Origin of the sequence: Meridianimarinicoccus roseus (assembly GCF_003172915.1) — a bacterium.
In the GTDB taxonomy this organism is placed as follows: Bacteria; Pseudomonadota; Alphaproteobacteria; order Rhodobacterales; family Rhodobacteraceae; genus Meridianimarinicoccus; species Meridianimarinicoccus roseus.
Genome location: NZ_QGKU01000044.1, coordinates 1 through 42,473, shown reverse-complemented (window position 1 = coordinate 42,473; position 42,473 = coordinate 1). Strand labels below are relative to the sequence as shown.

General features: G+C 64.7%; 54 protein-coding genes, 1 tRNA gene and 1 pseudogene. 11 read left to right on the top strand and 45 right to left on the bottom strand.

Going from position 1 to position 42,473, the window contains the following annotated elements:
• From DKT77_RS14135 to DKT77_RS14115, 5 genes and pseudogenes are all read right to left on the bottom strand, one after another.
• Positions 1-802 (bottom strand): annotated as a pseudogene (locus tag DKT77_RS14135) (IS110 family RNA-guided transposase); the annotation flags it as partial.
• Positions 803-1,144: 342 nt separating this feature from the next.
• A tRNA-Arg gene (locus DKT77_RS14130) sits at positions 1,145-1,221 on the bottom strand.
• Between the two features lie 103 nt (positions 1,222-1,324).
• A complete protein-coding gene (locus DKT77_RS14125; RefSeq protein ID WP_109812334.1) occupies positions 1,325-2,725 on the bottom strand; it encodes a sensor histidine kinase in 1,401 nt (466 codons plus the stop codon).
• Between the two features lie 42 nt (positions 2,726-2,767).
• The gene (locus DKT77_RS14120; protein ID WP_109812333.1) at positions 2,768-4,183 is read right to left on the bottom strand and encodes a dihydrolipoyl dehydrogenase family protein; all 1,416 of its coding nucleotides are present in this window, start codon (positions 4,181-4,183) and stop codon (positions 2,768-2,770) included.
• A gap of 3 nt (positions 4,184-4,186) precedes the next feature.
• Positions 4,187-4,918, bottom strand: a complete 732-nt coding sequence (locus DKT77_RS14115) for a TVP38/TMEM64 family protein (protein ID WP_109812332.1) — start codon at positions 4,916-4,918, stop codon at positions 4,187-4,189.
• Positions 4,919-5,210: 292 nt separating this feature from the next.
• On the opposite strand from DKT77_RS14115, the gene rpmH reads away from it, so the two are divergent.
• The 3 genes from rpmH to yidD are packed head-to-tail and all read left to right on the top strand — an operon-like array spanning position 5,211 to position 6,050.
• Positions 5,211-5,345 carry a 50S ribosomal protein L34 gene (gene rpmH / locus DKT77_RS14110; protein WP_027241708.1) on the top strand — a complete coding sequence of 45 codons (135 nt, stop codon included), beginning with the start codon at positions 5,211-5,213 and terminating at the stop codon, positions 5,343-5,345.
• Between the two features lie 16 nt (positions 5,346-5,361).
• Positions 5,362-5,799, top strand: a complete 438-nt coding sequence (gene rnpA, locus DKT77_RS14105) for a ribonuclease P protein component (RefSeq protein ID WP_109812331.1) — start codon at positions 5,362-5,364, stop codon at positions 5,797-5,799.
• Positions 5,796-6,050 (top strand): membrane protein insertion efficiency factor YidD, encoded by a 255-nt coding sequence (gene yidD, locus DKT77_RS14100; RefSeq protein ID WP_109812330.1) that lies wholly within the window; start codon positions 5,796-5,798, stop codon positions 6,048-6,050. The genes rnpA and yidD overlap by 4 nt, the downstream gene beginning before the upstream one ends.
• A 21-nt stretch (positions 6,051-6,071) precedes the next feature.
• Here the strand turns inward: yidD and DKT77_RS14095 are convergent, their stop codons facing one another.
• A complete protein-coding gene (locus DKT77_RS14095; protein ID WP_109812329.1) occupies positions 6,072-7,049 on the bottom strand; it encodes an alpha/beta hydrolase in 978 nt (325 codons plus the stop codon).
• 133 nt (positions 7,050-7,182) lie between these two features.
• On the opposite strand from DKT77_RS14095, the gene ttcA reads away from it, so the two are divergent.
• The 6 genes from ttcA (at position 7,183) to yihA (ending at position 13,829) form a co-directional block, all read left to right on the top strand.
• Positions 7,183-8,088 (top strand): tRNA 2-thiocytidine(32) synthetase TtcA, encoded by a 906-nt coding sequence (ttcA, locus tag DKT77_RS14090; RefSeq protein ID WP_109812328.1) that lies wholly within the window; start codon positions 7,183-7,185, stop codon positions 8,086-8,088.
• A gap of 90 nt (positions 8,089-8,178) precedes the next feature.
• Complete coding sequence (locus DKT77_RS14085; protein WP_238547904.1) at positions 8,179-9,711, top strand: putative bifunctional diguanylate cyclase/phosphodiesterase; 1,533 nt, start codon at positions 8,179-8,181, stop codon at positions 9,709-9,711.
• Positions 9,712-9,977: 266 nt separating this feature from the next.
• Positions 9,978-11,792: a membrane protein insertase YidC gene (gene yidC / locus DKT77_RS14080; protein WP_109812326.1), complete on the top strand. Its 1,815-nt coding sequence runs from the start codon at positions 9,978-9,980 to the stop codon at positions 11,790-11,792.
• A complete protein-coding gene (locus DKT77_RS14075) occupies positions 11,789-12,535 on the top strand; it encodes an MOSC domain-containing protein (RefSeq protein ID WP_109812325.1) in 747 nt (248 codons plus the stop codon). Before yidC ends, DKT77_RS14075 begins: the two co-directional genes overlap by 4 nt.
• Positions 12,532-13,173, top strand: coding sequence for a CatB-related O-acetyltransferase (locus DKT77_RS21375; RefSeq protein ID WP_109812324.1), 642 nt, complete (start codon positions 12,532-12,534; stop codon positions 13,171-13,173). Before DKT77_RS14075 ends, DKT77_RS21375 begins: the two co-directional genes overlap by 4 nt.
• Positions 13,170-13,829 carry a ribosome biogenesis GTP-binding protein YihA/YsxC gene (gene yihA / locus DKT77_RS14065; protein WP_109812323.1) on the top strand — a complete coding sequence of 220 codons (660 nt, stop codon included), beginning with the start codon at positions 13,170-13,172 and terminating at the stop codon, positions 13,827-13,829. Before DKT77_RS21375 ends, yihA begins: the two co-directional genes overlap by 4 nt.
• 70 nt (positions 13,830-13,899) lie before the next feature.
• Here the strand turns inward: yihA and DKT77_RS14060 are convergent, their stop codons facing one another.
• On the bottom strand, positions 13,900-14,637 hold the full coding sequence (locus DKT77_RS14060; protein WP_109812322.1) for an SDR family NAD(P)-dependent oxidoreductase: 738 nt from the start codon (positions 14,635-14,637) through the stop codon (positions 13,900-13,902).
• Positions 14,638-14,758: 121 nt separating this feature from the next.
• Between DKT77_RS14060 and argB the strand changes: the two genes are divergently transcribed.
• Together argB and DKT77_RS14050 are read left to right on the top strand one after the other, a co-directional pair.
• Positions 14,759-15,625 carry an acetylglutamate kinase gene (gene argB / locus DKT77_RS14055; RefSeq protein ID WP_109812321.1) on the top strand — a complete coding sequence of 289 codons (867 nt, stop codon included), beginning with the start codon at positions 14,759-14,761 and terminating at the stop codon, positions 15,623-15,625.
• Positions 15,626-15,652: 27 nt separating this feature from the next.
• Positions 15,653-16,159 (top strand): SixA phosphatase family protein, encoded by a 507-nt coding sequence (locus DKT77_RS14050; protein ID WP_109812320.1) that lies wholly within the window; start codon positions 15,653-15,655, stop codon positions 16,157-16,159.
• A gap of 21 nt (positions 16,160-16,180) precedes the next feature.
• Here DKT77_RS14050 and DKT77_RS14045 read toward each other — a convergent pair whose 3' ends face one another.
• The 38 genes from DKT77_RS14045 to tuf all read right to left on the bottom strand — a co-directional run.
• Entirely contained in the window at positions 16,181-16,966 is a 786-nt protein-coding gene (locus DKT77_RS14045; protein ID WP_420798320.1) for an amino acid ABC transporter ATP-binding protein, read from the bottom strand.
• Positions 16,967-16,981: 15 nt separating this feature from the next.
• Complete coding sequence (locus DKT77_RS14040; RefSeq protein ID WP_109812319.1) at positions 16,982-18,280, bottom strand: amino acid ABC transporter permease; 1,299 nt, start codon at positions 18,278-18,280, stop codon at positions 16,982-16,984.
• 1 nt (position 18,281) lies between these two features.
• Positions 18,282-19,496, bottom strand: a complete 1,215-nt coding sequence (locus DKT77_RS14035) for an amino acid ABC transporter permease (protein WP_109812318.1) — start codon at positions 19,494-19,496, stop codon at positions 18,282-18,284.
• Between the two features lie 111 nt (positions 19,497-19,607).
• Positions 19,608-20,624 carry an amino acid ABC transporter substrate-binding protein gene (locus tag DKT77_RS14030; protein ID WP_109812317.1) on the bottom strand — a complete coding sequence of 339 codons (1,017 nt, stop codon included), beginning with the start codon at positions 20,622-20,624 and terminating at the stop codon, positions 19,608-19,610.
• Between the two features lie 266 nt (positions 20,625-20,890).
• Positions 20,891-21,604 (bottom strand): ATP12 family chaperone protein, encoded by a 714-nt coding sequence (locus DKT77_RS14025; protein ID WP_109812316.1) that lies wholly within the window; start codon positions 21,602-21,604, stop codon positions 20,891-20,893.
• A gap of 20 nt (positions 21,605-21,624) precedes the next feature.
• Positions 21,625-22,668, bottom strand: a complete 1,044-nt coding sequence (locus DKT77_RS14020; protein ID WP_109812315.1) for an RluA family pseudouridine synthase — start codon at positions 22,666-22,668, stop codon at positions 21,625-21,627.
• Complete coding sequence (gene crcB / locus DKT77_RS14015; RefSeq protein WP_109812314.1) at positions 22,665-23,045, bottom strand: fluoride efflux transporter CrcB; 381 nt, start codon at positions 23,043-23,045, stop codon at positions 22,665-22,667. Before crcB ends, DKT77_RS14020 begins: the two co-directional genes overlap by 4 nt.
• Before the next feature lie 31 nt (positions 23,046-23,076).
• Complete coding sequence (locus DKT77_RS14010) at positions 23,077-24,390, bottom strand: replication-associated recombination protein A (RefSeq protein ID WP_109812313.1); 1,314 nt, start codon at positions 24,388-24,390, stop codon at positions 23,077-23,079.
• A gap of 83 nt (positions 24,391-24,473) precedes the next feature.
• Positions 24,474-24,896, bottom strand: a complete 423-nt coding sequence (rplQ, locus tag DKT77_RS14005; RefSeq protein ID WP_109812312.1) for a 50S ribosomal protein L17 — start codon at positions 24,894-24,896, stop codon at positions 24,474-24,476.
• Positions 24,897-25,028: 132 nt separating this feature from the next.
• Complete coding sequence (locus tag DKT77_RS14000) at positions 25,029-26,045, bottom strand: DNA-directed RNA polymerase subunit alpha (protein ID WP_109812336.1); 1,017 nt, start codon at positions 26,043-26,045, stop codon at positions 25,029-25,031.
• Between the two features lie 112 nt (positions 26,046-26,157).
• Entirely contained in the window at positions 26,158-26,553 is a 396-nt protein-coding gene (gene rpsK / locus DKT77_RS13995) for a 30S ribosomal protein S11 (RefSeq protein WP_109812311.1), read from the bottom strand.
• A 15-nt stretch (positions 26,554-26,568) separates the two neighbouring features.
• Positions 26,569-26,937 (bottom strand): 30S ribosomal protein S13, encoded by a 369-nt coding sequence (rpsM, locus tag DKT77_RS13990; protein ID WP_109812310.1) that lies wholly within the window; start codon positions 26,935-26,937, stop codon positions 26,569-26,571.
• A gap of 342 nt (positions 26,938-27,279) precedes the next feature.
• Positions 27,280-28,641, bottom strand: a complete 1,362-nt coding sequence (gene secY / locus DKT77_RS13985; RefSeq protein WP_109812309.1) for a preprotein translocase subunit SecY — start codon at positions 28,639-28,641, stop codon at positions 27,280-27,282.
• 101 nt (positions 28,642-28,742) lie between these two features.
• Positions 28,743-29,216 carry a 50S ribosomal protein L15 gene (rplO, locus tag DKT77_RS13980; RefSeq protein WP_109812308.1) on the bottom strand — a complete coding sequence of 158 codons (474 nt, stop codon included), beginning with the start codon at positions 29,214-29,216 and terminating at the stop codon, positions 28,743-28,745.
• Positions 29,217-29,437: 221 nt separating this feature from the next.
• A complete protein-coding gene (locus DKT77_RS13975) occupies positions 29,438-30,043 on the bottom strand; it encodes a VPLPA-CTERM sorting domain-containing protein (RefSeq protein ID WP_109812307.1) in 606 nt (201 codons plus the stop codon).
• A gap of 411 nt (positions 30,044-30,454) precedes the next feature.
• Complete coding sequence (rpmD, locus tag DKT77_RS13970) at positions 30,455-30,643, bottom strand: 50S ribosomal protein L30 (protein WP_050931352.1); 189 nt, start codon at positions 30,641-30,643, stop codon at positions 30,455-30,457.
• 13 nt (positions 30,644-30,656) lie between these two features.
• Entirely contained in the window at positions 30,657-31,241 is a 585-nt protein-coding gene (gene rpsE, locus DKT77_RS13965) for a 30S ribosomal protein S5 (protein WP_109812306.1), read from the bottom strand.
• A gap of 129 nt (positions 31,242-31,370) precedes the next feature.
• Positions 31,371-31,730, bottom strand: a complete 360-nt coding sequence (rplR, locus tag DKT77_RS13960) for a 50S ribosomal protein L18 (RefSeq protein ID WP_109812305.1) — start codon at positions 31,728-31,730, stop codon at positions 31,371-31,373.
• Positions 31,731-31,740: 10 nt separating this feature from the next.
• Positions 31,741-32,274: a 50S ribosomal protein L6 gene (rplF, locus tag DKT77_RS13955; protein ID WP_109812304.1), complete on the bottom strand. Its 534-nt coding sequence runs from the start codon at positions 32,272-32,274 to the stop codon at positions 31,741-31,743.
• Between the two features lie 12 nt (positions 32,275-32,286).
• Complete coding sequence (rpsH, locus tag DKT77_RS13950; RefSeq protein WP_109812303.1) at positions 32,287-32,679, bottom strand: 30S ribosomal protein S8; 393 nt, start codon at positions 32,677-32,679, stop codon at positions 32,287-32,289.
• 13 nt (positions 32,680-32,692) lie between these two features.
• Positions 32,693-32,998, bottom strand: a complete 306-nt coding sequence (rpsN, locus tag DKT77_RS13945; RefSeq protein ID WP_109812302.1) for a 30S ribosomal protein S14 — start codon at positions 32,996-32,998, stop codon at positions 32,693-32,695.
• 19 nt (positions 32,999-33,017) lie between these two features.
• Positions 33,018-33,578 (bottom strand): 50S ribosomal protein L5, encoded by a 561-nt coding sequence (rplE, locus tag DKT77_RS13940; RefSeq protein ID WP_109812301.1) that lies wholly within the window; start codon positions 33,576-33,578, stop codon positions 33,018-33,020.
• A complete protein-coding gene (rplX, locus tag DKT77_RS13935; RefSeq protein WP_109812300.1) occupies positions 33,578-33,883 on the bottom strand; it encodes a 50S ribosomal protein L24 in 306 nt (101 codons plus the stop codon). The genes rplE and rplX overlap by 1 nt, the downstream gene beginning before the upstream one ends.
• Positions 33,883-34,251 carry a 50S ribosomal protein L14 gene (gene rplN, locus DKT77_RS13930; protein WP_109812299.1) on the bottom strand — a complete coding sequence of 123 codons (369 nt, stop codon included), beginning with the start codon at positions 34,249-34,251 and terminating at the stop codon, positions 33,883-33,885. The genes rplX and rplN overlap by 1 nt, the downstream gene beginning before the upstream one ends.
• 75 nt (positions 34,252-34,326) lie before the next feature.
• On the bottom strand, positions 34,327-34,557 hold the full coding sequence (gene rpsQ / locus DKT77_RS13925; RefSeq protein ID WP_109812298.1) for a 30S ribosomal protein S17: 231 nt from the start codon (positions 34,555-34,557) through the stop codon (positions 34,327-34,329).
• Between the two features lie 3 nt (positions 34,558-34,560).
• Positions 34,561-34,770 (bottom strand): 50S ribosomal protein L29, encoded by a 210-nt coding sequence (rpmC, locus tag DKT77_RS13920; protein ID WP_109812297.1) that lies wholly within the window; start codon positions 34,768-34,770, stop codon positions 34,561-34,563.
• 200 nt (positions 34,771-34,970) lie between these two features.
• Complete coding sequence (locus tag DKT77_RS13915) at positions 34,971-35,591, bottom strand: TIGR02466 family protein (protein ID WP_109812335.1); 621 nt, start codon at positions 35,589-35,591, stop codon at positions 34,971-34,973.
• Positions 35,592-35,683: 92 nt separating this feature from the next.
• Positions 35,684-36,040, bottom strand: a complete 357-nt coding sequence (locus DKT77_RS13910) for an antibiotic biosynthesis monooxygenase (protein WP_109812296.1) — start codon at positions 36,038-36,040, stop codon at positions 35,684-35,686.
• A 350-nt stretch (positions 36,041-36,390) separates the two neighbouring features.
• Positions 36,391-36,804: a 50S ribosomal protein L16 gene (gene rplP / locus DKT77_RS13905; protein ID WP_109812295.1), complete on the bottom strand. Its 414-nt coding sequence runs from the start codon at positions 36,802-36,804 to the stop codon at positions 36,391-36,393.
• A 12-nt stretch (positions 36,805-36,816) separates the two neighbouring features.
• Positions 36,817-37,536 (bottom strand): 30S ribosomal protein S3, encoded by a 720-nt coding sequence (rpsC, locus tag DKT77_RS13900; RefSeq protein WP_109812294.1) that lies wholly within the window; start codon positions 37,534-37,536, stop codon positions 36,817-36,819.
• Positions 37,536-37,916, bottom strand: a complete 381-nt coding sequence (rplV, locus tag DKT77_RS13895; RefSeq protein ID WP_109812293.1) for a 50S ribosomal protein L22 — start codon at positions 37,914-37,916, stop codon at positions 37,536-37,538. Before rplV ends, rpsC begins: the two co-directional genes overlap by 1 nt.
• 3 nt (positions 37,917-37,919) lie before the next feature.
• Complete coding sequence (gene rpsS, locus DKT77_RS13890) at positions 37,920-38,198, bottom strand: 30S ribosomal protein S19 (RefSeq protein ID WP_109812292.1); 279 nt, start codon at positions 38,196-38,198, stop codon at positions 37,920-37,922.
• A 3-nt stretch (positions 38,199-38,201) separates the two neighbouring features.
• A complete protein-coding gene (gene rplB / locus DKT77_RS13885; RefSeq protein ID WP_109812291.1) occupies positions 38,202-39,044 on the bottom strand; it encodes a 50S ribosomal protein L2 in 843 nt (280 codons plus the stop codon).
• Positions 39,045-39,139: 95 nt separating this feature from the next.
• Positions 39,140-39,436 carry a 50S ribosomal protein L23 gene (locus DKT77_RS13880; protein ID WP_109812290.1) on the bottom strand — a complete coding sequence of 99 codons (297 nt, stop codon included), beginning with the start codon at positions 39,434-39,436 and terminating at the stop codon, positions 39,140-39,142.
• Entirely contained in the window at positions 39,433-40,053 is a 621-nt protein-coding gene (gene rplD, locus DKT77_RS13875) for a 50S ribosomal protein L4 (protein ID WP_109812289.1), read from the bottom strand. The genes DKT77_RS13880 and rplD overlap by 4 nt, the downstream gene beginning before the upstream one ends.
• Positions 40,050-40,892, bottom strand: coding sequence for a 50S ribosomal protein L3 (gene rplC, locus DKT77_RS13870; protein WP_109812288.1), 843 nt, complete (start codon positions 40,890-40,892; stop codon positions 40,050-40,052). The genes rplD and rplC overlap by 4 nt, the downstream gene beginning before the upstream one ends.
• Before the next feature lie 14 nt (positions 40,893-40,906).
• Complete coding sequence (rpsJ, locus tag DKT77_RS13865; RefSeq protein ID WP_007792792.1) at positions 40,907-41,215, bottom strand: 30S ribosomal protein S10; 309 nt, start codon at positions 41,213-41,215, stop codon at positions 40,907-40,909.
• A gap of 82 nt (positions 41,216-41,297) precedes the next feature.
• The coding region (gene tuf, locus DKT77_RS13860; protein ID WP_109812287.1) for an elongation factor Tu at positions 41,298-42,473 on the bottom strand (1,176 nt) is incomplete at its 5' end.

Below are 42,473 nucleotides of genomic sequence, written 5' to 3'. Positions count from 1 at the left end.
TTCGTCGTGGCCCCGAGCCGCTGCTTGCCGCCGGTCGAATGCTGCCGCGGCACCAGACCCAGCCAGGCGGCAAAATCCCGGGCCTTGCGGAAATGCTCGGGCGGCGGGGCGAGGATCGCGATGGCCGTGGCGATCAGTGGCCCGATGCCCGGAACCGTCATCAGCCGTCGCGCGACCTCGTTCTCCTTGGCGCGACGGGCGATCTCGGCATCGAGCGTGCCGATCTCGGCCTCCAACTGCGCCAGCGCCGCGATCAGGACCTTGAGTGTCGGGATGGCATCGGCGGGCAAGCCACTTCCCGAGTCTTCGACGATCGCAATCAGTTTCGACGGATTGGCTGCGCCTTGCGGCACGACCTGCCCGAACTCACCCAGATGTCCGCGCAAGGCATTGATCGCTTGCATACGTTGCCGGATGAGGAGTTCGCGGATGCGGAACACCATGGCCGCCCCTGGGTCTCTTCGCTCTTCACGGGCACGAAGCGCATTGTCGGACGGGTCGCCGCTTCACAGATCGCCTCAGCATCAGCGGCGTCATTCTTTTGCCGCTTTACGAAAGGCTTCACATAGGCGGGCGGGATCAGTCGCACATCGTGGCCGAGCTTGCCGATCTCCCGGCCCCAGAAGTGGGCGCCGCCGCACGCTTCCATCGCGACAACGCACGACGGCAGCCGGCTGAAGAATTCCAGAACCTGGCCGCGCCGAAGCTTCTTGCGCCAAACTGCGCGCCCCGCGCCGTCAGCTCCATGCACCTGAAACACATTCTTCGCAAGGTCGAGCCCGACCGTGATAATCTCCGACATGACCGTCCTCCTTTGTGGATAATCGCAGACCCACCTTGGAACATTGATGCCGTCGGGGGGCGGTCACATCATCAACGCCGCCCGGAACCCTCCGTGCTGGAAACGGGCAAAGTCCTGACCGAATAACCGCCTTGAACTTACACCGAAGGTCGCAGTCACTGCGGCCCTTTTCGCATCTGCCGTGTGCTCAAACGGCAACACAAGAGAAGTATTTACCAGAAAATTCGGACTCGTCGCAGCAAGGCGAGCACCAAGAGCAAAACCGAAAATTGTCTAAGTCCCAATCATCTTTAGACACACATGGTACAAAATTGAGTAGCTACAGGTTCTTGGGGGATGTCGTGGCGCGCTGGGGAGGATTCGAACCCCCGACCCCTTGATTCGTAGTCAAGTACTCTATCCAACTGAGCTACCAGCGCGTGAGGCCGCTGTTTAGTCTGGCGCTCCAATGACTGCAAGCGGAAAAGTGCGGCGAATATCGGGCATCGCAACAGGCACCCCCGCGGGCTGGACAGCCCGTCCCTAATCGCCTGTGGCGCGTGGCCGGGCCGGGCCCTTGGGCAGGTCGATCGCGAACGCCGTGCCGCCCGCGTCGCTGGACACTAGTGTCAGAGTACCCCCGTGACCGCGCACGAGTTCCGCCGCGATCACCAACCCCAGACCGATCCCCCCCTTGCGGAAACTGCCCTGGAACGGAGTGAACAGATGATCGCGTGCCTTGGGCGGCAAGCCGGGGCCGGTATCCCGGACAACGATGCGCCAATCGGTTTCCGTTTCGGCGGCCTCGACATGAACCGCACCCGCCTTGCCGGTCGCGTCGATCGCCTGCCGGGCGTTGCGCACCAGGTTCCCGACAACACGCAGCAGCTGGTCCGCATCGCAGCGCAGCACGAGTCCGGGCGGCACATCGTTCACAAGTTCGGCCCGTGACTCGCCCATCGCGATCCGTTCGTTGTCAAGCGTGTCCTCCACCAGCGCATGCAGAACGTGGCGGCCCAGCTTCGGTGGCGGCTCCTCGGCCTTGCCGAAAGCCAGCGTGCCCTCGCACAGGCTGACGGCTCGGCTGATCGATCCCACGAGCTTCGGGGCGGACCGCTTCACCCGCGGATCGTCGCTGGCTTCCATCGTATCCGCAAAAAGCTGCGCGGTCGTCAGGATGTTGCGCAGATCGTGGCTGACCTTCGCCACTGCCCCGCCAAGTTGCGCCAGCCGTTCCTTCTGCCGCAGCGCGCTCGTCAGGTCGGTCTGCATCGCCTGCAACGCAACTTCGGCATCGCGCAACTCCCGCACGGTGGCAGATGGCGTGATGATCCGGCGCGCGTCTTCCGGCGCCTCAGCATAGGTCTGCATGTGTGCAACGACATTGCGGATCGGTGTCACCATCATCCGCCGCACCGCGAAGAACAGCAGGCTCGCCGTCAACGCCGAGATCAGCGCCGACAGCAGCAGGATGCGCAGCCCATAGTCCAGCATCGCCGCCCGGAGCGGCATCGCATCCATCGTCACCTCGATCAGCAACCCGGCGTCGCGGGTCGGATTGCCGATCACCCGTATGATCTGGTCGTCCGATGTCATGAGCCGCCACAGCGCGTCACGGATCAACTCCGACGCCAGCGGATCGCGCAGATCGTATGTATCCGAGATCGGCTGCGGAATGGGCGACGACAACACAAGCTGCCGCATTTCGTTGCGGCGCAGCACGACGTTGTAGACTCCGGCATTTTCAAGCAGTTCCTGTTCCAGTTGCGGGTCCAGCATGTCATCGGCCAGCAATGCCAGCGACGCGATCTGCGCCCGTTCCAGCCGGTCCAGCAGGTAGTCCTGACGGAACCGCGACACGGACGGCACGAAGATCATGACCTCGGCCAGCATCACGAACAGGACCGTGAGAATCAGGAAGCGGCCCGACAAGGAGTTCAACATTTCGGCCCCGGTGATCCCCTGACTGCGTGCCTCGTCGCGGCCTCAGGGCAGGACGCGCTGAACCAGCCGCACGACCCGCTTGACCGTCTCGTTCTCGAACAGACGAGGGCTGAAATACGCCCCGGCTGCCCGTTTTCCAATCTCGCCCAAGGTGGGATAGGGGGCAACCATATTCGCAACCGCCGACATCTTAAGCCGATTGGCGATCACCAGCGCCCAGAGCGCGATCAACTCGCCCGCCTGCGCCCCGACAATGGATGCGCCGACGGGGCGACCCTTGACCACCATGACCTTGATCAGCCCGGTGGTCTTGCCCTCCGCGACGGCGCGATCGTTCTGGTCATAGGCAAAGCGCACGACCTCAAGCCGCGCCCCGTGGGCCTTGCGGGCCTGCGCCTCGGTCAGGCCGACCTGCGCCAGTTCCGGGTCGCAGTAGGTCACCCAAGGGATGTGATCGGTGCGCGCCTTGGCGGGCAGGCCGAACAGGATCGACCGGATCACGACGCCCGCGTGATAACCCGCGACATGAGTGAACTGCATCCCACCGGCAGCATCGCCGATGGCATAGATCCGACGATTCGAACTGCGCAGCCCGGCATCCACCGTCACGCCCTTTGGGGTATGGGCCACGCCCGCCGCGTCAAGCTCCAGCCGGTCGAGGTTCACCCGCCGCCCGACCGCCACCAGCAGGTGCGTGCCGCTGACTGCCCCGCCGGAGGTGTGTACGGTGATCCGGTCGCCCTCGGCGTCCACCCGTTCGGCGGCGGTCTCTTCCAGCACCTCGATCCCCTCGCCACGCAGCCGGTCCAAAAGGATCGCCGCCAGCTCCGGATCGTCCTTGCCCATCGCCTTCTGCGCCTCGATCACGGTCACCTTGCAACCCAGCCGCTTGTGCGCCTGCGCCATTTCCATCCCGATCGGGCCGCCCCCGATGACGATCAGGTGCTCGGGCCGTTCGCGCAGGGCAAAGATCGTCTCGTTGGTGTGATAGGGAACATCGGTCAGGCCCGGGATCGACGGCACGAAGGGTCCAGATCCGGTGGCGATCACGAAGCGGCGCGCGCGCACCGTCGCATCGCCCGCCACCACTTCGCGCGGCGAGGTGAAGCGCGCCCAGTCCCGGATCACGCGGATGCCGAAGCCCTCGAACCGCTCCTGGCTGTCATGCGGCGCGATGGTGGCGATGGCCCGCGCCACGTGATCCTTGGCCGCGGCGTAATCGATCTGCGGGTTGACCGGGGTGATGCCAAAGGCGGCGCCATCCTGCATGGCTTGGGCGTGCTTGCCCGCCGCGATCAGTGCCTTGGAGGGTACACAGCCGTAGTTCAGGCAGTCGCCGCCCATTTCATGGCCTTCGATCAGCACGACGCTGGCCCCCATCTGCGCCGCGCCAGCCGCGACCGACAGGCCGCCGGAACCAGCGCCGATGATGCAAAGGTCACATTCGATACGTTCCATGGCTTACAGACCTTTCTTGCCGCGCACGGCCTTGAGGAACATCGGAAGCGCGGCCAGAAGGCACAGGCCGAGGATTGGCAGCAGGATGTTCGGGCTGAAGATGATCCCCAGGTCGGGCGTCTCGCCGCGAGCGAAGACCTCGCCCAGTCCAGCCCCGACCGAGGTATAGACCAGGGCGCCGGGAATGATCCCCACGAACGTGGTCAGCGCATAGCGCCCCAGCGGGACGCCGACCAGCGCGGGCACGAGGTTCGCCACGAAGAATGGCACCGCAGGCACAAGGCGGATCAGCAGCAGCATCTCCCACTGGTTCGCGTCGATTCCCTCCTTGATCCGGCGCACGGTGCCTGTGGACGCGTCCATCCGCGCCGCAAGCCGTTCGCCCAGGCCCCAGCGTGCGGCAAGGAAGATGCCCACCGCACCCAGTGTCGCACCGGCGACGTTGAACAGAACCCCGGGAAAGGTGGCGAACAGGAAGCCACCGGTCAGCGTGGCGATGGTCGCGCCCGGCAGGCTGAAGGCGACGATGACGGCATAGAACGCCACGAAGCTCAGCGCGGTGGCGACATAGTTGGCGTCCCGGAACGCCAGCAGCGCCTCGCGGTTACGGGCCAGCGCGTCGAAGCTGATAACGTCGCGCAGCGTGATGGCCCCGATGACGGCGACTGCGGCCACCAGGATCAGGGGCAGTCGGCGCGCGAAGCCGGTCTTGCGGTCTTGCGTGGTTTCGGTCATCGGGAGGGTCCTTTGGTCCAACGGTGTCCTACACGTGCCCTACGGCGTCCATCCGGCCTAGCCCCCCTCACGCCGGGGTGATGCGCCCCGCTTGCTTCGTGACCGGGCGTGCGCATTGTTACAGCCCGGACCAACAAGGTGCGCGCTCGGGCCTGACGGGCATCGCGGATTGTTGCAGTTTTCGCCGCCCGGTGAATTGACGCCGCCGGATTTTGCCCCTAAACGCGGGGCTTCGAATTCCACCGGCCCGCGAATCCACCTGCGCAGGGCCGCAACAGACGGAGACGGCGCGATGAAACGCACCTTTCAGCCCAGCAACCTGGTCCGCAAGCGGCGCCACGGGTTCCGTGCGCGCATGGCGACGAAAGCCGGCCGCAAGATCCTGAATGCCCGCCGCGCGCGCGGTCGCAAGGAACTGAGCGCGTAACAGCGCCCGTTCCGCCGTGACCGGGCCCGACAGCCCAGCCACCGACCTGCACTCAGCCGCCGTGCCGCGCACAGGCGGCTTTGTTGCGTCGGACACCAAGGTGATCACCACGCTGGCGCAGCGGGCCGATTTCCTGGCCGCTGCCCGCGCCCGCCACCGTGCGACGCCCGGCTTCGTTGTACAGGCCCGACAGCGGCCGGCCGCCGCGCCGGGTGCTGCGGGTATCCGGGTCGGGTTCACCTGCTCCAAAAAGGTCGGCAACGCCGTGGCGCGCAACCGCGCCAAGCGCCGCCTGCGCGCCATCGCCCGACTGGTGCTGCCGGTCCACGGACGCCCGGGCTGGGACTACGTCCTGATCGGCCGCCGGGACGTGACGGCTTCGCGCGACTTCTGGCAGCTTCAGGCCGACCTTGCCGCCGCGCTGGCCAAGCTGCACGCGGCGCACGCACCATGACACCCGCCGCGCGGCTTCTGGCACTGCCCGTGCGCGCCTACCGCCTGCTGCTGTCACCCTGGGTCGGCCACGGCTGCCGCTTCCAGCCCACCTGCTCGGCCTATGCGCTCGAGGCGCTGGAACGACACGGCGCGCTGCGCGGCGGCTGGCTGACACTCAGGCGGCTTGTGCGCTGCCATCCCTGGGGCGGCTCCGGCATCGACAACGTGCCGGATTGCGCCCCGCCGCGCGCCCGCGACCCGCACGGGTGACAGGGCCACTTCGGCGGCGGGTCAGCCCGGCCCGGCGGGCACCGCCCGCAGCGCAAGCACTCCGCCCGCCTGCTCCAGATCCCGCGTGCTCAGGCTGTGACGGTCCGTATCGCCCATGATCGTCTCGTAGGCGTCGCGCAGGAATGTCTGATCGGTGAAATACCAACGGTGCCCGGCGAACTCGTCGCCGCGGTACTGCTCAGCCACCGCCGCGAACCGGGCCGAGCAGTCCACGTCCACGGCCTTGCGCGGCGACTGCGGGGGCAGGCCGACCCGCCCGGCCCGCGGCGCGACGCCGACCCTCTTGATGTTCGACAACGACAGCACGTTGTCGAAATGGTTGTAGTAGTTGGTCAGCCTGTTGCAGTGCCGATAGAGCGAACTGGCCTTCGGATTGCCATCCTCCATAGAGCCGGCCGAGATATCCGCGCCAAACAGCAGCACCTGACTGACCGACCAACTGACCGACGCCAGCGAACGGCGGTCGTCTGCATAATCGAACGCCTCGCGCACGACATAGCTGCCCATCGAATGTGCCAGGATGTGCAGGTTGATCTCGCAATCCGGGCGCTGCAACCGCACGAAGCTTTCGATGCCCTCGCGCACCAGCAGGTTCGCGGTCTGTTTGGCGTCCCAGCGATCCTCGATATAGTTCAGCGCGCTGTCGGCAGACGGCCAGTCATAGCCGATCACCGCGCCGCTGAAGCCCTGCGCGGCAAGCCCGGTGCGCAGGTGGCGCAGCCGCGTGAGCATCGTTTCGGGCGAATGGTTGTAGCCGTGCACGTAGATCACCAGATCGCCCATCGGCTGGTGCGTCTCGATATTCATGCGCCCGGTGGCACCGTCCAGCACGTCGCGCAGCCAGTCCGATTTGCGGACCTGGTGACCAGGCAACGGCGCGGCGGCGCCCTGCGGAACGGTCAGGAACCGCGCGGGCCCCGGTTCGCTGGTGAACTCGCCCCGGCTGACCTTTCGCACCGTGATCACGTAGTCCTGCATTCTCGCGCCCCTCTGCTGTTGCCCTGCGGCCCGCCGCAAGGTTAACCGCGCCAAAGCCCGCGATGCGAGGAAAATCAGCCCTTGCAGCGGCTTGCGCTTGCCCGAATCCGGGCGCGGCGCTAGGGCAAGCGTCATGCTTGACGATGCAGATGACATTCACCCGCTGTTCCACGGCGCCCCGGCAACGACCGAGTTCCGCAAGCTGCGCAAGCGCATCGTGCGGCAGGTCCGCGAAGCGGTGGACGCCTATGGAATGGTGGACCGTACCGAAACCGCCACCCGGCCGCGCTGGCTCGTGTGCCTGTCCGGCGGGAAGGACAGCTATACCCTGCTGGCGGTGCTGCACGAACTGCAGTGGCGCGGCCTGCTGCCGGTGGACATTCTCGCGTGCAATCTCGACCAGGGCCAGCCCGGCTTCCCCGCCACCGTGCTGCCCGAGTTCCTCGAGCGCATGGGTGTGCCCCACCGGATCGAATATCAGGACACCTACTCGATCGTTGTGGACAAGGTGCCTGCCGGCCGGACCTATTGTGCGCTCTGCTCGCGGCTGCGGCGTGGAAACCTCTATCGCATTGCCCGTGAGGAAGGCTGTACGGCGGTCGTGCTGGGCCATCACCGAGACGACATCCTCGAAACCTTCTTCATGAACCTGTTCCATGGGGGGCGGCTGGCCACCATGCCGCCCAAACTGGTCAACGAGGAAGGTGACCTGTTCGTCCTGCGGCCACTCGCCCATGTGGCCGAGGCAGACTGCGACCGCTTCGCACGAGCGATGAGTTACCCGATCATCCCGTGCGATCTGTGCGGCAGCCAGGACGGGCTTCAGCGCCAGCAGGTCAAGAAGATCCTCGACGACTGGGAGGCACGAAGCCCCGGCCGCCGCCAGGTGATGTTCCGCGCGCTGACGAACGCGCGCCCGTCGCATCTTCTCGATTCCGGGCTGTTCGACTTTGCCGGGCTCGCCGTGTCGGGCGCGGTCGGCCAGGGAGCGACTCCCGCGACGGAGCCCGGCCCGGGCGATCCGCCAAGATTTGAATAAAATGCACCTCAACTCGCACCGGGCGGATTAACACCCCGGATACCCGGAAGCGGCCATGACAGGGACATGACGGCTTGCGAAGGGGACGGCATGAGACGGGTGGCGGAACGGAAGGCAGCATTGCGCTCGGCGCTGTCGCGCGCCCTCACGACGGCGCTGGCACTTCTGCCATTGCTCTGTGTCGGACTTGGGGTCGTAGGGGGCTGGTCCCTTGCGCTGGTAGGGGCCCTGATCGGCCCGGCGATGCTCGTGGGCCTGTCACGCCTGCCCGAACGCAGCACAGCGACAGCGCCCGCCGCTCGGGCGGCCGACCCGCGCGATGCGCTCTGCGCCGCGTTGCGCGACACGCTGGCACGGACCGGAGCGGACAGGGCGCGCACGGCCTGCCTTCTGCTCCATGCCGACCGTTTGGGCGACAGCGCCGGGCAGACCGAGACACAGATCGTCAATGGCGCGCTCGAACAGATAGGGGCGCGCCTTTCCGCCGGTCTGCGCGGCGGCGACATGGTGATAAGGCTCGACGGGCCACGCTTCGGGGTCGTTCTTGACCCAGGTGGGGGTCCGACGGACCTTGAAGGGCTGATGCAGATCGCCGCCCGGCTGCACCGGGCCGCGACCGATCCGATCACGGTCGGCCCAGCGCGTTTGCGTCCCACCGCATCGCTGGGCCTGTGCAGCGCGGACAGCCTCGCAAGCCCCGCTGCCGCCGACATTCTGGACGGGGCCGAGACCGCGCTGATGGAGGCCCGCGCCGCGGGCGGCGGGGCGATGCGCGTCTTCGCCCCCGCAATGCAAGCGAGGCGCGCGGCGCGCGAAAGCCTTGTGACGGATGCTGCCCGCGCATTGGAAGACGGCGAGATCACAGCCTGGTTCCAGCCCCAGATCAGCACGCATACCGGCCGCGTCACCGGGTTCGAGGCGCTGGCCCGCTGGGATCATCCCGCACGCGGCACAGTCGCGCCGGGCGACTTCCTTCCCGCGCTCGATGCCGCCGGGCTATGCGAACGCCTGGGCGAGGTGATGGTCGAACGCGCCTTGCGAGCACTGGCATCCTGGGATGCCACCGGGGCGGAGGTTCCGGGCGTTGGCGTGAATCTCGGGCAGGCCGACCTCGATAATCCCCGACTCGCCGAACGGATCGCATGGCAAATCGACCGGTTCGACCTCGATCCGGGACGGCTGACGATCGAGGTTCTCGAAAGCGTGGTCGCGGCGGCGCCGGGGGACGCCACGTCGCGCAACATCGCCGCGCTAGCGGGGATGGGCTGCCATATCGATCTGGACGATTTCGGCACCGGCCATGCCTCCATCACCACACTGCGGCGCCTTCGGATCGACAGGATCAAGATCGACCGCTCCTTCGTGGCGAGCGTAGACAGCGACCGCGACCAGCAGAAGATGGTCACCACGATCCTTGCGATGTGCGAACATCTCGGGCTGGACACCCTTGCCGAAGGTGTCGAAACACCCGACGAACACGCAATGCTGGCCCAGCTTGGCTGCGGTCACGTGCAGGGCTACGCAATCGGCCGCCCGATGCCATTCGCCGAAACGGCGGGCTGGCTGCAGGCCCATGCGGCACGGCTTGGACCGGGGCCCGAATTGCGGCGCAGATCTCGCTGAAGTCGGCAGGGACGGCGCCGCCGCGACCGGCCACCGCCGCCCCCCCTATCGAGGCCCAAGCGCCGCGCCCTTTGCGGCCTCTTCTCCGCCCCGGGGACCTGCGGGACCGCGTCGCCTCGGGCCTTTGCCGCCGCGGCGCCACATTCCGGCCCGCTTCGGCACCCCGCACCCGCGCCACAACCTCGCGCGCGGGGGAAAAGCACTTGACCTTCCATCGCTGCGCCTGTTGAACCTGCCCAAATTCCATTGCCGGGGTAAAGTTCCACATGGACGACCAAAACAAGAACATGATACTGGCGACGGCTCTCAGTTTCCTGGTGATCCTCGTCTGGTTCCTGCTCTTTCCGCCAGAAGAACCGCCCGTGCAGACCGAACAGCCCGTGGCCGAAAGTCAGACCGGCGGCGCAGGCGACAGTGTCGCTCCGGTTCCGCCCGGCACCGATGCGCGTCCGGCTCTGCCGATCGATACCCGCGAGGCCGCGCTGGCAGACTCCGAACGCCTGACGGTACTCACGCCCGAGCTCTCTGGTTCGATCTCGCTGACCGGCGGGCGGATCGACGACCTGTCCCTGCGCAGTTACCGCGAAACGCTGGCCGAGGACAGCCCGATCGTCACGCTGCTGTCGCCGGTGGGGGGCGCCAACGCATACTACGCCCTCTACGGCTGGGCCCCCGGCGGGACGCTCGCCTTTGAAGACGTGCCGGGCGCCAACACCCAGTGGACCGTCGAAAGCGGCACCGAGCTGACCCCCGACAGCCCGGTCACGCTGCGCTGGGAAAACGGCAGCGGGCTCGTGTTCCGGCGCACGATCAGCATCGACGACAAGTTCATGATGTCGGTGACCCAGAGCGTCGAGAACACCACCGCCGACGAAGTGCGCCTCGCCCCCTACGGCATCGTTGCGCGGCATGGTGAACCGGACACCGTAAACTTCTTCATCCTGCACGAGGGCGTGGTCCGCATGTCTGACGGCGAACTTCAGGAAATCGACTATGGCGGGATGGCGGATCTTGAGGCGAATCCGGCCGAAGCGGCGCAAGTCGAGATCATCGACGTGGCCGAGAACGGCTGGGTCGGCTTCACCGACAAGTACTGGATGACCACGCTCGCCCCCGCTCCGGGACAGAGCTTCCGGTCGGTGGCGAAATACGTTCCCGGCGCTGACATCTACCAGACCGAAACCCGCCTGCCGACCCAGACCGTCGCTCCCGGCGCAACGGCAGAAGTGCAGACGTTCCTCTTCGCCGGGGCGAAGGAATGGGAAACCATCCGCAACTACGAGCGCGATCTGGGCCTCCTCGGGTTCCTCGACAGTATCGATTGGGGCTGGTTCTTCTTTTTGACCAAACCGATCTTCTGGCTGCTGCATGAACTTCACGCTCTTCTCGGCAACATGGGCTGGTCGATCATCCTGCTGACGCTCATCATCAAGGCTGTCCTGCTGCCGCTGGCTTGGAAGTCCTACGCTTCCATGGCCAAGATGAAAGAGCTTCAGCCCGAGATGGAGAAGCTCAAGGAACGCTGCGGCGACGACCGCCAGAAGATGCAGCAGGAGATGATGGAACTCTACAAGAAGGAAAAGGTGAACCCCGCCGCGGGCTGCCTGCCGATCCTTCTGCAGATCCCGATCTTCTTCTCGCTCTACAAGGTGATCTTCGTCACGATCGAACTGCGGCACGCGCCGTGGATCGGCTGGATCCGCGACCTTTCGGCGCCCGACCCGTCCTCGATCATCAACCTATTCGGCCTACTGCCCTTCGCCCCGCCGGAGCCCGGTTCAATCCTCGCGATCGTGTCGCTGGGCGTGCTGCCGATCATCCTCGGCATCTCCATGTGGCTACAGCAGAAACTGAACCCGGCGCCCACCGACCCGACGCAGGCGATGATCTTTGCCTGGATGCCCTGGGTGTTCATGTTCATGCTGGGCACCTTCGCCAGCGGGCTTGTGCTCTACTGGATCGCCAACAACGTGATCACCTTTGCACAGCAATACTTCATCATGCGAAGCCACGGCTACAAGCCGGACATCTTCGGCAACATCAAGTCGGGCATAAAGAAGCCGCGGACGAAGGATACATGACAACGACGCTTGCCGCCCTCTGGCGCCACCCGATCAAGGGGCATGGGCGCGAACGGCTGGCAAGCGTCACGCTGGTCCCGGGGCAGACATTGCCCTGGGACCGGACCTGGGCGGTGCTGCGCGAAGGCGCAGACGATCCGCAGGGGGACTGGAGCCCGTGCAACGCCTTCACCCGCGGCGCGGGCAGCCCGCAGCTGATGGCGATCACCGCCGACTTGAACGAAGCGGCAGGCGTCATCACCCTGCGCCACCCGGACCGGCCCGACATCACCTTTGACCCCGACGGCGAAACCGATGCGTTTCTCGACTGGGCGGCGCCGCTGGTGGCGGAGGGTCGCCCCGGCCCCGTCCGGGTCGTGCGGGCAGCGCAGCGGGGCATGACCGATACGCCCTTCCCATCCATAAGCATTTGCAGCACCGCATCGCTTGCGGCTCTGTCCGATGCCGTCGGTCACCCCCTGTCGCCGGATCGTTTCCGGGCGAACCTGTGGCTCGACGGGCTGGAACCCTGGACCGAGGCTGACCTCGTGGGCCAGGACCTGCGCATCGGCGGCGCCACACTGCGGGTCGAGATGCGCAACACACGCTGCCGCGCGACCGAGGCGAACCCGGACACCGGCGTGCGCGACGCGGACACGCTGGGGGCGCTGCGCAAGCTTTGGGGCCACATCGATTTCGGCATCTACGCCACCGTGACGGATGGCGGGACGATCCACGAAGGCGACACGGTGGTCCTCGCATGACCGGCCCCTCGCCCGACCGGCTGCATCCGCTGGACGCCACCGACCAGCTTGTGTTCCTCAAACCTCTGGCCGAGGGGCGGACGAATGTCACAGTCGGAGACTACAGTTATTATGACGATCCGGACGATCCGACCGGCTTCTTCGAACGCAACGTGCGTTACCATTTCGACTTCGTTGGTGACCGGCTGGTCATCGGCCCCTTCTGCGCCATCGGGCGCGGGGCGGTATTTGTGATGAACGGAGCAACCCACGCGATGGGCGGCTTTTCCACCTTTCCATTCAACATCTTCGGCGGCGGCTGGGAAGACGGGTTCGACCCCGCCACCTGGGCCGCGGGCAACCGGGGCGACACGGTGATCGGCGCGGACGTTTGGATCGGAATGGAAGCGGCGGTAATGCCCGGCGTCCGCATCGGCCCCGGCGCGATCGTCGCCGCGCGGGCCGTCGTCACGCAGGACGTGCCGCCCTACGCGGTTGTCGCGGGGAACCCGGCGCGCGTGGTGCGGCAGCGGTTCGACGACGACACTGTGGCACGACTCTGCGCGGTGGCGTGGTGGGACTGGCCGCGCGACAAGCTCATGCGTAACCTCGACGCGGTGCGCGGCGCCGATATCGCTGGCCTGGAGGCCGCCACATGACCACTCTGCCCTTCCCTCTGACCGAAGACCCGGACGAGGCCAGCCGCGAGCGGGGCCGCAAGTTCTTCGCCGCCGAAACGACCTTCGTGAAGGGGGTCGTCGCGATGTCCGGCTTGCCTCCGGCCGACCGGGTGGAGATCTGCTTCGCGGGCCGGTCCAACGTCGGCAAGTCCACCCTGATCAACGCGTTGACCGGCCGCAAGGCGCTGGCCCGCGCGTCCAACACGCCAGGACGGACACAGGAAATCAACTTCTTTCAAAGGGATAACCTGTATCTCGTGGACCTTCCCGGCTACGGCTTCGCCAACGCGCCTGTCGCGGTGGTGGAAAAGTGGCAGCGCCTGCTGAAAAGCTACCTTTCCGGCCGCGCCACGCTGCGCCGCGCCTTCGTGCTGATCGACAGCCGCCACGGGATCAAGGCCGTGGACGAGGAAATCCTGACCCTTCTGGATGGTGCGGCCGTTCCCTTTCAATGCGTTCTGACCAAGGCCGACAAGATCAAGGCCGCGGAGCGCGACAAGATGCTGGCGCAGGTACGCGGCGCGCTGGCGGGACATGTCGCCGCCTATCCGGAGCTGATCCTGACCTCGTCCGAGACCGGGGACGGCATACCGACGCTGCGCAGCACGATCACCGGCCTGCTGGACCAGGGCTGATTTTCCGCGACCGACCCGGTCGGAACCCAGTCGGGATCGCGCAAGAGTCCGGCACGCGGCGCGCCGCGCGTCAGACGTGCTGACCGGCATTCACCTCGATTTCGGTTCCGGTGACGTAGCTGGCCGCATCCGAGCACAGGAAATAAATCACGTCGGCCACCTCGGACGGCTGGCCGAGCCGCCGCAGCGGAAGTTGCTGCACGATCTTGTCGGTGCCGGGGCTGAGGATCGAGGTTTCCACCTCGCCGGGCGCAATGGCGTTCACCCGCACGCCGTAGGGGCCGAAATCATGGGCCATCTCGCGTGTCAGAGCCGCGAGCGCCGCCTTGGACGTTGCATAGGCCGCCCCGGCGAAGGGATGCACGCGCGAACCCGCGATGGAAGTCACGTTGACCACCGCGCCGTTCGCCGCCGACAACTCGTCGCGCAGCCCCCGAGCGAGGATCACTGAGGCGAAGAAGTTGACGTGGAACACCTGCCCCCAGGTTCGCAGATCGGTATCAAGCGTGTTGAGCCGCTCGCCATCCGGCCCCTTGGGAGAGATGCCCGCATTGTTGATCAGCGCGTCGAGCTTGCCGTCGAGCTTCGCGCGGATGCCTTCGATCGCCGCGATCGTCCGGTTCGGGTCCGCAAGGTCGATCTGGATATGGTTGTCTTCGCCCCCCGGCCATGGGCAGCGCGGGTCGAAGGGCTGGCGCGAGCAGGTCAGCACCCGCCAGCCCGCGCTCGAGAACCGCTTGACGGTTGCGTGGCCGATCCCCCGGCTGGCACCGGTCAGAACTACGGTCTTCTGTCGCTGTTCGGTCATGTGGCAGCCTTCCCTGGTTGCCGCGCCGGGCCACCACTCGGCAGCCCCCGCACATTCCTGCCCCTTGGCACCGCTGCACGCAACGACTAACACCCTGCAGACACAGACGGGACCCCGAGGGATGAAAAAACAGAACGCCATGAAGCTGGACTGGATCGCAACCGCCCGCACTCTTTCGGAAGCGCTGCCCTATCTGCAGCGGTTCAACGGCGCCACCATCGTGATCAAGCTGGGCGGACATGCAATGGGCAGCGACGAAGCGATGCGCAGCTTTGCACGTGACATCGCGCTGATGAGTCAGGTCGGCGTGAACCCTGTGGTGGTGCATGGCGGGGGCCCCGCGATCAACGAGATGCTGGGCAAGCTGGACATCGCATCGGAGTTCGTCAACGGCAAGCGCGTTACCGACGCGGCCACGATGGACGTGGTGGAAATGGTGCTGGCCGGGCTGATCAACAAGCGCATCGTTGCCGCGATCAACGCCGAGGGCGGGCGCGCGGTGGGCCTGTCGGGCAAGGATGGCAACCTGATGGTGTGCAAGCAGACCGACCCCGCTCTGGGGTTCGTCGGCACGCCTGACCGGATGGACACGACCGTTCTGCGCACGCTGTTCGGCGCGCGAATGATCCCGGTGATCGCGCCGCTCGGCGTGGGCGAGGACGGTCAGAGCTACAACGTGAACGGTGACACGGCGGCCGGCGCCATCGCCGGGGCGCTGAAGGCGCGGCGACTGCTGCTGCTGACGGACGTGGCTGGCGTGAAGGACGAAAGCGGCGAAGTGGTGACGGAACTGACCGCAGCGCAGATCCGCAAGATGACCGAGGACGGCGTGATCGCGGGCGGGATGATACCCAAGACCGAGACCGCGCTGGCCGCGCTTCGGGCCGGTGTGCGGGCGGCGGTGATCATCGACGGGCGGGCACCGAACGCCTGCCTTCTTGAACTGTTCACCGATCATGGGGCAGGCTCGCTTATCCGCTCGTCGTGACCTGACAGCAACGCCAAGGAAACGCCTATGTCCCGCCGCCTGATCCTGATGCGCCATGCCAAGTCCGACTGGTCGGATTCCGACGCGTCGGACCACGCGCGGCTGCTGAACCGGCGCGGGCAGGATGCCTGTGTCGTGATCGGGTCATGGCTTGCGGCACGCGGTTACGAGCCCCAGCAGGTGCTGGTGTCGGACGCCGCCCGCACCCGCGAGACGTGGGCCCGGCTTGCCCCGGAATTGCACAATCCGGTTGATCCGGAGCCGGACCACGCCCTTTACCTGGCGCTGCCGGGCACGATGCTGGGCGCACTGCAGAAAGCCACTGCGCCCGTGGTGGCGATGATCGGGCATAATCCGGGCATCGGCACATTGGCCGCGGGGCTGGTGACGCACCGCCCGGAGCATCCACGTTTCGGCGCCTACCCGACGCTCGCGACCATGGTCGCCGATTTCCCGATCGACGACTGGTCCGAATTGCAGCCGCGCAGCGGCACGGTGGTGGATTTCATTGTCCCGCGCGACCTGACCGACTGACCGGCCGCGCGGCCCTCCTGATCAGTGACCCAGGATCTGGCTGAGGAAAAGCTTGGTCCGGTCGCTTTGCGGGTTGTTGAAGAACGGTTCAGGTTCGTTCTGTTCGACGATCTGACCCTGGTCCATGAAAATTACCCGGTTGGCGACCTGGCGCGCGAAACCCATTTCGTGCGTCACGCAAAGCATGGTCATCCCGTCCTCGGCAAGCTGGATCATGGTATCCAGCACTTCCTTGATCATCTCGGGATCAAGCGCTGAGGTCGGTTCGTCGAACAGCATGATCTTGGGACGCATGCACAGGCTGCGCGCGATGGCGACGCGCTGTTGCTGGCCGCCCGAAAGCTGGCCGGGATACTTGTTCGCCTGTTCGGGGATCTTCACCTTCTCCAGGAAATGCATCGCCGTTTCCTCGGCTTCCCTCTTGGGGGTCTTGCGCACCCAGATCGGGGCCAGCGTGCAATTTTCCAGGATCGTCAGATGCGGGAAGAGGTTGAAATGCTGGAAGCACATCCCGACCTCGGAACGGATCTTGTCGATGTTCTTGAGGTCCGAGGACAGGCGCGTGCCGTCCACGGTGATCGTGCCGTCCTGGTGTTCCTCAAGCGCGTTGATGCAGCGGATCAGCGTGGACTTGCCGGATCCCGACGGCCCGCAGATCACGATGCGTTCGCCACGATAGACGGTCAAGTTGATGTCGCGCAGCACGTGGAACGACCCGTACCACTTGTTCATGGCACGGATGTCCACGGCGACCTCGTCGGACACTTTCATCTTCTTGGGCGCTTCTGCCATCGATGTATCGGTCATGTCTGTCCCCAAAGCTCAGCGGTGGTCGGTGGCGAGCTTGCGCTCGAGATATTGCGAGTATTTCGAAATTCCGTAGGTGAACACGAAGAACAGCAGCGCCGCGAAGACGTAGAGTTCCCAGTACACACCGAACCAGTCGGTCGAGGACAGGATCGGACCCTTGATCATGCCGAGCATGTCGAACATCGAGATAATCGACACCAGCGTGGTGTCCTTGAACAGGCCGATGGCGATGTTCACGATGGATGGGATCGAGATTTTCAGCGCCTGGGGCAGGATGATCAGGCGCATGGACTGCCAGTAGTCCAGCCCGAGGCTGTCGCCCGCCTCGTATTGGCCCTTGGGCAGCGCCGCGAGGCCGCCGCGGATCGCTTCGGCCATGTAGGCGGCGGCGAACAGCGTGATCATGATGATGACGCGCAGGATCAGGTCGAAATTCGTGCCGGGCGGCAGGAAGTAGGCCAGCATCACCGAGGCCACGAACAGCAACGTGATGAGCGGCACGCCACGGATGAATTCGATGAACATCACGCAGATCATCTTGATGACCGGCAGGTTCGACTGACGACCGAGCGCGAGCGCGATCCCCAAAGGCAGAGAAAGCGCTATGCACGAGGTGCCAAGGATGAAGTTGATCATGAAGCCGCCGATCTCGCGGCTTTCGACGTAATCGAGGCGCAGCGGCACGATTGACGCCAGCGCGCCCGAAAGCGGCCCGACCAGCACGATCCAGAACGCCAGCGTGGCGGCCAGCCCGGCGACAAGCGCGCCGAAGAACGACATCCGTTCGAGCGCGCGGAACACGAAAAAGCCCGCCACGACCCCGGCCAGCGCCAGCGTGGGCACCCAGAGCGTTCCGCCCCAGATCAGCCAGTAGGCAATGAACGGAAAGAGCCCGGTGAACCACAGCATCTTGCGCGGCAGTTCGACGAACAGCACTGGCGCGAGCGCAACGAACAGCAGTACGAAGGCCAGGATCGCGCGGGGGTAGTGTTCGGACGGGTAGTTGCCGAAAACGAGTTGCGGCCAGCGTTCGGCGATCACCGCGAAGCAGCCGCCGGTAGCCCCTGCCAATTGTTCGCGGCAATCACGGATCGAGTCGGCGCGCCACACACCATTGGCAAGCCAGGGCACGATGGCGGCGAGCAGCAGGTAAAGGCAATAGAGCGCGATCAGCGTCATGATGCCGTTGCCGACGGAACTGAACAGGTTCGCGCGCAACCAGCGCACCACACCTGTTTCGGACACCGGCGGGGCGGATGCGGGCAGCGTGTCATGACGAACGAAGGCCTGAACCTTGGGCGCGGTGCTCATTTCAGCGCTCCTTCAGCTTGACGGCATTATTGTAGAGGTTCATCAGCCCGGCGATACTGAGCGAAATGATCAGGTAGAACAGCATCAGCAACAGGATCGCTTCGAAGCTGCGGCCGGTCTGGTTCAGCGTGATGCCGCCCAGCGTGCCGGTGATGTCCATGTAGCCGACCGCCGCGGCGAGAGAACTGTTCTTGGTCAGGTTCAGGTACTGCGAGATCAGCGGCGGAATGATCACGCGCAAGGCCTGCGGCAGGATCACCAGCCGCATGATCCGCCCCGGCCGCATCCCGAGCGCGGAGGCAGCTTCGGTCTGGCCCTTGCTGACCGCCATGATGCCCGCGCGCACGTTCTCCGCGATGAACGCGCCGGTATAGAGCGCAAGCGCAAACCACAGCCCGATGAGCGACCCGAAGATCTGGATGCCGCCCTGGAAATTGAAGCCACGCAATTCGGGGTATTCAAGCGTGATCGGGCGGCCGAGGACGAAATAAGCCAGCAATGTCGGCACGAAGAACAGCCCGATCGAGGGCCAGAATGTTTTGAGTTCTCGCCCGGTGTCGAACAGCAGCTTCACGGCGTAGCGACGCAGCGCGAAAATGCCGACGATGGAGGCGATGAACACAGCGACCACCAGAAACGAGCCCGGCTCCCAGACCGGCCGAGGGATGTAGACGCCGCGATTGGTGAAGGCGAAGGCATCCATCACCATCGATGCGGAGGGGTTTTCACCGCGGAACGCGTTGGGCGCGGGCAGCGCGTTGGACATCACCGAGAAGATGATGAGGATCCAGATCAGCACCGGCACGTTGCGGAAGATCTCCACGTAGCCGGACATCAGCTTGGCCACCAGCCAGTTCTTCGAAAGGCGCAGGATGCCGACGACGACACCGATAATGGTGGCCGTGACGCAGCCGAGGAAGGCGACCAGAAGCGTATTGAGGATGCCAACCACGGCCGCGCGCAGATGCGTGTCCGTGCTGGCGTAGGGGATCAGCTTCTGGTTGATGTCATACCCGGCCTGTTCGCCGAGAAACCCGTAGGAAATGTTCTGGCCAAGCGCCGCGAGGTTCTGCGTGGCATTCCAGGCCATCCAGCCGAACAGCAGGACAATGGCCATGAAGGCGATGATCTGGAAGGTGATCCCGCGATAGCGGGTATCGTTGACCAGCATGCTCAGCCGGAAGACTGGCTGCGACGGGTCGCTCATGGTGCTCATGTGTGGGGTCCTGTGCGCGTCGGGCGGCGGCGGCCGGCGTGGTGCGCGCGCCTTGGCAGCGCACCAGCGAAAAGGCGGCGCCCCCGGTCGGGAGGCGCCGCCGGGATCGGCTTACCGGAACGGCGGTGCGTAGAGCAGGCCGCCTTCGGTCCACTGCGCGTTCAGGCCACGCGCAAGGCCGATCGGGGTGTTCTGACCGATATGGCGTTCGAAGATCTCGCCATAGTTCCCGCCTGCGGCGATGGCGTTCTTGGCCCAGTCGGCCGACAGACCGAGCATTTCACCCAGGTTGCCTTCGCTGCCCAGCAGGCGGTTGATTTCCGGGTTGTCGGTACCGGCCGACAGTTCCTCGATGTTGGCGGAGGTCACGCCGAGTTCTTCGGCGGCGATCAGTGCGTTCAGCGTCCAGCGCACGACATCGCCCCATTCGTTGTCACCGTGGCGTACGAGCGGGCCAAGCGGCTCCTTCGAGATGATTTCGGGCAGGATGATGTGGCCTGCCGGATCCTCGAACGCGGCACGGGTCGCAGCGAGGCCGGACGCGTCGGTGGTGTAGACGTCGCACGAGCCGGCCAGATACTGCTGCTGGGCTTCCGACGCAGTGCTGATCGGCACCGGCTGGTAGCTCATGTTGTTGATGCGGAAGAAGTCGGCGAGGTTCAGTTCGGTCGTGGTGCCTGCCTGGATGCAGACCGTCGCGCCGTCCAGTTCCTTGGCCGAGCTGACGCCAAGCGCAGCCGGCACCATGAATCCCTGACCGTCGTAGTAGTTGATGCCAGTGAACTCCAGCTTGAGGTCCACGTCACGCGAGAAGGTCCACGTGGTGTTCCGTGCCAGCATGTCGATCTCGCCGGAGTTCAGCACCTCGAAACGCACCTGGTTGGTGGTCGGTGTGAAGTCGACGGCGGACGGATCGCCCAGAACCGCAGCGGCCACGGCGCGGCAGACGGCAACGTCGAAGCCCTGCCATTCGCCGTTCGCATCCTGCGACGCAAACCCGACGAGGCCGGTGCTGATCCCGCAGTTCAGCGCGCCGCGGGACGTCACGTCCTCCAGCGTCTGTGCCGCAGCCATTGTGCCAGTCACACCCGCAATCGCGAGCGCGCCAAGGAACACGGTTTTCTTCATGTTGTCATTCCCCTGATGGTCCACCTGAGTGGTTTGTGCCGCACCCGTTGACCGGGCAAGGCGTCATTGTCACACCATTCAACTATAGTGCTGCTGCAAAGTTGGGCAAAAGCGCGCAGACTCGTCAACCCTTACCGCACCGGAGAATCCCGGCACGGGTGAAAGAATCGCCGCGATTCTTCTCATGTGGCGCAAAAAAGGGCGCGTCGCAGCCCCGCGAAACCGGGGGCCGCGCACGATTTCACCAAATGCGGGTGTGGCGCGGCTCAGCCCGCCTGTCGCAGGGCGTAGAACCGGGCAGCATCGGAAAACGCGGCAGCCTTGACGGCGGCGGCCTGCGCGGCCTCTTCGTCATCGCCCCATTGTTCTGCCTGCCAGGTCTCGTCGATCCGGCTCAGCGCCCAGAGGTCTTCAATCGGCTGCTGACCGTGCAGCGCCGCGAGCCCCAGCACCAGCGAGCCGGTCAGCGCCACGAGATCGTGGAACGGCGCGAGGTCGAACGGATCGAGCGGCGTCACCCGGCGGCGCAGCGCCTCCACGCTGGCGGGCGGTTGCGGGATGAACATCACCCCCACTGCGGTGAGCAGCGGCGCGCCCAGTGTATCTTCGGCCCAGGCCAGCAGCGGATCCCAGCCCGCCGCCTGCCGCGCGACCAGTTCTTCGGGCCCGTCGGCGCGGTAACACAGAAGGTCGCTTTCACCGTAAGCGGCCAGCAGTTCCGCCACCTCGGCCCGCTGCGGCGTGACCTTGTCGATGGCGGAATTGGCGATCCGGGTCAGCGGCATGGTATTCGGGTCGATAACCCCTGTCTGGGCATCCCATTCGGCGGCGATGGCGCGGGCCAACGCGGCACCCGGCACCACCAGCGGCGCCTTGGCAGGGGTGCGCACCGCACGGCCGTCCAGCCGGATGCCGTGCCCTCCCGCTTCGGGCGCGATATCCGCCGTGGTCCAAAACCGGCGCTGTGTCCATTCGCTCATGTCGAGGTTTCCGTTTGTTTTCAGGCGTCTTCGTCGAACGGGTCGGCGGGCACGTCGGCAGCGTGCCAGTCGAAGGCGGCCCAGGTGCGTGCCATGTGATCGGGCAGCGGCGCCGTGATCAGCAACCGCGCACCGGTGACCGGGTGGGTGATGGCGATCTGGCGGGCATGGAGGTGCAGCTTGCGCGAGATTTCACCGCCCAGTTGCGCCCCCCAGCCGTCGCCGAGATTCTCCTGCCCCGAACCGCCGTACTTGCCGTCCCCGATGATCGGGTGCCCCAGTTCGGCCATGTGCGCGCGCAACTGGTGGGTGCGCCCGGTAACCGGCACGAGTGCGACCCAGGCGCAGCGCTTGGCCAGCGCGGAGAGGACGGCATAATCGGTGGTGGCGCGCTTCGCCCCTTCGGTGCCCGCTACCTCATCGGGATGCAGGCAGATCATCTTCTCGCCCTCACCCTTGGCACCATGTCCCGGCGCCTTGACCAGCCCGTAGCGCACGGTGCCCATCTGCGGATGCGGCACGCCGGCGACGGCGGCCCAATAGATCTTGCGGGTGGACCGGGCGCGGAAGGCGCGGGTCAGGTCGGTGGCCGCCGTCTGCGTGCGCGCCAGCAGCAGAACGCCCGAGGTGTCCTTGTCGAGCCGGTGCACGAGGCGCGGCTTGTCCGGCTTGCCGTCGCGCAGCGCTTCGGCCAGTCCGTCCACGTGGCGCGTCTGTCCGCTGCCGCCCTGGCTGGGCAGGCCCGGCGGCTTGTTCAGCGCAATGATATGCTCGTCGCGATAGATCACGCAGGCACGGATCAGCGCGGCGTCCGCGTCCGACACGCGCGGCGCGCGGTCCGGTTCCGGCGCGGCGGAATCGGGCAGCGGCGGGATGCGGATCTGCGCCCCCGGCCCGATGCGCGTGGCGGCCTTCACCCGACCGCCATCGACCCGGATCTCGCCCTTGCGGCACAGCTTTTCCACCCGGCCCTGGCTGACATGGGGGAAATGGCGGCGGAACCAGCGGTCGAGCCGCTGTTCGCTTTCGTCCGCGCCGACGGTGAGGGTCTGCACGCCGCTCATGCAAGCACCGCCCGCGCCGCAGCCAGCCCGGCGAACAGCGCCCCGATCGACAGCAGTACGGAGCCGAACACGTAGCCCGCCGCCTGCCCTGTCGCGCCGCGTTCCAGCAGCGTCACGGCGTCCAGCGAAAAGCTTGAGAAGGTGGTGAAACCGCCCAGCACGCCGATGGCCAGGAAAGGCGCGAAACGGGTGCCGCCAAAATGCGCCAGCGTGACCACGAGCAGCCCCATCAGGAACGATCCGGCCACGTTGCACAGTAGCGTGCCCAGCGGGAAGCCCGGCCCGAAGGCACGCATCACCGCCACCCCGGCGGCATAGCGTGCAGACGCGCCAAGCGCGCCTCCGGCGGCCACCTGTGCCACAGTCCATCCATTCATCGTCCGTTCCTTTCGCCTGCGCACAGGCTTGTCAACTCTGTCCCCGCCGCGCGCGGAGCCGTTCGAAATAGTCCAGCCGCTTGGCAAGGTCCCGTTCGAAGCCGCGTTCCACCGGCTGGTAAAAGCCCGGCCGCGCCATCGCGTCGGGAAAGTAGTTCTGACCGCTGAATCCATCCTCGGCGTCGTGGTCATAGGCATAGCCCGCACCATAGCCCTGGTCTTTCATAAGCCCGGTGGGCGCGTTCAGGATATGCTTCGGCGGCGGCGCCGACCCGGTCTGCCGCGCGGCCCTGCGCGCCGCCTTGTAGGCGACATAGCCCGCGTTCGACTTGGGTGCGAGCGCGAGATAAATCACCGCCTGCGCCAGCGCCAGTTCGCCTTCCGGGCTGCCCAGCCTTTCATAGCTTTCCCACGCATCAAGGCACACGCGCTGCGCTTGCGGGTCGGCGAGCGCGATGTCCTCCACCGCCATGCGGGTCAGGCGGCGCGCAAGGTAGCGCGGATCCTCGCCCCCTTCCAGCATCCGCGCAAACCAATAGAGCGCGGCATCAGGGTCGGACCCGCGCACCGATTTGTGCAACGCGGAGATCAGATTGTAGTGTGCGTCGCCGGACTTGTCGTACTGCGCCGCGCGCCGCGCCAGCCGCGCCGACAGTGCAGCGGTGTCGAGTGGCGCATCGACCTGCCAGCCTTGCACCGCCTCGATCAGGTTCAGCAGCGCGCGCCCATCCCCATCGGCCATGTCGATCAGCGCCTGACGCGCCTCCGGCACAAGCGGCAGCGGCGTTTCGGTCAGCGCCTCGGCCCGCGCGGCAAGGTCGGCCAGAGCGGCGGCGTCGAGCCGCGACAGCACGACGACCTGCGCCCGCGACAGAAGCGCCGCGTTCAGTTCGAACGACGGGTTCTCGGTCGTGGCGCCAACCAACACGATGGAACCGTCTTCCATATGCGGCAGGAAACTGTCCTGCTGCGCCTTGTTGAAGCGGTGGATTTCATCCACGAACAGCAGCGTACCGCTGCCTGCCTCGCGCCGTTCGGCGGCTGCCGCAAAGACCTTGCGCAGTTCGGCAACGCCCGAGAAGATCGCGCTGATCTGAACGAAATGCAGATCCGTTTCGGCCGCGAGCAGCCGCGCGATCGTTGTCTTGCCGACGCCGGGCGGACCCCAGAGTACGAGCGAGGACAGGTGCCCGGATGCCAGCATGGCGCCCAGCGGCGCGTCCGGCCCCAGCACGGCGTCCTGACCGATCACCTCGGACAGGGTCGCCGGACGCAGCCGGTCTGCCAGCGGGCGCTGGCGGCTGCCCGCCTGCGGCGGGCCCTCGGTGTTGAACAGGTCGGCCATGGGCGCAATCTACGGGGCGGATGGGACAAAAGCAAAAGGGCCGGCCCAACGGCCAGCCCTTCGGAATTGAGGCGATCCGGGGATCAATCCTCGGCGGCGGCTTCCTCGGCATCAAGCCGGGCGCGGTCGGCGGCGCCCTTTGCATCAACGTCGCGGTCCACGAATTCAATGATCGCCATCGGCGCCATGTCGCCGTAACGGAAACCGGCTTTCAGGACACGCACATAGCCGCCCTGACGATCCTTGTAGCGCGGGCCGAGCACCTCGAACAGTTTGGCGACATAAGCGTCCTGCTTCAGCTGGCTGGCGGCCAGACGGCGGGCGTGAAGGTCGCCGCGCTTGCCCAGTGTGATCAGTTTCTCGATGATCGGGCGCAGTTCCTTGGCCTTGGGCAGCGTCGTCTTGATCTGTTCGTGTTCGATCAGCGAGCCGGCCATGTTGGCCCAAAGGGCCTTGCGGTGTTCATGGGTACGGTTGAGGCGGCGGTATCCGCGTGCGTGGCGCATGGTTTTTCTCCGATATTGCCCTCTACGGGCGGTTTTGCTTTGTCCGGCAGCCGATGCGTGTCAGCCGCTCTCCTTGGGGCGGGATGCCCGGTGGTGCCGGGCCGCGCGGGGTGCGCGGCCCGAAAAGTCGTCTCAGAACTGGTCTTCGTACTTCTTGGCCAGGTCTTCGATGTTCTCCGGCGGCCAGTCCTCGACATCCATGCCGAGGTGCAGGCCCATGCCGGACAGCACTTCCTTGATCTCGTTGAGCGACTTGCGGCCGAAGTTCGGCGTGCGCAGCATTTCCGCTTCGGTTTTCTGGATCAGATCACCGATATAGACAATGTTGTCGTTCTTCAGGCAGTTTGCCGAACGGACCGACAGTTCCAGCTCGTCCACCTTCTTCAGGAGGAGCGGGTTGAACTCCAGCCCGTCATCCTCGGCCTCGCCGCGTGCGGGTTCCGGCTCGTCGAAGTTGACGAAGATCTGCAGCTGGTCCTGAAGGATGCGCGCGGCATAGGCCACGGCGTCATCTGGCGTCACGGAGCCGTCGGTTTCCAGCTTCAGCGTCAGCTTGTCGTAATCAAGCACCTGCCCCTCGCGGGTCGGCTGCACGTCATAGCTGACGCGCCGCACCGGGGAGTAGATCGCGTCGATCGGAATGAGCCCGATCGGGGCATCCTCGGGGCGGTTCTTGTCGGCCGAGACATAGCCCTTGCCGGTGTTGACCGTCAGTTCCATGAACACGTCGGCGCCATCGTCGAGATGGCAGATCACGTGATCCTTGTTCAGCACTTCGATGCCCGACGTTTCGGAGATATCGCCCGCGGTGACCAGCCCCGGCCCCTTGGCCGAAATCGAAACCCGCTTGGGTCCCTCCACGTCCATGCGCAGCGCGACGCCCTTGAGGTTCAGGACGATGTCGGTCACGTCCTCGCGGACGCCCGCGACGGACGAGAATTCGTGCAGCACGTTGTCGATCTGCACGCTGGTGATGGCAGCGCCCTGCAGCGAGGACATCAGCACCCGCCGAAGCGCGTTGCCCATCGTCAGGCCGAAGCCGCGTTCCAGCGGTTCGGCGACGACGGTGGCCTGCCGTGTCGGGTCATTGCCCGGCTTCACGACAAGCTGCGTCGGCTTGATGAGTTCCTGCCAGTTCTTCTGGATCATGCGTGTCGCCTCCATGCTCGTTTGCGGCCCATGTCCGAAGCTGCAAACACCCGAGGAAAAATGACGAAGCGGGCCGCGCCCGAAGCCGCGACCCACTTTGCGTGTCGGTCTGTCAGACGCGGCGACGCTTGGGCGGACGGCAGCCGTTATGCGCGATCGGCGTCACATCACGAATGGAGGTGATGTTGAAGCCAACGGCGGCCAGCGCGCGCAGCGCGCTTTCACGGCCCGACCCGGGGCCCTGCACTTCGACTTCCAGCGTTTTCACGCCGTGATCCTGCGCCTTGCGGCCCGCGTCTTCGGCGGCCAGCTGCGCGGCGTAGGGCGTCGACTTGCGCGAGCCCTTGAAGCCCATCGTGCCGGCGGAGGACCAGGCAATCGCGTTGCCTTGGACGTCCGAAATAAGGATCTTCGTGTTGTTGAACGTCGAGTTTACATGCGCAACGCCGGCGGCGATGTTCTTGCGTTCTTTCTTCTTGCCGGCTGTGCGGCGGGTATCGCGTGCCATTCTCTGTGCCCTCCCTTATTTCTTCTTGCCGGCAATGGCTTTTGCCGGGCCCTTGCGGGTGCGGGCATTGGTATGGGTGCGCTGACCGCGCACGGGCAGGTTGCGGCGATGACGCAGGCCGCGATAGCAGCCGAGGTCCATCAGGCGCTTGACGTTCATCTGCACTTCGCGGCGCAGGTCGCCTTCGACCGTGAAGTTCGCGTCGATATGTTCGCGGATGGCGAGCAGTTCGGCATCCGACAGCTCGTTCAGGCGACGGCTGGATTCGATCCCGGTGGCGTCACAGATGCTTTGTGCCGCCGAGGGACCGATGCCATGGATATAGGTAAGCGCGATGGGAACCCGTTTCTGGGTCGGCAGGTTGATGCCGGCAATACGTGCCAAGTCGTTCGTCCTTTCGTTGCGGTTCCGTAACCCCAGAACCTTTTTTCACAACATTGGCCGGACGCAGCCCGACCGCCGCCAATGAGATACTGTCCGATTCGAAGCCGCTACTGACTACGCAACTCAAAGGCTGCAAGACGAGCGATTCTTACCGGGAGATGTTCGCGTATTGGGATTCTCTGGGCGCGTCAAGGCGCAATTGGCGTAGGGTTACCGATGCCCTTGGGGCACGGTGTGGCTGCGGCCTTGGGCGCGGATCAATCGATCCCGCGATTACCTAGAAGCGTAGCGCGCACGCGTCGTATGGACAAGGGCGGGCGGCACTTGGCCGCCTTGCCCGGTTCAGCGGCGGGCCGGGCCGCCTTTCTTGGGACTGCGCTTCTTCCCACGCAGGTTCGACTTCTCGATCAAGCCTTCATACTGGTGCGCCAGAAGGTGACTCTGGATCTGCTGAATCGTGTCCATCGTCACCGACACCACAATCAGCACGGAGGTGCCGCCGAAGTAGAACGGGATGGCAAGCTGGTTGCGCAGGATCTCAGGGAACAGCACGACAACGGCCAAGTAGGCGGAACCAAGCACAAGCACGCGGTTGACCACGTATTCGAGATACTCCTCGGTCCGCTTGCCGGGACGGATGCCGGGAATGAAGCCGTTCTGGTTCTTCAGGTTGTCCGCCACGTCCTCGGGTTTGAAGGCCACGTTGAACGTGTAGAAATAGGTGAAGAAAACGACCATCGCCGTCATGAACAGCAGGTAAAGCGGCTGGCCTGGCCCGAAATAGGCTAGGATCGTGGACATGACCGGGCCGGTCTGCGAGTGCGAGAAGGTCGCCAGAGTGGTCGGCAGCAACAGCAGCGACGAGGCGAAGATCGCCGGGATCACGCCCGCCGGGTTCACCTTGATCGGCAGGTGCGACGAGCCGCCGTCATAGACCTTCATCCCGACTTGGCGGCGCGGATACTGAATATGGATCTTGCGCAGGCTGCGCTCCATGAACACCACGAAGATAATGGTCAGCGCCACCATCAGCAGCACGCCGATGATCACCGGCACACTGATCGCGCCGGACCGGCCCGAGGCGAAGAACTGCGCCAAGGCAGCGGGAACTTCCGCGATGATGCCAACGAAGATGATCAGCGAGATGCCGTTGCCGATGCCGCGCGCGGTGATCTGTTCGCCCAGCCACATCAGGAACATCGTACCGCCGACCAGCGTGATGACGCAGGCGATGCGGAAGAACCAGCCCGGATCCGTGGCCAGCCCGCCGGATTCAAGGCTGACGGCAAGACCGTAGGCCTGGAAGGTCGCAAGAAGCACAGTGCCGTAGCGGGTGTACTGGTTGATCTTCTTGCGGCCCTGCTCGCCTTCTTTCTTCAGTTGCTGAAGCGGCGCCCACATGGCGGCGAGAAGCTGGACGATGATCGAGGCCGAGATATACGGCATAATCCCCAGCGCGAAGATACCCATGCGGGAAATCGCGCCGCCGGTGAACATGTTCAGCACGCCGCCGATCCCGGTGGCCGCCTGGTCCATAAAGGCACGCAGTTCGTTGCCATCGATGCCCGGCACGGGGATGTAGGTGCCGACCCGGTACACGATGAGCAGCCCGAGAGTGAAAAGGATGCGCTGCTTGAGCTCGGTCGCCTTGCCGAAGGCGCCCCAGCTCATATTGGCGGCCATTTGTTCCGCAGCTGATGCCATGCGTTGTCTCTTTCATGCGAGCGCCGCCGAACCGGTTTCCGGTCGGCGGCGCTGGAAAACCTGTGCAGGATGTAAGCGGCGCGGACGCCGCGAACAACCGTTTACTCGGCAGCCGCCGCGGTTGTGACCGTCAGCGAGCCACCGGCCTTCGCCACCGCGTCCACGGCAGACTGGCTGGCGCCGGTCACGGTCAGCGTCACGGCCGAGGTCACTTCGCCCTTGGCCAGCACGCGGATGCCGTCGCGCTTGCGGCGCACGAGACCCGAGGCGACCAGCGCATCTTCGTCCACCGGCTTGGTGGCGTCGATCTTGCCGGCGTCGATGAATTTCTGGATCAGCCCGAGGTTCACAACCGCGAAAGCCTTGCGGTTCGGCTTGTTGAAGCCGCGCTTGGGAAGACGCTGATAGAGCGGCATCTGGCCGCCTTCGTAACCGCCGATCGCAACGCCCGAACGGGATTTCTGACCCTTGATACCACGGCCACCCATCTTGCCCTTGCCGGAGCCGGGACCGCGGCCGATGCGCTTGGCCTTTTTGGCCGCGCCCGCGTTGTCGCGAAGTTCGTGAAGTTTCATGTCGCTTGTCTCCTTGGCCGGACGTGCCCAACCAGCGACGGTGCGGGGCAGCCACGGCATGTGATTGATTCTGGCCCCTTGGGACCATCCGGGGCGTATAGGAGTGTTCCGCGCCGGGATCAAGGGCGTGCTGCAGCCACGCCCCCGCGGCAGAAAGGCGGCATCGACATCCGTCGGCAGCGTTGCCCCACCACCTCGGAGCGACGCGCGGCTTAGCCCTGCTACACCTCGCTGCGGGTCCGGTGTGCCTTGCGGCGGCGCGACGCAAGTCCGAGGCCGCCCAGCCCGGTCGCCAACAGCACAACTCCCGCAGGAAGCGGGACCGGCGCATCCACCGAAGAGGCGACATTGATCGAGAAGCTGTAACCGTGCTGGCCCAGGTTGCCCGAGGGAACGATGGAGAACGCATAGACACCTGCGCCAAGCACACCTAGCGACGCGAAAACATCTGTCGTTGCGCCGATGGAGAACCCTCCGCTCCCGAGGAAGGTGTAACAGCACCCTCCGCCATCGCCGTAAAGCGCGCCGCCGACATTCCCCGACACATCAGTGATATCGACCGAGAAATTTCCGGCCACGGAGAAGGTCACGACATCGAATTCATCCGGGCCGTCATCGACCGGACCGCCAAGCGTCCCTGCGTCGATCGTTCCGATCACGGTCGACACACCGGCCGGAAGCAAACCAAGATCCACATTGGCTGCCGATCCGATGGCACCGAGAATTCCGGGCAAGTCCCCGTCCGTGGCTTCGTCATGGACGGTGGTGGCCTGCGCTGCTCCGGCGACAAGGCAAAGATAAAGGGCCGCTGTGGCAAGATTTTTCATGATTTCTCCCGGGACATTCGTTAACCTTTCGTTAACATTATACCGATCGCATCCACCGGGAAAGCGTTTTCCCAACCTGTTTGTTCGCCAACCAGCCGCCGGGCAGTGTCACCGGAAGCCGTTGGCCAGTAGCGTCCTCCACGCAGCGCGCCTGACCAGCGCCCCGCAGCCTCGGCATCACCGATGTCTCCGGGTTTTGGCGCAGTAGGCGGCGCTGAACCGGCCGACACGGGATTTGACTCGATTTTCGCCGAACCGGCCGCCGCAGGGTTTGGCCCGCTGACGGGCCTTGGCGCGATAGTCAGGCGCGCGGCGAAACCGGGCTTCGCCTCTCGCCAGACCGAGTGCGGGGCGGCGGACAACAAAAAAGCGCCCCGAAGGGCGCTTTTCCTGTCGAATGGCGCGGGCGGTTCAGCCGCGCTCTTCGATGATTTCCACGAGATGCGGAATCGAATTGACCATACCGCGCACCGAGGGGGTATCCTCGAGCTCGCGGGTCTTGTGCATCTTGTTCAGCCCGAGGCCCACCAGCGTAGCGCGCTGCTTGGCGGGGCGGCGGATCGGCGAGCCGATCTGCTTGACGACGATTGTCTTGGCCATCTGTCAGGTCCCCTTATGCGCCAGCGTCTTCGGCGACCTGGCTTTGCTCTGCCGGGGCGTCGTCACGCTTGGGAAGGATGTCGGCCACCTTCTTGCCGCGACGCTGCGCGACCATCCGGGGGCTGGACTCATTGCGCAGACCGTCAAGGGTCGCGCGGATCATGTTGTACGGGTTCTGCGAGCCCTGCGACTTCGCCACAACGTCCTGAACGCCCAGCATCTCGAACACGGCGCGCATCGGACCGCCAGCGATGATGCCCGTCCCCTGCGGCGCGGTGCGCATGATGACTTTACCAGCGCCGTGACGGCCGTAGACGTCATGGTGCAGCGTGCGGCCTTCGCGCAGCGGCACGCGGATCAGGTTGCGGCGTGCCTGTTCGGTTGCCTTCCGGATCGCCTCGGGGACTTCCTTGGCCTTACCCTTGCCGAAGCCGACGCGGCCCTTCTGGTCGCCCACCACGACGAGCGCAGCAAAGCCGAAACGCTTGCCGCCCTTCACCGTCTTGGAAACGCGATTGATCGCCACAAGGCGGTCGGCGAATTCCGGGTTCTCGTCGCGGTCGCGACCACCACCCCGGCGGTTGTCATCTCTTGCCATGCGGCATCCTTTCATCGTGGCGCTCAGCGCCGGTCCGTTTCGATCGCAGTGGGCGATGCGCCGCATTCCGACGCCGCCCCCCGATCATCGAGACAGCCCCAAGCAGGGGCTGCCTGCGCGGTCTTCAGATCAGAACTTCAGGCCGCCTTCGCGGGCAGCGTCGGCCAGGGCCTTCACCTTGCCGTGGAACAGGAAGCCGCCACGGTCGAAATAGCACGCTTCGATGCCTTTCGCCTTGGCGCGTTCCGCGATCGCCGCACCGATCTTGGCGGCGGCATCGACGTTGTTCTTGCCAACGACGCCCAGATCCTTCTCGAGCGAGGACGCGGACACAAGCGTCACGCCATTCACATCGTCGATCAGCTGGACGCTGATGTTCTTGTTGGAGCGGTGAACCGACAGGCGCGGACGCCCGTCAGCCATTTTCCGCAGCTTGTTCCGGACGCGCAGACGGCGCTTGAGGAACAGATCACGTTTACTGTTTGCCATTTGCCCGTCCTTACTTCTTCTTGCCTTCCTTACGGAAGATGAACTCGCCCTTGTACTTGATCCCCTTGCCCTTGTACGGCTCGGGAGCACGCCATTCGCGGATGTTGGCCGCAACTTGGCCGACGAGTTGCTGATCGGATCCCTCGATCACGATCTCGGTCTGCTTGGGGCAGGTTACCGTGACTCCGGAGGGAACCTGAAAATCCACGTCGTGGCTGTAGCCAAGCGCCAGCTTCAGGGTGTTGCCCTGCATCTGAGCCCGGTAGCCCACGCCGGTGATTTCCAGCTCTTTCTTGAAGCCTTCGGTCACGCCCTGAACGAGGTTCGCAACCATCGTGCGGGACATGCCCCACTGCTGAAGCGCCTTCTTGGACTTGCCGCGCGGCGTGACGGTGATGGCATTGTCTTCCATCGCCAGGGTCACGTCATCCGTCGCGGTGAAGCTGCGGGTGCCCTTGGGCCCCTTCACTTCGACCATCTGGCCCGACACCGTGGCCGACACACCCGAAGGCAGATCGACGGGTCTTTTACCAATACGAGACATTGCCGGACCTCCTTAGAATACGGTGCAGAGCACTTCGCCGCCGACATTGGCGGTTCGTGCGGCTGCATCCGACATCACGCCCTTGGGCGTGGAGACGATGGAAACGCCGAGGCCCTGACGGACCTGCGGAAGCTCGGTGCTGCCCTTGTAGACGCGGCGACCGGGGGTCGAAACGCGCTGCAGCTCGCGGATCACGGGGGTTCCGTCGAAATACTTGAGGCTGATGACGAGGGTCGCGTGACCCTGCTTGTCAAAGCTCTTCTCGTACCCGCGAATGTAGCCTTCGTCGGCCAACACATCGAGAACCCAGGCCCGCAGCTTGGACGCCGGGGTCGAAACCGTGGACTTGCCACGCATCTGCGCGTTGCGGATGCGGGTCAGCATATCACCCAGAGGATCGTTCATATCCTGACCTCCCTCACCAGCTCGATTTCACAAGACCGGGGATCTGGCCGTTCGAGCCAAGCTCCCGCAGCGCGATCCGGGACACCTTAAGCTTGCGGTAATACGCATGCGGGCGGCCGGTCAGCTGGCAGCGGTTGTGAAGACGCGTCGCGGACGAGTTCCGCGGCAGTTTGGCCAGCTTCAGACGCGCCTTGAAACGCTCTTCCATCGGCCGGGATTCATCGTTCGCGACATCCTTCAGCGCGGCCCGCTTGGTGGCATACTTGTCCACCAGCGCCTGGCGCTTCTTTTCGCGTTCGATCATTGCTTTCTTAGCCATGTCGTACCTCTCCCGCGGCTCAGCTGTTGAAGGGCATGTTGAAATGCTTCAACAGCGCCTTGGCTTCCGCGTCGGTCGGCGCGGTGGTGCAGATGATGATGTCCAGTCCACGCACTTCGTCCACCTTGTCGTATTCGATCTCGGGGAAGACGATATGCTCCTTCAGACCCATGGCGTAGTTGCCACGGCCATCGAAGGACTTGCCGTTCACGCCGCGGAAGTCGCGGACGCGCGGCAGCGCGACAGTCACCAGACGGTCGAGGAAGTCGTACATGCGTGCGGCGCGCAGGGTCACCTTGGTGCCCAGCGGCATGTCTTCACGAACACGGAAACCGGCGACCGATTTCTTGGCGCGCGTGGTGACAGCGTGCTGACCGGCGATCTTCGTCAGGTCTTCCTGTGCGAATTTCACCTTTTTGGTGTCCTGAACGGCCTTGCCGACACCCATGTTCAACACGATCTTGTCGAGCCGGGGAATCTGCATGTCGTTCTTGTAGCCGAATTCTTCGCGCATCTTTGCCTTGATCTCGGCATCGTAGAGCGCGCGCAGACGCGGGGTGTAGTCGGTGGTGTCGAGCATCAGACAGCCTCCCCGGTGGATTTGGCGAAGCGCACTTTCTTGCCGTCCTCGAAACGGAAGCCGACGCGGGTCGGTTTGCCGTTGGCGTCGAGAAGCGCGAGGTTGCTCAGGTCGATCGGCATCGCCTTGGGGATGCGGCCGCCCTGGCTGTTCTGGGACTGGCGGGTGTGGCGGATGGCGATGTTGATGCCTTCCACGACAGCCTTGCCGGCCTTGGGATCGACGGACGTGATCTCGCCGTCCCGGCCGGCGTCCTTGCCCGCGAGAACACGGACCTTGTCACCCTTGCGGAGTTTCGCGGCCATCACAGCACCTCCGGAGCAAGCGAGATGATCTTCATGAAGTTCTTCGCGCGCAGTTCGCGCACCACCGGCCCGAAGATACGGGTGCCGATCGGCTCGCCGTTGTTGTTCAGGATGACGGCTGCGTTGCGGTCGAAGCGGATGGCGGTGCCATCTTCGCGGCGCACTTCCTTGGCTGTGCGCACGACGACGGCCTTGCGCACGTCGCCCTTCTTGACGCGTCCGCGCGGGATTGCTTCCTTCACGGAGACGACAATGATGTCGCCCACGGAAGCATAGCGCCGCTTGGACCCGCCCAGAACCTTGATGCACTGAACCCGGCGTGCGCCGGAGTTGTCAGCGACATCCAGATTGGTCTGCATCTGGATCATGTGGTTTCTCCCGACCTTTGGGGAGGCATCTTGCCTTCTCCCCCAGGGTTTCGATCAAACCGGAAAGCAACGACCTCAGGCGGTCAGTACTTCCCAGCGTTTCGTCTTCGATCGCGGCGCGCATTCGATGATGCGTACAGCGTCGCCTTCCTTGAACACGTTGCCCTCGTCATGGGCCCGGTATTTCTTGGACTTACGGATCGTCTTCTTCAGAACCGGGTGCGTGAAGCGGCGTTCCACCGACACAGTCACGGTCTGATCGTTCTTGGCAGAGGTCACGGTGCCGGACAGGATGCGTTTGGGCATGGATCAGGCCTCCGTGCTGGCAGCGGCAGCTGCCTTTTCGTTCAGGATCGTCTTGACGCGCGCGACGTCACGGCGGACGAGACGCATGCGCGAGGTGTTTTCCATCTGGCCAGTCGCCTGCTGGAAGCGCAGGTTGAACGCCTCCTTCTTGAGGCTTGCAAGCTGGTCGCGCAGCTCGTCCGGCGTCTTGTCTCTCAGGTCTTTGGCGTCCATCGCCTTTTCCTTTTCGTTCAACGTCACCGGTAGGCCCCTTGTGCGCATGCGCCGGGTCACCCTGATTCCGGTGGAGGTCGTGGATGAGCGGCCCGCATACTGCCCCTGCGCCGCCATGGCAACCCCTTATCGGGAAAGGCGGGGCGCGCAGCGCGTTTGACGCAGAGATGCACCGCCGAAACTGCGCGAAAACAGGGCGGTCAGGCCCAGCCGTAGTTGAAGGAGACGCTGATGCGATCCTGCTCGGCCATGTTCATCGGCACCTCATGGCGCAGCCAGCTTTCCCACAGCAGCACTTCGCCGACCTCCGGGCGCAGGTATACGAAGCTGCGCAGCGGCTCGGGCGCGTCCTTGCGGCGCGATGGCGCCGCCATCATCATTTGGAGGCGCGGGTCCTCCAGCTTGAGCGCACTGGTGCCCTCGGGCATGGCGACGTAGGTCGTGCCGCTGATCACGCTGTGCGGATGGATGTGGGAGCCATGCACACCCCCCTCGGGAAGGATGTTGATCCAGATATCCTCAAGCTTGAGGGGCCGACCATCGAGATCGAAGGCCAGTTCCTCGGCGAAGGCGGCGACATGACGGTCCAGCACGTCCACAAGATCCTTGAAGATCGGGAACCGCCAGGGAAGATCGGTCAGCGACGCATAGCTGGTATAGCCGGGATAATCGTTCGCCTCGCACCAATCCTGTCCGGCCTCGTCATCATCCGCAATGAGCAGGCAGGACGTTTCGAGTTCGGAGGCGCTGACCGCCGGTCCGAATTCCGAAAGAGCGGCGCGGTAAAGCTTCGTGACGAACAGGGACCGGATATCTGACATGGCTGCGGGATAACGGGACCACATGGCCATGTCGAGGTGTAACCACAGCGGTCCAGAGAAACCTGTGTTGCACGTTATTCGCGTGAGTGGCGTCAGTCGGCGCTGACACCCAGAATGACGGTCGGAGGCGCGGTAACTCCGGCATCCTGCATTGCCGCTTTCAATTCCGGCGACGCGAACAGCGCTTGCGCCCCCTCGAGCGTTTCGAACTCGTGGATCAGAACGACCATGTTGGGATCACCCGGAGCGCGAAAAACCTTCTGACTGATCAGACCTGCCGCGTCGCGCATGGGCTTAACCTCGTCATAGAGCGCGCGCCATTTCGGGTAGTCCGCGACCGGATGCGAGATGATGGCAACGACCGGTCCCTTCTCCTGGGCGAGCAAAGGCGGAGTGGACAAGATCAGGGCAACGGCGACTGTCAACGTCAGTCGTGCAAGAATGGTCATGTTTTGAGGGCTTTCGTGATATGGCGTCCGGGATTGCCGTTCGCACGGCGACAGACGCGGGCCGCTAATCGCCCCAGGATACGCAGCAGGGTTGCCGCTGTCTGAAACAGTTGCACGGAAGCGATGACGAAACAACCGCGTGGCATGGCATATCGTTTTCGCGACGAAGTTCGTCACCTGTCGCAAACCGCGCCTTCGGGCGACAGGCATTGCAGGCACGCCACCTCCGATCATCGGGCTGAGCGCGTTTGGAGCAAGACCAACAAGACCCGTCAAAGCGACCCTCGGATCACAAAACGAAAGACCCCGCCGGTTTGGCGGGGTCTGTGTTCTTTTGCTTTTGCGGAGACTTACCAGTCTTCGCGGACCACGACGCGGGTCTTGATCGGCAGCTTCATCGCGGCAAGGCGCAGCGCCTCGCGGGCGATGGGTTCTGCCACGCCATCAAGTTCGAACATGATACGGCCCGGCTTGACCTTGGCCGCCCAGAAGTCGACCGAACCCTTACCTTTACCCATCCGGACTTCGGTGGGCTTGGAGGTGACGGCCACGTCGGGGAAGATCCGGATCCAGACCCGGCCCTGACGCTTCATGTGGCGGGTCATCGCGCGGCGGGCCGCTTCGATCTGGCGCGCGGTGATGCGCTCCGGCTCGGTGGCCTTCAGACCGAAGGTGCCGAATGCCAGGTCAGATCCGCCCTTCGCGAGGCCGTGAATGCGGCCTTTGTGCTGCTTGCGGAACTTCGTGCGTTTGGGTTGAAGCATTGCAGTCTCTCCTTACCGGTCGCCGCGGCGGTTGCCGCCTGCGCCGCGCGGTGCGGGACCATCCTGAAGCTCCTGCGCCTTGCGGTCACGCGCGGCGGGATCGTGCTCCATGATCTCACCCTTGAAGATCCAGACCTTGATCCCGATGATGCCATAGGGGGTCGTGGCTTCGACGAAACCGTAATCGATGTCGGCGCGCAGCGTGTGCAGCGGCACACGACCTTCGCGATACCATTCGGTCCGTGCGATTTCAGCCCCGCCCAGACGGCCGGCCACGTTGAGCCGGATGCCGAGCGCGCCCATGCGCATGGAGTTCTGAACAGCGCGCTTCATCGCGCGGCGGAAGGATACCCGGCGCTCCAGCTGCTGGGCCACGTTCTCGGCAACGAGACGCGCGTCCAGTTCCGGCTTGCGGACTTCCACGATGTTCAGGTGCACTTCACTGGCCGTCATCGACGCAAGCTTCTTGCGCAGGACTTCGATGTCCGCGCCCTTCTTGCCGATGATGACGCCGGGGCGCGCGGTATGAATCGTTACGCGGCACTTCTTGTGCGGACGCTCAATGATCACGCGGCTGACGCCGGCCTGCTTGCACTCTTCATGGATGAAGTCGCGGATCTTGAGGTCTTCCAGAAGAAGATTCCCGTAATCCTTGGTATCGGCGTACCAGCGGCTGTCCCAGGTCCGGTTGACCTGAAGCCGCATGCCGACGGGGTTGACCTTGTTACCCATTAGGCTTGCTCCTCGATCTGACGGACCTTGATGGTGAGCTCCGAGAACGGCTTGATGATCTTGCCGAAGCGGCCACGCGCACGCGGGCGACCGCGCTTGAGCGTGAGGTTCTTGCCGACATAGGCCTCGGCCACGACAAGCTCGTCCACGTCAAGGTTGTGGTTGTTCTCGGCGTTGGCGATGGCCGACTGAAGGCACTTCTTCACGTCGTCCGAGATGCGCTTGTTCGAGAAGGTCAAGTCGGCGAGCGCCTTGTCGACCTTCTTGCCGCGGATCATCTGCGCCACGAGGTTCAGTTTCTGCGGGCTGGTCCGAAGCATGCGCAGCTTTGCCATCGCTTCGTTTTCAGCCACGCGGCGGGGGTTCTTTTCCTTGCCCATGACTTACTTCCGTTTCGCTTTCTTGTCCGCCGCGTGACCGTAGTAGGTCCGGGTCGGAGAGTATTCACCGAACTTCTGGCCGATCATCTCCTCGGTCACGGCGACCGGGATATGCTTCTTGCCGTTGTACACACCGAAGGTCAGACCCACGAACTGCGGCAGGATGGTGGAGCGCCGCGACCAGATCTTGATGACTTCATTCTTGCCCGACTCGCGGGTCTTCTCGGCCTTCTTCAGCACGTAGCTGTCGACGAAAGGCCCTTTCCAGACGGAACGTCCCATGACTTAGCGGCCCTTCTTCTTGGCGTGACGCGAGCGGATGATCAGCTTCTGCGACGCCTTGTTCTTGTCTCGGGTGCGCGCACCCTTGGTCGGCTTGCCCCAGGGCGTGACCGGGTGACGGCCACCCGAAGTCCGGCCCTCGCCACCGCCGTGCGGGTGGTCGATCGGGTTCATGACGACACCGCGGACCGACGGACGCTTGCCCTGGTGGCGGCTGCGACCGGCCTTGCCGAAGTTCTGGTTGGAGTTGTCAGGGTTCGACACGGCACCGACGGTGGCCATGCATTCCTGGCGCACAAGGCGCAGCTCGCCCGACGACAGACGAATCTGTGCATAGCCGCCATCGCGGCCAACGAACTGGGCGTATGTACCCGCGGCGCGGGCCATCTGGCCGCCCTTGCCGGGCTTCAGTTCGATGTTGTGCACGATCGTGCCGATCGGCATCCCCGAGAACGGCATCGCGTTACCCGGCTTGATGTCGACCTTCGCGCCCGCGATGATCTTGTCACCTACTGCAAGGCGCTGCGGCGCCAGGATATAGGTTTGCTCGCCGTCCTCGTACTGGATCAGAGCGATAAACGCTGTCCGGTTCGGGTCGTATTCGATCCGCGCGACGACCGCCGACATGTCGAACTTGGTGCGCTTGAAATCCACGATCCGGTAGAGACGCTTCGCCCCGCCGCCGCGGCGGCGTGATGTGATCCGTCCGGTGTTGTTCCGGCCGCCCGACTTGGTCAGACCCTCGGTGAGGGATTTGACCGGGCGCCCTTTCCAGAGCTCCGAACGGTCGATCAGAACCAGCCCGCGCTGGCCAGGCGTCGTCGGTTTGTACGACTTGAGTGCCATGCTTTCTGTCTTCCGTTGTTGATGCCCGTTGCCGGGCGGTCTTGCGAAAAATCACGGCCCCGGACGCATCCGGGGCCGAAAGATGCTGCGGGCTATCAGAGGCCCGTGGTCACGTCAATCGTGTTGCCCTCTTCGAGCGTCACATACGCTTTCTTGACGTCACGCCGCTTGCCCAGCATGCCACGGAAGCGCTTTACCTTGCCTTTGGTGACGGTCGTGTTGACCGCCTTCACCTTGACATTGAAAAGCGATTCCACCGCTTCCTTGATCTGCGGCTTGTTGGCCCCGATCGCGACTTCGAAAACGACGGCATTGGCTTCGGACGCCATGGTCGCCTTCTCGGTGATGATCGGTTTGCGGATCACGTCGTAGTGTTCTGCTTTGGTGCTCATTTCAGGCGCGCCTCCAGCGCTTCGACACCCGCTTTCGTGATCACCAGGGTGTCACGCTTGAGGATGTCATAGACATTGGCCCCGATGGACGGCAGCACGTCGAGCCCGTCGATGTTCGCCGCGGCCTGCGCGAAATTCGCGTTCACCTCGGCGCCATCGATGACCAGTGCGCGCTTCCAGCCCAGCTTCTTGACCGCCTGCGCGAGCGACTTGGTCTTGCCGTCGGCAAGTGCAGCGTCTTCCAGAACCACGAGGTTGCCGGCTTGCGCCTTTGCACTCAGCGCGTGCTTCAGGCCCAGCTTGCGGAACTTCTTGGTCAGGTCGTGCGCGTGGCTGCGCGGAGTCGGGCCCTTGTAGATACCCCCCTTGCGGAAGATCGGTGCGTTCCGGTCACCGTGACGTGCGCCACCGGTACCCTTCTGGCGATAGATCTTCTTGGTGGAGTAGCTGGTCTCCGACCGGGTCTTGACCTTGTGCGTGCCGGCCTGTGCCTTGTTGCGCTGCCAGCGCACGACGCGGTGCAGGATGTCCGCACGCGGCTCCAGACCGAACACGTCGTCGCCCAGATCGACCGTTCCGGCGGCTTCGCCGTCCAGTTTGATCACATCGAGTTTCATGCCTCGTCGTCCTTCTTGTCGGCGGCGATGTCAGCCTCGGCTTCCTTCAGCGCGGCTTCCTCGGCGGCGGCGGCTTCCTCGGCGGCGGCCTTCGCTGCGGCTTCCTCCTCGGCGGCAGCCTGTGCTGCGGCTTCCTCGGCCAGACGCTTCGCTTCCTCGGCGGCAGACTTCAGCGCGGCGGGCATGATCGCGTTCTCGGGGAAGGGTTTCTTCACCGCGTCCTTGATCGTGACCCAGCCACCCTTGGAACCCGGAACCGCGCCCTTGACCATGATCAGGCCACGGTCGGCATCGGTGCGGACAACCTGCAGGTTCTGCGTGGTCACGCGGGCGGCGCCCATGTGACCGGCCATCTTCTTGCCCTTGAACACCTTGCCCGGATCCTGACACTGGCCGGTCGAGCCGTGCGCGCGGTGGCTGATCGACACACCGTGGCTGGCCCGCAGACCGCCGAAGTTGTGCCGCTTCATCGCACCGGCGAAGCCTTTACCGATCGAGGTGCCGGACACGTCGACGAACTGACCCGCAAAATAATGGTCAGCGGTGATTTCCTCACCCACATCGATCAGGTTCTCGGGCGCCACGCGGAATTCGACCAGCTTGCGCTTGGGCGCAACGTTGGCGACCGCGAAATGCCCGCGCATCGGCTTGCTGACACGCTTTGCCTTGGCATTGCCCGCGCCCAGTTGGACGGCGGTGTAGCCATCCGTCTCGGCAGTGCGCTTGCCGACGACCTGCAAGTTGTCGAGCTGAAGCACGGTCACCGGGACCTGCTTGCCGTCTTCCATGAACAGGCGGGTCATCCCCACCTTCTTTGCGATTACTCCAGAGCGCAACATCTCGGGTGCCCTCCTCAAACCTTGATCTCGACATCGACACCGGCAGCCAGGTCGAGCTTCATCAGCGCGTCCACGGTCTGCGGCGTCGGGTCGACGATGTCGAGCAAACGCTTGTGCGTGCGGATCTCGAACTGGTCACGCGACTTCTTGTTCACGTGGGGTCCGCGCAGCACGGTGAATTTTTCGATCTTGTTCGGCAGCGGGATGGGCCCGCGCACCTGTGCGCCCGTCCGCTTGGCCGTATTGACGATCTCTTGGGTACTGGCGTCCAGAACCCGATAGTCAAACGCCTTCAGCCGGATGCGAATATTTTGGCTTTGCATTGTCGTGTCGCCTTTCGCGGCATGGAAAAGAGAGGTGGAGCGCCCAGTATCGGGCGCCCCACTTGCATTCCCGAAGGTCTGTTCAGTCGAGGATTTTCGACACCACGCCGGCGCCGACGGTGCGGCCGCCTTCGCGGATGGCGAAGCGGAGCTTTTCTTCCATCGCGATCGGCGCGATCAGTTCCACCTGGAACGACACGTTGTCGCCCGGCATCACCATCTCGGTCCCCTCGGCCAGCGTCACCGTCCCGGTCACGTCCGTCGTGCGGAAGTAGAACTGCGGGCGGTAGTTCGCGAAGAACGGCGTGTGACGGCCGCCCTCTTCCTTCGTCAGGATGTAGGCCTCGGCCTCGAACTTCGCGTGCGGCTTCACCGAGCCGGGCTTGCACAGGACCTGCCCGCGCTCCACGCCCTCACGGTCCACACCGCGCAGCAGCGCGCCGATGTTGTCGCCCGCCTCGCCGCGATCCAGCAGCTTGCGGAACATCTCGACGCCCGTGCAGGTCGTCTTCTTTGTGTCGCGGATGCCCACGATCTCGATCTCGTCGCCCACGTTGATCACGCCGCGCTCCACGCGGCCGGTCACCACCGTACCACGGCCGGAAATCGAGAACACGTCCTCGATCGGCATCAGGAACGGCTGGTCGATCGGGCGCTCCGGCGTCGGGATGTACTCGTCCACGGCCGCCATCAGTTCGCGGATCTTGTCCTCGCCGATCGCGTTGTCACGGCCTTCCATCGCCGCCAGCGCAGAGCCCGCGATGATCGGAATGTCGTCGCCCGGGAAGTCGTAATCCGACAGAAGCTCGCGCACTTCCATCTCGACGAGCTCCAGAAGCTCCTCGTCGTCCACCTGGTCGACCTTGTTCAGGAACACCACAAGCGCCGGAACGCCGACCTGGCGCGCCAGGAGGATGTGCTCGCGGGTCTGCGGCATCGGGCCGTCCGCCGCGTTCACCACCAGAATACCGCCGTCCATCTGCGCCGCGCCCGTGATCATGTTCTTCACGTAGTCGGCGTGGCCGGGGCAGTCCACATGCGCGTAGTGCCGGTTCTCGGTCTCGTATTCAACGTGCGCCGTCGAGATCGTGATCCCGCGCGCCTTCTCCTCCGGCGCGCCGTCGATCTGGTCGTATGCACGGAATTCGCCGAAATACTTCGTGATCGCCGCCGTCAGCGTCGTCTTGCCGTGGTCAACATGGCCGATCGTGCCGATGTTCACGTGCGGCTTGTTCCGTTCAAACTTTGCCTTTGCCAT

Excerpts from the sequence above, each read along its gene's own strand:
- rplD (WP_109812289.1), bottom strand. The coding sequence starts at position 40,053 with ATGAAACTCGATGTGATCAAACTGGACGGCGAAGCCGCCGGAACGGTC.
- DKT77_RS13915 (WP_109812335.1), bottom strand. The coding sequence starts at position 35,591 with ATGTCAGATATCCGGTCCCTGTTCGTCACGAAGCTTTACCGCGCCGCT.
- DKT77_RS14050 (WP_109812320.1), top strand. The coding sequence starts at position 15,653 with ATGTCCCGCCGCCTGATCCTGATGCGCCATGCCAAGTCCGACTGGTCG.
- DKT77_RS14095 (WP_109812329.1), bottom strand. The coding sequence starts at position 7,049 with ATGCAGGACTACGTGATCACGGTGCGAAAGGTCAGCCGGGGCGAGTTC.
- yidD (WP_109812330.1), top strand. The coding sequence starts at position 5,796 with ATGACACCCGCCGCGCGGCTTCTGGCACTGCCCGTGCGCGCCTACCGC.
- DKT77_RS14060 (WP_109812322.1), bottom strand. The coding sequence starts at position 14,637 with ATGACCGAACAGCGACAGAAGACCGTAGTTCTGACCGGTGCCAGCCGG.
- rplV (WP_109812293.1), bottom strand. The coding sequence starts at position 37,916 with ATGGGCAAGGAAAAGAACCCCCGCCGCGTGGCTGAAAACGAAGCGATG.
- rplN (WP_109812299.1), bottom strand. The coding sequence starts at position 34,251 with ATGATCCAGATGCAGACCAATCTGGATGTCGCTGACAACTCCGGCGCA.
- DKT77_RS14075 (WP_109812325.1), top strand. The coding sequence starts at position 11,789 with ATGACAACGACGCTTGCCGCCCTCTGGCGCCACCCGATCAAGGGGCAT.
- rpsC (WP_109812294.1), bottom strand. The coding sequence starts at position 37,536 with ATGGGTAACAAGGTCAACCCCGTCGGCATGCGGCTTCAGGTCAACCGG.
- rpsJ (WP_007792792.1), bottom strand. The coding sequence starts at position 41,215 with ATGCAAAGCCAAAATATTCGCATCCGGCTGAAGGCGTTTGACTATCGG.
- DKT77_RS14030 (WP_109812317.1), bottom strand. The coding sequence starts at position 20,624 with ATGAAGAAAACCGTGTTCCTTGGCGCGCTCGCGATTGCGGGTGTGACT.
- rpsS (WP_109812292.1), bottom strand. The coding sequence starts at position 38,198 with ATGGGACGTTCCGTCTGGAAAGGGCCTTTCGTCGACAGCTACGTGCTG.
- DKT77_RS14120 (WP_109812333.1), bottom strand. The coding sequence starts at position 4,183 with ATGGAACGTATCGAATGTGACCTTTGCATCATCGGCGCTGGTTCCGGC.
- crcB (WP_109812314.1), bottom strand. The coding sequence starts at position 23,045 with ATGAATGGATGGACTGTGGCACAGGTGGCCGCCGGAGGCGCGCTTGGC.
- DKT77_RS14115 (WP_109812332.1), bottom strand. The coding sequence starts at position 4,918 with ATGACCGAAACCACGCAAGACCGCAAGACCGGCTTCGCGCGCCGACTG.
- DKT77_RS14020 (WP_109812315.1), bottom strand. The coding sequence starts at position 22,668 with ATGAGCGGCGTGCAGACCCTCACCGTCGGCGCGGACGAAAGCGAACAG.
- rplX (WP_109812300.1), bottom strand. The coding sequence starts at position 33,883 with ATGGCCGCGAAACTCCGCAAGGGTGACAAGGTCCGTGTTCTCGCGGGC.
- DKT77_RS21375 (WP_109812324.1), top strand. The coding sequence starts at position 12,532 with ATGACCGGCCCCTCGCCCGACCGGCTGCATCCGCTGGACGCCACCGAC.
- rplO (WP_109812308.1), bottom strand. The coding sequence starts at position 29,216 with ATGAAACTTCACGAACTTCGCGACAACGCGGGCGCGGCCAAAAAGGCC.
- DKT77_RS14025 (WP_109812316.1), bottom strand. The coding sequence starts at position 21,604 with ATGAGCGAATGGACACAGCGCCGGTTTTGGACCACGGCGGATATCGCG.
- rplF (WP_109812304.1), bottom strand. The coding sequence starts at position 32,274 with ATGTCTCGTATTGGTAAAAGACCCGTCGATCTGCCTTCGGGTGTGTCG.
- rplE (WP_109812301.1), bottom strand. The coding sequence starts at position 33,578 with ATGCTCGACACCACCGACTACACCCCGCGTCTGCGCGCGCTCTACGAT.
- DKT77_RS14040 (WP_109812319.1), bottom strand. The coding sequence starts at position 18,280 with ATGAGCACCGCGCCCAAGGTTCAGGCCTTCGTTCGTCATGACACGCTG.
- DKT77_RS14000 (WP_109812336.1), bottom strand. The coding sequence starts at position 26,045 with ATGATCCAGAAGAACTGGCAGGAACTCATCAAGCCGACGCAGCTTGTC.
- DKT77_RS14035 (WP_109812318.1), bottom strand. The coding sequence starts at position 19,496 with ATGAGCACCATGAGCGACCCGTCGCAGCCAGTCTTCCGGCTGAGCATG.
- ttcA (WP_109812328.1), top strand. The coding sequence starts at position 7,183 with ATGCTTGACGATGCAGATGACATTCACCCGCTGTTCCACGGCGCCCCG.
- DKT77_RS14045 (WP_420798320.1), bottom strand. The coding sequence starts at position 16,966 with ATGACCGATACATCGATGGCAGAAGCGCCCAAGAAGATGAAAGTGTCC.
- rpmH (WP_027241708.1), top strand. The coding sequence starts at position 5,211 with ATGAAACGCACCTTTCAGCCCAGCAACCTGGTCCGCAAGCGGCGCCAC.
- DKT77_RS14125 (WP_109812334.1), bottom strand. The coding sequence starts at position 2,725 with ATGTTGAACTCCTTGTCGGGCCGCTTCCTGATTCTCACGGTCCTGTTC.
- rpsQ (WP_109812298.1), bottom strand. The coding sequence starts at position 34,557 with ATGCCCAAACGCATCCTGTCCGGCACCGTGACCTCTGCCAAGAACGAT.
- rplC (WP_109812288.1), bottom strand. The coding sequence starts at position 40,892 with ATGTTGCGCTCTGGAGTAATCGCAAAGAAGGTGGGGATGACCCGCCTG.
- rplP (WP_109812295.1), bottom strand. The coding sequence starts at position 36,804 with ATGCTTCAACCCAAACGCACGAAGTTCCGCAAGCAGCACAAAGGCCGC.
- DKT77_RS14085 (WP_238547904.1), top strand. The coding sequence starts at position 8,179 with ATGAGACGGGTGGCGGAACGGAAGGCAGCATTGCGCTCGGCGCTGTCG.
- secY (WP_109812309.1), bottom strand. The coding sequence starts at position 28,641 with ATGGCATCAGCTGCGGAACAAATGGCCGCCAATATGAGCTGGGGCGCC.
- rplQ (WP_109812312.1), bottom strand. The coding sequence starts at position 24,896 with ATGCGCCACGCACGCGGATACCGCCGCCTCAACCGTACCCATGAACAC.
- yidC (WP_109812326.1), top strand. The coding sequence starts at position 9,978 with ATGGACGACCAAAACAAGAACATGATACTGGCGACGGCTCTCAGTTTC.
- rpmD (WP_050931352.1), bottom strand. The coding sequence starts at position 30,643 with ATGGCCAAGACAATCGTCGTCAAGCAGATCGGCTCGCCGATCCGCCGC.
- rplR (WP_109812305.1), bottom strand. The coding sequence starts at position 31,730 with ATGGCAAACAGTAAACGTGATCTGTTCCTCAAGCGCCGTCTGCGCGTC.
- rpsH (WP_109812303.1), bottom strand. The coding sequence starts at position 32,679 with ATGAACGATCCTCTGGGTGATATGCTGACCCGCATCCGCAACGCGCAG.
- rpsE (WP_109812306.1), bottom strand. The coding sequence starts at position 31,241 with ATGGCAAGAGATGACAACCGCCGGGGTGGTGGTCGCGACCGCGACGAG.
- rpmC (WP_109812297.1), bottom strand. The coding sequence starts at position 34,770 with ATGGACGCCAAAGACCTGAGAGACAAGACGCCGGACGAGCTGCGCGAC.
- yihA (WP_109812323.1), top strand. The coding sequence starts at position 13,170 with ATGACCACTCTGCCCTTCCCTCTGACCGAAGACCCGGACGAGGCCAGC.
- rpsN (WP_109812302.1), bottom strand. The coding sequence starts at position 32,998 with ATGGCTAAGAAAGCAATGATCGAACGCGAAAAGAAGCGCCAGGCGCTG.
- rplB (WP_109812291.1), bottom strand. The coding sequence starts at position 39,044 with ATGGCACTCAAGTCGTACAAACCGACGACGCCTGGCCAGCGCGGGCTG.
- argB (WP_109812321.1), top strand. The coding sequence starts at position 14,759 with ATGAAAAAACAGAACGCCATGAAGCTGGACTGGATCGCAACCGCCCGC.
- DKT77_RS13975 (WP_109812307.1), bottom strand. The coding sequence starts at position 30,043 with ATGAAAAATCTTGCCACAGCGGCCCTTTATCTTTGCCTTGTCGCCGGA.
- DKT77_RS13880 (WP_109812290.1), bottom strand. The coding sequence starts at position 39,436 with ATGAGCACCAAAGCAGAACACTACGACGTGATCCGCAAACCGATCATC.
- DKT77_RS14010 (WP_109812313.1), bottom strand. The coding sequence starts at position 24,390 with ATGGCCGACCTGTTCAACACCGAGGGCCCGCCGCAGGCGGGCAGCCGC.
- rpsK (WP_109812311.1), bottom strand. The coding sequence starts at position 26,553 with ATGGCACGCGATACCCGCCGCACAGCCGGCAAGAAGAAAGAACGCAAG.
- DKT77_RS13910 (WP_109812296.1), bottom strand. The coding sequence starts at position 36,040 with ATGACCATTCTTGCACGACTGACGTTGACAGTCGCCGTTGCCCTGATC.